This window comes from Pseudomonas sp. GW456-L12, assembly GCF_059424045.1.
Genome location: NZ_JBWKZA010000023.1, coordinates 1 through 55,323, shown reverse-complemented (window position 1 = coordinate 55,323; position 55,323 = coordinate 1). Strand labels below are relative to the sequence as shown.

52 protein-coding genes (1 of these 52 only partly in view) are annotated in these 55,323 nt (G+C 65.3%); 28 read left to right on the top strand and 24 right to left on the bottom strand.

Annotation, left to right across the window (positions count from 1 at the left end):
* Positions 1 to 7, top strand: the final stretch of a protein-coding gene (locus tag AC07Y9_RS23720) for a formate dehydrogenase subunit gamma (protein WP_007923877.1). 476 nt of this gene lie to the left of the window's left edge; only the last 7 of its 483 coding nucleotides appear in the window; the start codon falls outside the window, past its left edge; it ends in the stop codon at positions 5 to 7.
* Positions 1 to 1,560, top strand: a complete 1,560-nt coding sequence (locus AC07Y9_RS23715; RefSeq protein WP_102680086.1) for a formate dehydrogenase beta subunit — start codon at positions 1 to 3, stop codon at positions 1,558 to 1,560. The genes AC07Y9_RS23720 and AC07Y9_RS23715 overlap by 7 nt, the downstream gene beginning before the upstream one ends.
* Positions 1,557 to 4,433 carry a formate dehydrogenase subunit alpha gene (fdhF, locus tag AC07Y9_RS23710; protein ID WP_102680085.1) on the top strand — a complete coding sequence of 959 codons (2,877 nt, stop codon included), beginning with the start codon at positions 1,557 to 1,559 and terminating at the stop codon, positions 4,431 to 4,433. The genes AC07Y9_RS23715 and fdhF overlap by 4 nt, the downstream gene beginning before the upstream one ends.
* Positions 4,430 to 4,657 (top strand): formate dehydrogenase subunit delta, encoded by a 228-nt coding sequence (locus tag AC07Y9_RS23705; protein WP_053268810.1) that lies wholly within the window; start codon positions 4,430 to 4,432, stop codon positions 4,655 to 4,657. Before fdhF ends, AC07Y9_RS23705 begins: the two co-directional genes overlap by 4 nt.
* Positions 4,658 to 5,043: 386 nt before the next feature.
* Positions 5,044 to 6,324, top strand: a complete 1,281-nt coding sequence (locus AC07Y9_RS23700; RefSeq protein WP_007923872.1) for a serine/threonine transporter — start codon at positions 5,044 to 5,046, stop codon at positions 6,322 to 6,324.
* Here the strand turns inward: AC07Y9_RS23700 and AC07Y9_RS23695 are convergent.
* The 4 genes from AC07Y9_RS23695 to acnB all read right to left on the bottom strand — a co-directional run bounded on the left by AC07Y9_RS23695 (position 6,306) and on the right by acnB (position 11,292).
* Positions 6,306 to 6,965 carry an acyl-homoserine-lactone synthase gene (locus AC07Y9_RS23695; protein ID WP_102680084.1) on the bottom strand — a complete coding sequence of 220 codons (660 nt, stop codon included), beginning with the start codon at positions 6,963 to 6,965 and terminating at the stop codon, positions 6,306 to 6,308. The two genes, AC07Y9_RS23700 and AC07Y9_RS23695, sit on opposite strands and share 19 nt — an antisense overlap.
* 30 nt (positions 6,966 to 6,995) lie before the next feature.
* A complete protein-coding gene (locus AC07Y9_RS23690; RefSeq protein ID WP_053260770.1) occupies positions 6,996 to 7,721 on the bottom strand; it encodes an autoinducer binding domain-containing protein in 726 nt (241 codons plus the stop codon).
* Between the two features lie 341 nt (positions 7,722 to 8,062).
* On the bottom strand, positions 8,063 to 8,332 hold the full coding sequence (locus AC07Y9_RS23685) for a hypothetical protein (protein ID WP_102680083.1): 270 nt from the start codon (positions 8,330 to 8,332) through the stop codon (positions 8,063 to 8,065).
* 359 nt (positions 8,333 to 8,691) lie between these two features.
* Positions 8,692 to 11,292, bottom strand: coding sequence for a bifunctional aconitate hydratase 2/2-methylisocitrate dehydratase (gene acnB, locus AC07Y9_RS23680; protein ID WP_007923866.1), 2,601 nt, complete (start codon positions 11,290 to 11,292; stop codon positions 8,692 to 8,694).
* A 674-nt stretch (positions 11,293 to 11,966) separates the two neighbouring features.
* Here acnB and AC07Y9_RS23675 point away from each other — a divergent pair.
* Positions 11,967 to 12,437: a DUF1289 domain-containing protein gene (locus AC07Y9_RS23675; RefSeq protein WP_009043436.1), complete on the top strand. Its 471-nt coding sequence runs from the start codon at positions 11,967 to 11,969 to the stop codon at positions 12,435 to 12,437.
* Positions 12,438 to 12,546: 109 nt separating this feature from the next.
* On the opposite strand, the gene AC07Y9_RS23670 is transcribed toward AC07Y9_RS23675, so the two are convergent.
* Entirely contained in the window at positions 12,547 to 13,410 is an 864-nt protein-coding gene (locus AC07Y9_RS23670) for a universal stress protein (protein ID WP_007923862.1), read from the bottom strand.
* A 239-nt stretch (positions 13,411 to 13,649) separates the two neighbouring features.
* On the opposite strand from AC07Y9_RS23670, the gene AC07Y9_RS23665 reads away from it, so the two are divergent.
* The 3 genes from AC07Y9_RS23665 to AC07Y9_RS23655 all read left to right on the top strand — a co-directional run bounded on the left by AC07Y9_RS23665 (position 13,650) and on the right by AC07Y9_RS23655 (position 16,411).
* Positions 13,650 to 14,255: a MiaE family protein gene (locus tag AC07Y9_RS23665; protein WP_007923860.1), complete on the top strand. Its 606-nt coding sequence runs from the start codon at positions 13,650 to 13,652 to the stop codon at positions 14,253 to 14,255.
* A gap of 173 nt (positions 14,256 to 14,428) precedes the next feature.
* On the top strand, positions 14,429 to 15,136 hold the full coding sequence (locus AC07Y9_RS23660; RefSeq protein ID WP_007923858.1) for a winged helix-turn-helix domain-containing protein: 708 nt from the start codon (positions 14,429 to 14,431) through the stop codon (positions 15,134 to 15,136).
* Positions 15,137 to 16,411: an ATP-binding protein gene (locus AC07Y9_RS23655; RefSeq protein WP_102680081.1), complete on the top strand. Its 1,275-nt coding sequence runs from the start codon at positions 15,137 to 15,139 to the stop codon at positions 16,409 to 16,411. It abuts the gene before it with no gap.
* A gap of 143 nt (positions 16,412 to 16,554) precedes the next feature.
* Here the strand turns inward: AC07Y9_RS23655 and AC07Y9_RS23650 are convergent, their stop codons facing one another.
* The 3 genes from AC07Y9_RS23650 to AC07Y9_RS23640 all read right to left on the bottom strand — a co-directional run bounded on the left by AC07Y9_RS23650 (position 16,555) and on the right by AC07Y9_RS23640 (position 18,229).
* Positions 16,555 to 17,370, bottom strand: a complete 816-nt coding sequence (locus AC07Y9_RS23650; protein ID WP_102680080.1) for a MipA/OmpV family protein — start codon at positions 17,368 to 17,370, stop codon at positions 16,555 to 16,557.
* 5 nt (positions 17,371 to 17,375) lie between these two features.
* Entirely contained in the window at positions 17,376 to 17,621 is a 246-nt protein-coding gene (locus AC07Y9_RS23645; RefSeq protein WP_102680079.1) for a hypothetical protein, read from the bottom strand.
* Positions 17,622 to 17,725: 104 nt separating this feature from the next.
* On the bottom strand, positions 17,726 to 18,229 hold the full coding sequence (locus AC07Y9_RS23640; RefSeq protein WP_102680078.1) for a GFA family protein: 504 nt from the start codon (positions 18,227 to 18,229) through the stop codon (positions 17,726 to 17,728).
* Between the two features lie 147 nt (positions 18,230 to 18,376).
* Between AC07Y9_RS23640 and AC07Y9_RS23635 the strand changes: the two genes are divergently transcribed.
* Positions 18,377 to 18,667 carry a double zinc ribbon domain-containing protein gene (locus AC07Y9_RS23635; protein ID WP_102680077.1) on the top strand — a complete coding sequence of 97 codons (291 nt, stop codon included), beginning with the start codon at positions 18,377 to 18,379 and terminating at the stop codon, positions 18,665 to 18,667.
* A 7-nt stretch (positions 18,668 to 18,674) separates the two neighbouring features.
* On the opposite strand, the gene AC07Y9_RS23630 is transcribed toward AC07Y9_RS23635, so the two are convergent.
* Both AC07Y9_RS23630 and AC07Y9_RS23625 read right to left on the bottom strand, forming a co-directional pair.
* Positions 18,675 to 19,241, bottom strand: a complete 567-nt coding sequence (locus AC07Y9_RS23630; protein ID WP_102680076.1) for a GNAT family N-acetyltransferase — start codon at positions 19,239 to 19,241, stop codon at positions 18,675 to 18,677.
* 134 nt (positions 19,242 to 19,375) lie between these two features.
* On the bottom strand, positions 19,376 to 20,263 hold the full coding sequence (locus AC07Y9_RS23625) for a LysR family transcriptional regulator (RefSeq protein WP_007931251.1): 888 nt from the start codon (positions 20,261 to 20,263) through the stop codon (positions 19,376 to 19,378).
* A gap of 136 nt (positions 20,264 to 20,399) precedes the next feature.
* Between AC07Y9_RS23625 and AC07Y9_RS23620 the strand changes: the two genes are divergently transcribed.
* The 5 genes from AC07Y9_RS23620 to AC07Y9_RS23600 all read left to right on the top strand — a co-directional run bounded on the left by AC07Y9_RS23620 (position 20,400) and on the right by AC07Y9_RS23600 (position 26,012).
* Positions 20,400 to 21,239 (top strand): HTD2 family dehydratase, encoded by an 840-nt coding sequence (locus tag AC07Y9_RS23620; RefSeq protein WP_173679784.1) that lies wholly within the window; start codon positions 20,400 to 20,402, stop codon positions 21,237 to 21,239.
* A 40-nt stretch (positions 21,240 to 21,279) separates the two neighbouring features.
* Positions 21,280 to 22,443, top strand: a complete 1,164-nt coding sequence (locus AC07Y9_RS23615) for an acyl-CoA dehydrogenase family protein (RefSeq protein ID WP_102680075.1) — start codon at positions 21,280 to 21,282, stop codon at positions 22,441 to 22,443.
* A gap of 10 nt (positions 22,444 to 22,453) precedes the next feature.
* On the top strand, positions 22,454 to 23,803 hold the full coding sequence (locus tag AC07Y9_RS23610; protein WP_102680074.1) for an MmgE/PrpD family protein: 1,350 nt from the start codon (positions 22,454 to 22,456) through the stop codon (positions 23,801 to 23,803).
* 20 nt (positions 23,804 to 23,823) lie between these two features.
* On the top strand, positions 23,824 to 25,029 hold the full coding sequence (locus AC07Y9_RS23605; RefSeq protein WP_102680073.1) for a CaiB/BaiF CoA transferase family protein: 1,206 nt from the start codon (positions 23,824 to 23,826) through the stop codon (positions 25,027 to 25,029).
* A 167-nt stretch (positions 25,030 to 25,196) separates the two neighbouring features.
* Positions 25,197 to 26,012 (top strand): HpcH/HpaI aldolase/citrate lyase family protein, encoded by an 816-nt coding sequence (locus AC07Y9_RS23600; RefSeq protein ID WP_102680072.1) that lies wholly within the window; start codon positions 25,197 to 25,199, stop codon positions 26,010 to 26,012.
* Positions 26,013 to 26,036: 24 nt separating this feature from the next.
* Here the strand turns inward: AC07Y9_RS23600 and AC07Y9_RS23595 are convergent, their stop codons facing one another.
* A complete protein-coding gene (locus tag AC07Y9_RS23595) occupies positions 26,037 to 26,690 on the bottom strand; it encodes a DUF2931 family protein (RefSeq protein WP_101337648.1) in 654 nt (217 codons plus the stop codon).
* Entirely contained in the window at positions 26,690 to 28,279 is a 1,590-nt protein-coding gene (locus tag AC07Y9_RS23590) for a phospholipase effector Tle1 domain-containing protein (RefSeq protein ID WP_102680071.1), read from the bottom strand. Before AC07Y9_RS23590 ends, AC07Y9_RS23595 begins: the two co-directional genes overlap by 1 nt.
* A 251-nt stretch (positions 28,280 to 28,530) precedes the next feature.
* Here AC07Y9_RS23590 and dctP point away from each other — a divergent pair, with 251 nt between their 5' ends.
* The 6 genes from dctP (at position 28,531) to AC07Y9_RS23560 (ending at position 34,925) form a co-directional block, all read left to right on the top strand.
* Positions 28,531 to 29,520: a C4-dicarboxylate TRAP substrate-binding protein DctP gene (dctP, locus tag AC07Y9_RS23585; RefSeq protein ID WP_007931260.1), complete on the top strand. Its 990-nt coding sequence runs from the start codon at positions 28,531 to 28,533 to the stop codon at positions 29,518 to 29,520.
* Between the two features lie 89 nt (positions 29,521 to 29,609).
* On the top strand, positions 29,610 to 30,242 hold the full coding sequence (locus tag AC07Y9_RS23580; RefSeq protein WP_102680070.1) for a TRAP transporter small permease: 633 nt from the start codon (positions 29,610 to 29,612) through the stop codon (positions 30,240 to 30,242).
* Positions 30,242 to 31,525, top strand: a complete 1,284-nt coding sequence (gene dctM, locus AC07Y9_RS23575; RefSeq protein WP_007931262.1) for a C4-dicarboxylate TRAP transporter large permease protein DctM — start codon at positions 30,242 to 30,244, stop codon at positions 31,523 to 31,525. Before AC07Y9_RS23580 ends, dctM begins: the two co-directional genes overlap by 1 nt.
* Positions 31,526 to 31,712: 187 nt before the next feature.
* Positions 31,713 to 32,600, top strand: coding sequence for a LysR substrate-binding domain-containing protein (locus tag AC07Y9_RS23570; protein ID WP_102680069.1), 888 nt, complete (start codon positions 31,713 to 31,715; stop codon positions 32,598 to 32,600).
* A 100-nt stretch (positions 32,601 to 32,700) separates the two neighbouring features.
* Positions 32,701 to 33,825 carry an agmatine deiminase gene (aguA, locus tag AC07Y9_RS23565; RefSeq protein ID WP_102680068.1) on the top strand — a complete coding sequence of 375 codons (1,125 nt, stop codon included), beginning with the start codon at positions 32,701 to 32,703 and terminating at the stop codon, positions 33,823 to 33,825.
* Between the two features lie 2 nt (positions 33,826 to 33,827).
* A complete protein-coding gene (locus AC07Y9_RS23560; protein WP_102680067.1) occupies positions 33,828 to 34,925 on the top strand; it encodes an extracellular solute-binding protein in 1,098 nt (365 codons plus the stop codon).
* Here AC07Y9_RS23560 and AC07Y9_RS23555 read toward each other — a convergent pair.
* The 4 genes from AC07Y9_RS23555 to AC07Y9_RS23540 form a co-directional block, all read right to left on the bottom strand.
* Entirely contained in the window at positions 34,909 to 35,181 is a 273-nt protein-coding gene (locus AC07Y9_RS23555; RefSeq protein ID WP_102680066.1) for an Ada metal-binding domain-containing protein, read from the bottom strand. The two genes, AC07Y9_RS23560 and AC07Y9_RS23555, sit on opposite strands and share 17 nt — an antisense overlap.
* 204 nt (positions 35,182 to 35,385) lie before the next feature.
* Entirely contained in the window at positions 35,386 to 36,000 is a 615-nt protein-coding gene (locus tag AC07Y9_RS23550) for a DNA-3-methyladenine glycosylase family protein (protein WP_102680065.1), read from the bottom strand.
* An 87-nt stretch (positions 36,001 to 36,087) separates the two neighbouring features.
* On the bottom strand, positions 36,088 to 36,822 hold the full coding sequence (arsH, locus tag AC07Y9_RS23545) for an arsenical resistance protein ArsH (RefSeq protein ID WP_102680064.1): 735 nt from the start codon (positions 36,820 to 36,822) through the stop codon (positions 36,088 to 36,090).
* Complete coding sequence (locus AC07Y9_RS23540) at positions 36,822 to 37,292, bottom strand: arsenate reductase ArsC (RefSeq protein ID WP_102680063.1); 471 nt, start codon at positions 37,290 to 37,292, stop codon at positions 36,822 to 36,824. The genes arsH and AC07Y9_RS23540 overlap by 1 nt, the downstream gene beginning before the upstream one ends.
* 300 nt (positions 37,293 to 37,592) lie before the next feature.
* Between AC07Y9_RS23540 and AC07Y9_RS23535 the strand changes: the two genes are divergently transcribed.
* Positions 37,593 to 38,303 carry an isoprenylcysteine carboxylmethyltransferase family protein gene (locus AC07Y9_RS23535; RefSeq protein ID WP_256580949.1) on the top strand — a complete coding sequence of 237 codons (711 nt, stop codon included), beginning with the start codon at positions 37,593 to 37,595 and terminating at the stop codon, positions 38,301 to 38,303.
* 54 nt (positions 38,304 to 38,357) lie between these two features.
* On the opposite strand, the gene AC07Y9_RS23530 is transcribed toward AC07Y9_RS23535, so the two are convergent.
* The 7 genes from AC07Y9_RS23530 to AC07Y9_RS23500 form a co-directional block, all read right to left on the bottom strand.
* Positions 38,358 to 38,693 carry a hypothetical protein gene (locus AC07Y9_RS23530; RefSeq protein ID WP_007931271.1) on the bottom strand — a complete coding sequence of 112 codons (336 nt, stop codon included), beginning with the start codon at positions 38,691 to 38,693 and terminating at the stop codon, positions 38,358 to 38,360.
* Between the two features lie 58 nt (positions 38,694 to 38,751).
* Positions 38,752 to 40,827: a hypothetical protein gene (locus AC07Y9_RS23525; RefSeq protein WP_102680061.1), complete on the bottom strand. Its 2,076-nt coding sequence runs from the start codon at positions 40,825 to 40,827 to the stop codon at positions 38,752 to 38,754.
* Complete coding sequence (locus AC07Y9_RS23520) at positions 40,820 to 41,587, bottom strand: copper chaperone (protein ID WP_102680060.1); 768 nt, start codon at positions 41,585 to 41,587, stop codon at positions 40,820 to 40,822. Before AC07Y9_RS23520 ends, AC07Y9_RS23525 begins: the two co-directional genes overlap by 8 nt.
* A 10-nt stretch (positions 41,588 to 41,597) precedes the next feature.
* Positions 41,598 to 43,082 carry a tyrosinase family protein gene (locus AC07Y9_RS23515; RefSeq protein ID WP_102680059.1) on the bottom strand — a complete coding sequence of 495 codons (1,485 nt, stop codon included), beginning with the start codon at positions 43,080 to 43,082 and terminating at the stop codon, positions 41,598 to 41,600.
* Between the two features lie 258 nt (positions 43,083 to 43,340).
* Entirely contained in the window at positions 43,341 to 43,658 is a 318-nt protein-coding gene (locus tag AC07Y9_RS23510; RefSeq protein WP_102680058.1) for a DUF7693 family protein, read from the bottom strand.
* Positions 43,659 to 43,849: 191 nt separating this feature from the next.
* A complete protein-coding gene (locus AC07Y9_RS23505; protein ID WP_007931277.1) occupies positions 43,850 to 43,984 on the bottom strand; it encodes a hypothetical protein in 135 nt (44 codons plus the stop codon).
* 140 nt (positions 43,985 to 44,124) lie between these two features.
* The gene (locus tag AC07Y9_RS23500) at positions 44,125 to 45,075 is read right to left on the bottom strand and encodes an alpha/beta hydrolase (protein WP_102680113.1); all 951 of its coding nucleotides are present in this window, start codon (positions 45,073 to 45,075) and stop codon (positions 44,125 to 44,127) included.
* A 628-nt stretch (positions 45,076 to 45,703) separates the two neighbouring features.
* Here AC07Y9_RS23500 and AC07Y9_RS23495 point away from each other — a divergent pair.
* A complete protein-coding gene (locus tag AC07Y9_RS23495) occupies positions 45,704 to 47,035 on the top strand; it encodes an MFS transporter (protein ID WP_102680057.1) in 1,332 nt (443 codons plus the stop codon).
* Here AC07Y9_RS23495 and AC07Y9_RS23490 read toward each other — a convergent pair.
* Positions 47,032 to 47,934 carry a LysR family transcriptional regulator gene (locus AC07Y9_RS23490; RefSeq protein ID WP_102680056.1) on the bottom strand — a complete coding sequence of 301 codons (903 nt, stop codon included), beginning with the start codon at positions 47,932 to 47,934 and terminating at the stop codon, positions 47,032 to 47,034. The two genes, AC07Y9_RS23495 and AC07Y9_RS23490, sit on opposite strands and share 4 nt — an antisense overlap.
* A 118-nt stretch (positions 47,935 to 48,052) precedes the next feature.
* Between AC07Y9_RS23490 and mdlC the strand changes: the two genes are divergently transcribed.
* The 5 genes from mdlC to AC07Y9_RS23465 all read left to right on the top strand — a co-directional run bounded on the left by mdlC (position 48,053) and on the right by AC07Y9_RS23465 (position 55,049).
* Positions 48,053 to 49,639 carry a benzoylformate decarboxylase gene (mdlC, locus tag AC07Y9_RS23485; RefSeq protein WP_102680055.1) on the top strand — a complete coding sequence of 529 codons (1,587 nt, stop codon included), beginning with the start codon at positions 48,053 to 48,055 and terminating at the stop codon, positions 49,637 to 49,639.
* A 92-nt stretch (positions 49,640 to 49,731) separates the two neighbouring features.
* Positions 49,732 to 51,165 carry an MFS transporter gene (locus AC07Y9_RS23480; RefSeq protein WP_102680054.1) on the top strand — a complete coding sequence of 478 codons (1,434 nt, stop codon included), beginning with the start codon at positions 49,732 to 49,734 and terminating at the stop codon, positions 51,163 to 51,165.
* 9 nt (positions 51,166 to 51,174) lie between these two features.
* The gene (locus AC07Y9_RS23475; RefSeq protein WP_102680053.1) at positions 51,175 to 52,113 is read left to right on the top strand and encodes a ketopantoate reductase family protein; all 939 of its coding nucleotides are present in this window, start codon (positions 51,175 to 51,177) and stop codon (positions 52,111 to 52,113) included.
* Between the two features lie 75 nt (positions 52,114 to 52,188).
* The gene (locus AC07Y9_RS23470; RefSeq protein WP_102680052.1) at positions 52,189 to 53,664 is read left to right on the top strand and encodes an aldehyde dehydrogenase family protein; all 1,476 of its coding nucleotides are present in this window, start codon (positions 52,189 to 52,191) and stop codon (positions 53,662 to 53,664) included.
* 131 nt (positions 53,665 to 53,795) lie between these two features.
* A complete protein-coding gene (locus tag AC07Y9_RS23465) occupies positions 53,796 to 55,049 on the top strand; it encodes an OprD family porin (RefSeq protein ID WP_102680051.1) in 1,254 nt (417 codons plus the stop codon).
* Positions 55,050 to 55,323: the final 274 nt, after the last annotated feature.

Here is a 55,323-nt window from a genome sequence, read left to right as displayed (position 1 = left end):
ATGCTGAAGCTCTATATCCCCCGCGATTCGGTGGCCCGTGCCGTGGGCGCGGACAAGGTGGCCGTTGCGCTGGTGCGTGAGGCCGAGCGTCGACAATTGCCGTTGGAGCTGTGCCGCACCAGTTCCCGTGGCCTTTATTGGCTGGAGCCGCTGCTGGAAGTGGACAGCGCCGACGGCCGCCTGGGTTTCGGCCCCCTGACCGCGGAGGACGTGCCGAGCCTGCTCGACGCCCTGGCGGGCGACCCCGGCAGCCATCCGTTGGCCCTGGGGCCGGTGGAGCAGATCCCTTATCTGCAGAGCCAGCAGCGCCTGCTGTTCGCTCGGGCCGGCATCACTCAACCGCTGTCCCTGGACGACTACCGCGCCCAGGGCGGTTTCCAGGGCCTGGCCCGGGCCATCCAGATGGAGGGCGCGCAGGTGGTCGCCAGCGTGCTCGACTCCGGCCTGCGCGGCCGCGGTGGCGCGGCCTTTCCGGCGGGGATCAAGTGGCGCACCGTGCGCGAAGCCGCGGGTGCCCAGAAATACGTGGTCTGTAACGCCGATGAAGGCGACTCCGGCACCTTCGCCGACCGCATGCTGATGGAAGGCGACCCCTTCCTGCTGATCGAAGGCATGATCATCGCCGGCATCGCGGTGGGGGCCAGCAAGGGCTATATCTACGTGCGCTCGGAATACCCGGACGCCATCGGCACCCTGAACGAGGCCTTGCGCATCGCCCGCGAGGCCGGTTACCTGGGGGCGAACGTCGGCGGTAGCGGCCGCCCCTTCGAGCTGGACGTGCGGGTGGGGGCCGGCGCCTACATCTGCGGTGAGGAGACGGCGCTGCTGGAGTCCCTCGAGGGCAAGCGCGGCACGGTTCGCGCCAAGCCGCCGCTGCCGGCCCTGCAGGGCCTGTTCGGCTTGCCAACGCTGGTGCACAACGTGCTGACCCTGGCCTCGGTGCCGATCATCCTGGAGAAGGGCGCGCCGTTCTACCGCGACTTCGGCATGGGGCGTTCCCTGGGCACCATGCCGTTCCAGCTGGCCGGCAACGTCCGCCAGGCGGGCCTGGTGGAACGCGCCTTCGGCCTGAGCCTGCGCGAGCTGGTGGAAGGTTATGGCGGCGGTACCGCCAGCGGCCGGCCACTGAAGGCGGCGCAAGTGGGTGGGCCGCTAGGGGCCTGGGTACCCCCCGCGCAGTTCGATACGCCGCTGGACTACGAAGCGTTCGCCGCCATGGGCGCGATGCTCGGCCACGGTGGCGTGGTGGTCGCCGACGACAGCCTGGACATGGCCCACATGGCCCGTTTCGCCTTGCAGTTCTGCGCCGAGGAGTCCTGCGGCAAGTGCACGCCGTGCCGGATCGGCTCGACCCGTGGAGTGGAGGTGGTGGACCGTTTGATCGCCAGCACCGACGCCGCGGCCCGTGAGGAACAGGCGCTGCTGCTGCAAGACCTTTGCGACACCCTGCAATACGGCTCGCTCTGTGCCCTGGGCGGGATGACTTCCTACCCTGTCGCCAGCGCCCTCAAGCACTTTCCCGCCGACTTCGGTCTGGCGACCACGGAGGCCGACCAATGATCAATATCTTCGACCCTACCAGTGATATCGACCTCGGCACCCCGGCCCGCGAAAGCGAGGTACAGGTCAGCCTGACCATCGACGGCCGGGAAATCAGTGTCGCTTCCGGCACCTCGGTGATGCGCGCCGCGGCGTTGCTGGGCACCACTATCCCCAAACTCTGTGCCACCGACAGCCTGGAAGCCTTCGGCTCCTGCCGCATGTGCCTGGTGGAGATCGAGGGCATGCGCGGCTATCCGGCCTCCTGCACTACGCCTGTGACCGAGGGCATGGTCGTCCACACCCAGACTTCCAAGCTCGCCAGCCTGCGGCGCAACGTGATGGAGCTGTATATCTCCGACCACCCGCTGGACTGCCTGACCTGCTCGGCCAACGGCAATTGCGAGTTGCAGACGGTGGCGGGGCAGGTGGGCCTGCGGGAAGTGCGCTACGGCTATGAGGGCGCCAACCACCTGGACGAACAGAAGGATGTCTCCAACCCCTATTTCGACTACGACCCGAGCAAGTGCATCGTCTGCAACCGCTGCGTGCGTGCCTGCGAGGAAACCCAGGGCACCTTCGCCCTGACCATCAGCGGGCGCGGCTTCGATTCCCGGGTGGCGGCGGCCGGCGGCGACAATTTCCTCGACTCCGAGTGCGTGTCCTGCGGCGCCTGCGTGCAGGCCTGCCCGACCGCCACCCTGATGGAAAAGAGCGTGGTGGAAATCGGCCAGCCCGAGCGCAGCGTCATCACCACCTGCGCCTACTGCGGCGTGGGCTGCTCTTTCCGCGCGGAAATGAAAGGCGAGCAACTGGTGCGCATGGTCCCGGACAAGAACGGCCAGGCCAACCACGGCCATTCCTGCGTCAAGGGCCGCTTCGCCTGGGGCTACGCCACCCACCCGGACCGCATCACCAAGCCGATGATCCGCAAGCACATCAGCGATCCGTGGCAGGAAGTCAGCTGGGAAGAGGCGGTCACCTACGCGGCCAGCGAGTTGCGCCGCATCCAGCTGAAATACGGGCGCGACTCGATCGGCGGCATCACCTCCAGCCGTTGCACCAACGAAGAGACCTACCTGGTGCAGAAACTGGTGCGCACCGCCTTTGGCAACAACAACGTCGACACCTGCGCCCGGGTCTGCCATTCGCCCACCGGCTACGGCCTCAAGCAGACGCTGGGCGAATCCGCCGGCACCCAGAGTTTCGACTCGGTGATGCAGGCCGACGTCATCCTGGTGATGGGCGCCAACCCCACCGACGCGCACCCGGTATTCGGCTCCCAGCTCAAGCGCCGCCTGCGCCAGGGCGCGCGGCTGATCGTCATCGACCCGCGGCGCATCGACCTGGTGGATTCGCCCCATGCCCGTGCCGACCTGCATTTGCAGCTGCGTCCGGGCACCAACGTGGCGATGCTCAACGCATTGGCCCATGTGATCGTCACCGAGGGCCTGGTCAACCAGCCTTTCGTCGATCAGCGCTGCGAAGCGGCGGACTTCGCCCGCTGGCGCGATTTCGTCAGCCTGGCGGAAAACTCCCCCGAGGTCCTGGGGCCGATCTGCGGGGTGCCCGCCAGACAGATCCGCGACGCCGCGCGGCTTTACGCCACCGGGGGCAACGCGGCCATCTACTACGGCCTGGGCGTCACCGAGCACAGCCAGGGCAGCACCTCGGTGATGGGCATCGCCAACCTGGCGATGGTCACCGGCAACATCGGCCGCGAGGGTGTCGGGGTCAACCCGCTGCGCGGGCAGAACAACGTCCAGGGCTCTTGCGACATGGGGTCCTTCCCCCACGAGCTGCCTGGCTATCGACATATTTCCAACGAGGCGGTGCGCGCCGAGTTCGAACAGGCCTGGAACGTGACCCTGCAACCCGACCCGGGCCTGCGCATTCCCAATATGTTCGAGGCGGCCCTGGACGGCACCTTCAAGGCGCTCTACTGCCAGGGCGAGGACATCGCCCAGAGCGACCCCAACACCCAGCACGTGACCGCCGCCCTGACGGCCATGGAGTGCGTGGTAGTGCAGGACATCTTCCTCAACGAGACGGCCAAGTTCGCCCATGTGTTCCTGCCGGGCAGCTCCTTCCTCGAGAAGGACGGCACCTTCACAAACGCCGAGCGCCGTATCTCGCGGGTGCGCAAGGTGATGGAGCCGCTGGCCGGCAAGGCCGACTGGGAGGCCACCATCGCCCTGGCCGAGGCCCTGGGCTACAAAATGCAGTACAACCACCCATCGGAGATCATGGATGAGATCGCGCGCCTGACGCCGACCTTCCACCGCGTCAGCTACACCGAGCTGGATCGGCACGGCAGCCTGCAATGGCCGTGCAACGATGCCGCGCCGGACGGTACGCCGACCATGCACATCGATGAGTTCGTGCGCGGCAAGGGTCGCTTCATGCTCACCGGCTACGTGCCCACCGAGGAGAAGGTCAACAGCCGCTACCCGTTGCTGCTGACCACCGGGCGCATCCTCAGCCAGTACAACGTCGGCGCCCAGACCCGGCGCACCGACAACGTGGCCTGGCACGAGGAGGACCGCCTGGAAATCCACCCGACCGACGCCGAGAACCGCGGCATCGTCGATGGCGACTGGGTCGGCATCGGCAGTCGCGCCGGGCAGACAGTGCTGCGGGCCAGGGTCAGCGAGCGGGTGGCGCCGGGGGTGGTCTACACCACCTTCCACTTCCCGGAATCGGGCGCCAACGTGATTACCACCGACAACTCCGACTGGGCCACCAACTGCCCGGAATACAAGGTGACGGCGGTAGAGGTGGTGCGGGTCAACCAGCCTTCCGAATGGCAGAAGCGTTATCAGGCGTTCAGTGATGAACAGGGGCGCCTGCTGCGGGAGCGTCGTCACGCCGAGAAAGCCGAGGTGCGCCGATGAGCAGCGAAAGCCTGATCAAGATGGCCAACCAGATTGCCCAGTTCTTCGCCAGCGAACCGGACAAGGCCCAGGCAGTGCGTAGCGTGCGTCAGCACCTGAAAAGCTTCTGGACGCCGGCCATGCGCAGAGAGTTGACCGCCTGGGAGGTGACACACCCCGGCGCGGTGCTGCACCCCCTGGTGCAGGCGGCGTTGAAGGAAGAGGAAACGCAAGGGCAGACCTAGTGTTTGCCGATGGCGGGCACACCTTGAACCGGACCGCCTCGTTGCAGCTAACCAGAAGCCAGGGCCTTGCCCTGGCTTCTGCGTTTGATGGGCACACCTGCTGTCTTCAGGGGCATGCCGATGGGGATGATGATCCGCGCGCCCGGCACGCAGGTCAGCCGAAACCCGGGGCCAGCGCTTGCCACAGATCAATGAAACGTTGCGCCCGACCCCGCAAAACCGCGCTCCAGACATCTGCACCGGCAAACCGTTCCTCAGCTAAGTCTTTGCTTCTGGTGAGTAATCCCGGACAATCGCGCCCCTGTTTCGGCGAGGGCTCTGTCTGTCGGGTACTCCGACGCGCCCTGGCCGAGTGGCAAATGACCGGAATGTGGAGATCCCACCGGATGAATGATCAGGCCAACAGCGTTGATCAACGCTTTGAAGCGGCAGCCCCAGCGACCCTAGCTAGCTGGAATCGCCAAGACACTACCTGGATGCTGGGCCTGTTCGGCACCGCCATCGGCGCGGGCACCCTGTTTTTACCGATCAACGCCGGCCTGGGTGGCTTCTGGCCGCTGCTGGTCCTGGCGCTGCTGGCGTTCCCGATGACCTTCTTCGCCCACCGTGGCCTGACCCGCTTCGTGCTTTCCGGGCGTGACGGCGCGGACATCACCGAAGTGGTGGAAGAGCATTTCGGGATCAAGGCCGGCGCCCTGATCACCTTGCTGTACTTCTTCGCCATCTTCCCGATCCTGCTGATCTACAGCGTGGCCCTGACCAACACCGTGGGCAGCTTCATGGAGCACCAGCTGCACATCATGCCGCCGCCGCGCGCCGTGCTGTCGCTGGTGCTGATCCTCGGCCTGCTGGCCGTGGTGCGCTGCGGCGAGCAGGTGATCGTCAAGGCCATGAGCCTGATGGTCTACCCGTTCATCGTCGCCTTGCTGTTCCTCGCGGTGTTCCTGATTCCGCACTGGAACGGCGGCATCCTCAGCACCGCCAGCACCCTGCCTGAACCTTCGGCGTTCCTGCACACCCTGTGGCTGGCGATCCCGGTCATGGTGTTCTCGTTCAACCACTCGCCGATCATCTCGGCCTTCGCCGTGGACCAGAAGCGCCGGTATGGCGCCCACGCCGAAGAGCGCAGCTCGCAGATCCTGTCCCGCGCCCACCTGCTGATGGTGGCGATGGTGCTGTTCTTCGTCTTCAGCTGCGTGCTGACCCTGTCGCCGGCCCAACTGGCCGAAGCCAAGGCGCAGAACCTGTCGATCCTGTCGTACCTGGCCAACCACTTCAGCAACCCGACCATCGCTTTTGCCGCGCCGTTGATCGCGTTCGTGGCCATCGCCAAGTCGTTCCTGGGCCACTACATCGGCGCCAGCGAAGGCCTCAAGGGGCTGATCGTGAAAAGCGGCCGTCGCCCGGGCGCCAAGGCCCTGGACCGCATGACCGCGGCCTTCATGCTGGTGGTGTGCTGGATAGTCGCCACGCTCAACCCGAGCATCCTCGGGATGATCGAAACCCTGGGCGGCCCGATCATCGCGGCCATCCTGTTCCTGATGCCGATGTACGCCATCCGCAAGGTGCCGGCCATGGCCCGCTACCGCGGCCAGGCCTCCAACGTGTTCGTCACCCTGGTCGGCCTGGTGGCCATCACCGCGCTGGTCTACTCCCTGAGCGCCTGACCCGCCGGCGGCCCACCGCGCGTTGGCGGTGGGTTGCCGCGCAGAAATGCCTGATTCAGCGAAGCCACGGCCGCTGACTGCGTATAAAGCGCGGCGCGGCCGTTTTTCTGGTAGGCCGCAAAGTCCAGGGCCAGCAAGTGGTCGCGGTTGACCCGTTGCGGCTGGCCGAGCCGGGTCAGCGCCACGCCATGGCGCAGGAAGTAACGCTCCAGCGCCGGCGTGGTCACCGCCACCACCGAGTTCGCCCCCAGGGTCCAGGCCGTGTGCAGGGTGTGCCAGAACACCCGCATCGGCAGCTTGCCGCCTTCCAGCGCCGAGGCGGCGAAACGCGAGATTTCCCAGGTGTCGTGCTGGCGCGGCAAGGGCCGGTCGCAGAGAAAACCGAACACGTCCGCCAGCAGATAGGGCTGGGTGGTCGGTAGCAGCCGGGCGCAGCCATGGACCTTTTCCTCGCTGTCCAGTGCCAGGGTGTAGCGGGTGTCGGCGTGGTCGAACTGATCGAGTTCCTGTCCGCATTGGCTGGCGCTGGAGGGCAGTCGCCAACCCAATTGCTTGATGAAGACCGCATGGCGATAGCGGCCGAGGTCGTCGCGCAGGGCCGGCGAAAGCTGGCTTTCATGCCGTGAAATCACAGTGATCATGGGGCGATATCCTTATCGTCGGGTGAAGCGTCAGATCAGCCCCAGGACGGCGGCGTAGGCGGCGGCCAGGGTCTTGTTGGCCGCGCCGAATTTCTTCTGGATGACCTTGAGGTGGAAGTTCACGGTATTCACCGAGATACCCAGGATCAGGGCGATCTCCCCGGAACTCTTGCCGTCGGCCGTCCATTGCAGGATTTCCCGCTCGCGCGCGCTCAGTTCCAGCTGTTCGGCCTGGCTGCTGGGGTGCCCGAGTTCGCCGAGGCGCACGGTCGCCAGTTCGATGATGCAGCGCAGGCGCAGGCGGATTTCTTCCAGTTCCACGGCGCTGATCGCCGTGCATTCACGGGCCACCGACAACACGCTCAGGGCGCTGTCGGGCGTGTGGATGGGCAAGGTGGCGCCCACCCGCAAGCCCCATTCCCGGGCCTCGCCCCACAACACCGAGCCTTTGCCGAACAAGGCGTCGCTCCAGACCACCATTTCCGTGGAGCGCAGGCCGTTGAGGATCGTCGGGTCGATCGCGGCGTAGTTCTGTTGCTGGTAACGCTCCACCCAGGCTGGCGGATAAGAGCCATAGATGTCGATTTTCGGGCGGGTGAAGGGGATCGAATGCCTGACTCCGTAAGCGTAAAAATCAAACCCCAGGGACCGGACCTCCCGTTCCAGCAGCGCAAAGACCTGTGCGCTCTCCTGTTGCTTGAGCATCTCCATGCGCAGGTCGTTCCACCAGTGCATGAAATCCTGTCGTTTCTCCATGGCGTTCGCCTTGATTCCTTGCACGTCAGGGAATCTAGTCCAGGGCAATACGCTGTCAATATTCATGAAATTCATAGAAAACCCCGCAGTTGCCCTGATCCGCCGCTCGGCACCAGGCCACCCGGGTCCGGGGCCGGCAATTGGGGCGGTGGTAGGCGTGGAGGGGGCTCATGGCCAAGGCTGGCTTGCGGTGCTATGTCACTGTGTGGCGGGGTGCCGCAAAGGCACTGGCCAAGCCGATAAGGGCAAAAGACGTCCCCGGCAAAACCGCTGGCGAGCATGCGCATAACTCTTTTCCTTGAGTGTTCTGGCCGTCTCTGGCCAAGGGGCAGGGGACAGCTTCAGGCAAAGCGCAGGCGGGTGATGGGTTCCACAGCGGTGGCTGGCTCGCGGGCTGCGCAGGCGCTCGGCAGCAACTGGGCGAGCAGGGCGCGATGCACGCCGTTGGCGGCGGTTCTCGATTCCAGGTCGAGAAAATGCCCGCTGCCCTCGATCACCGCGAAGCTGCGATCGCGCACATGAGTCTTGCGCTGCGGGTCGTTGCCCGGTTGTTCGACGTGCCCAGGGTAGTCGTTGAACGCGTTCTCGATCACACAATGGTTACGCCACATAGCACACCTCCATTTGTTGCTTTTGACGGGGCGAAAGAATCCGCGGCAACTGAGATCCAGCTGTCGTGCGCGGAATGTTTTTATAGTCGTGTGAGCGCTTCGAACGATCGGCACGGGTTGACAGCTGTCATCCCAAGGCCGTGGCAAGCAGGCAGCGTTCGACATTCGGGCAAGCGTCGGGCGCCGTTGGCAGTGGCGTGATTTTTAGCAAGGGCGGGGGAGGGCTAACAACTACCAGATCTGGTAGGTAAAGACGCCTGGCGTTCTGCCGCCAGAGCGACTAGCGAGCGGATCGCCGGGATAAAAAAAACGCCGCGTATCGTCGTGGGATACGCGGCGTTCTTCATTGCCTTGCAGCCTTAGGCTTGAACCACCGGAATCTTGGCGTTCGCGGCAGCCTCACGGAACTCGGCGATCTGGTCGAAGCTCAGGTAGCGGTACACGTCCGCTGCCATGCTGTCGATCTTGCCGGCGTATTCCATGTACTCCTCGACGGTCGGCAGGCGACCCAGGATCGACGCAACGGACGCCAGCTCGGCCGAAGCCAGGTAGACGTTCGCGCCGTCACCCAGACGGTTCGGGAAGTTACGGGTCGAAGTCGAAACCACGGTGGAGTTCGGTTCGACGCGGGCCTGGTTACCCATGCACAGCGAGCAGCCCGGCATTTCCATGCGCGCGCCAGCCTTGCCGTAGATGCCGTAGTAGCCTTCTTCGGTCAGCTGGTGAGCGTCCATCTTGGTCGGCGGCGACAGCCACAGACGGGTTGGCAGCTGGCCCTTGACCTGATCCAGCAGCTTGCCGGCAGCGCGGAAGTGACCGATGTTGGTCATGCAGGAACCGATGAACACTTCGTCGATCTTCTCGCCAGCGACGCTGGAGAGCAGGCGAGCGTCGTCCGGGTCGTTCGGCGCGCAGAGCACAGGCTCCTTGACGTCGGCCAGGTCGATCTCGATGACTTCGGCGTATTCGGCGTCCTTGTCGGCTTCCAGCAGCTCAGGGTTGGCCAGCCAGGCTTCCATCGCCTGGGCGCGACGCTCCAGGGTACGGGCATCGCCGTAGCCTTCGCCGATCATCCAGCGCAGCAGGGTGATGTTCGACTGCAGGTATTCGGCGATCGACTCTTTGGACAGCTTGATGGTGCAACCGGCAGCCGAACGTTCGGCCGAGGCGTCGGACAGTTCGAAGGCTTGCTCGACGGTCAGGGTTTCCAGACCTTCGATCTCCAGGATGCGGCCGGAGAAGGCGTTCTTCTTGCCTTTCTTCTCGACGGTCAGCAGGCCTTTCTGGATCGCGTAGTAAGGGATGGCATGAACCAGGTCACGCAGGGTGACGCCAGGCTGCAGCTTGCCCTTGAAACGGACCAGGATCGATTCCGGCATGTCCAGCGGCATGACGCCAGTGGCGGCGGCGAAGGCCACCAGGCCGGAACCGGCCGGGAACGAGATGCCGATCGGGAAACGGGTGTGGGAGTCGCCACCGGTGCCGACGGTGTCCGGCAGCAGCATGCGGTTCAGCCAGCTGTGGATGATGCCGTCGCCCGGACGCAGGGACACGCCGCCACGGGTCATGATGAAGTCAGGCAGGGTGTGGTGGGTGGTGACGTCGATCGGCTTCGGATAGGCCGCGGTGTGGCAGAACGACTGCATCACCAGATCGGTGGAGAAGCCCAGGCAAGCCAGGTCCTTCAGTTCGTCACGGGTCATCGGGCCAGTGGTGTCCTGGGAGCCGACGGTGGTCATCTTCGGTTCGCAGTAGGTGCCTGGACGCACGCCAGTCACGCCGCACGCCTTGCCGACCATTTTCTGCGCCAGGGTGAAGCCCTTGGTGCTTTCGGCCGGCGCTTCCGGCTTCTTGAACAGGTCCGAAGGTGGCAGGCCCAGTTCGGTACGGGCCTTCTCGGTCAGGCCACGGCCGATGATCAGCGGGATACGGCCGCCGGCACGGACTTCGTCGAGCAGGACCGGGGTCTTCATTTCGAAGGTGGCCAGGACTTCGTCGCTGTTGTGCTTGGTGACTTTACCGGCGTGCGGGTACAGGTCGATCACGTCGCCCATGTTCATCTTCGACACGTCGAATTCGATCGGCAGGGCGCCGGCGTCTTCCATGGTGTTGTAGAAGATCGGTGCGATCTTGCTGCCGAAGCAGAAGCCGCCTGCGCGCTTGTTCGGCACGTAAGGAACGTCGTCGCCGAAGAACCACAGCACGGAGTTGGTTGCCGATTTACGGGACGAACCGGTACCGACCACGTCGCCGACGTAGGCGATCGGGAAGCCCTGGCCGCGCATTTCCTCGATCTGCTTCATCGGGCCGGTCTTGCCTTGCTCGTCCGGAACGATGCCGTCACGGGCCATTTTCAGCATGGCCAGGGCGTGCAGCGGGATGTCAGGACGGGACCAGGCATCCGGGGCAGGGGACAGGTCGTCGGTGTTGGTTTCGCCAGTCACCTTGAACACGCGCAGGCTGATCTTGTCGGCCAGTACCGGGCGGTTCTTGAACCACTCGCCGTCGGCCCAGGATTGCAGTACGCCCTGGGCGTGAACGTTGCCGTTCTTGGCTTTTTCCGCGACGTCGTGGAAGGCATCGAACATCAGCAGGGTGTGCTTGAGCTGTGCGGCCGCGACCGGCGCCAGCTCGGCGTCGTCCAGCAGTTCGACCAGGGTCACGATGTTGTAGCCGCCCTGCATGGTGCCCAGCAGTTCAACGGCGCGCTTCTTGTCCAGCAGAGGGGATTTGGCTTCGCCTTTGGCCAGCGCGGAGAGGAAACCGGCCTTCACATAGGCGGCTTCGTCGACTCCTGGCGGAACGCGATTGGTGATCAGGTCAACGAGGAAGGCTTCTTCGCCAGCGGGGGGATTCTTCAGCAGCTCGACCAGGCCTGCAGTTTGTTCGGCGTTTAGCGGCTGGGGAACGATACCCAGGGCTGCACGCTCTTCGATATGTTTGCGGTAGGCTTCAAGCACAGTATTACCCTCATCAGTGGTCCCAAATGGGTGTCCGGGACGCTCATCCCGAAATTGCCGTACTCATGCGCTGCGTGACGTTGTGGGTCGCTTAGCCAGAATTACCGGCAATTCCTTACAGAAGCTGCTTTCAAAGTTTTACGCCTGCAGAACGGGAGCTGATGAGGGTTGGCGCTGGGCTTTCCCCGCTGGAAAGACCCATCGCCAACACCGCTCTGAAGGAACGACTGTGCTCGTGACGCTTTGAAAACAGCTTCTAACGGACATTGGCGCCTAAAAAGGCTGGCTGATTCTACGGCAAAAAAAATTTAAAGGTAAGACAGGGTCTATTGGACTTTGGTGGCGAGCCGCGTTGCTGGGCCAACGTGTGCGAGGCAAGGCGCGGGATGCCGCCAATGGTTGTTCCCTTGGCAAATCCCGCAACGCAGCCTCGCGCACGTTGGCACGCAACCCGAAGGGACGGGGCCCGCTTGGCGCAGGGCTGCGTTGCTCGGAACTTATTTGGAACAACCAAACTGCGTTCCTCGCGCCTTGCCCTGCACCAAGCGGGCCGCCGTCGCGGCCGCCACCATAGTCCAATAGACCCTGAGCCTCCGAAGTTTGAGGGGTGATCAATGTTAGACAAAGGGCTAACATGCGGGCCTGTTTCGCTTTTTTCCGCCAATTGCCTACTTATGCCCAATCAGACCATCAAGACCCCCTGCGTCGGCCTCTGCTCCACTGTCTACGGTGACCTGGTGTGCCGTGGCTGCAAGCGCTTCCACCATGAAGTGATCCACTGGAACGGCTACAACGAGGAAGAAAAGCACGCGGTGTGGCTGCGTCTCGAGCAATTGCTGGTGCAGGTGATGGCGGCCAAGCTGGAAGTCTTCGACCCCCAGCGGCTGCGCGAGCAACTGGAGCAGCGCAAGATCCGCTTCGTGCCGCACCAGTCGGAATATTGCTGGGCCTATCAGCTGATTGCCCGCGGGGCACGGGTGATCAACCAGCTGGAAGCCTATGGGATGGTGTTGCTGCCGGAGTTTCGCGACTGGGAACTGCCGGAATTGCGCGATGCCATCGATCGGGAGTTTTTCCTCCTGTCGGAAGCCCACTACCAGCGTTATATCGCCCCGGGGTTCCTCAAGGACGCCTTTGGCGCCTGACCGCTAAAAGCATCGCGGGCAATCGAGCGTCGACCGGCTGCTCCTACAAAGGTGGATTTCTGTAGGAGCGAGCTTGCTCGCGATGGCGTTCTATCAGTCAACCCATCCCTCAATGCTTGCCGGCCACCTCTTCCAGGTGGTCCATGATGTCCTCCGGCTTGAGCACCAGCACGTCGCTTTCCAGGGCATCGAGCACCACTTCCGCGGTATTGCCGATCAGCGCCCCGGAAATCCCGGTGCGCGCCACGGTGCCGATGATGGTCAGCGCCGCCTGCAGCTCATGGGCGGTGTGCGGGATCAGCACGTCCGCCGGGCCTTCCTCTATATGCAGGTGGGTATCGTCGATGTCGAACTCGGCCTGGAACGCCTTGCACTGCTCGCGGTAGCGCGCCTCGATGGTTTCCTTGAGCTGGAACACCGGGTCGGACGCCGACAGCATCGGCGACGGATGGGCGCTGATCACATGCAACTGCGCCTTGGCCAGGCTGGCGATGTCGAAACCATGGTCGATGATGCTGGCATGCAGGGTACGGTGCTCGCCGTCGGTGTTGCCGACATCGATGGCCGCCAGGATCACGCCGCCGGTCCAGGGCTTGGCGGTTTTCACCAGCAGCACCGGGCTTGGGCAATAGCGCAGCAGTTTCCAGTCGGCGGGGGTGAGCAGGGCCTTTTTCAGCGGGTTGTCGGCAAAGTGCTGCTTGATCACCAGGCCACAGCCTTCGGCCTGCTGCACGTCGATGATGGTGCTGTGCAGGCTGTCGTTCCAGGCCTGCTCGGTGGTCACGCTGTAGCCCTCGCTCAGCAGGCTGCTCTTGAGCACGCTCAACAGCGCCGAATGCTCGTGCTTCTTGTCGCACACCAGCAGGTGCAGATGGGCCTGGGTCACCCCGGCGATCAGCTTGGCGCGCTTGAGCGCGAGGCTTTCGGAATGCTCGGGCTCGATGACCACCAGGATGCTGCGGATGGCTTGCATGGTCGGGATCTCCAGAGAGGGATGAAGGCTATGTTGCACAACTATAGTTGCTGCGCGTCGCCGTGGCTGTTGACGCACATCAAGCGCCGCGGCTGGTGGTCTGTGGCGCGGCCGGTATAATCGGCGCCCTTCGCCGTGAACCCTTATGCCGTGAGCCCCATGTTATCGATCCCTGAAGTCGCCACTGTCCTGCCTTGCGCGCTCATTTCCTTGAAGGCTGCCCTGAAGGACGAACGACCATGAACCTGCCGGAAATTCACGAGTTCCTCGGCTGCCCCACGCCGGATGCCTGGGTCCAGGCGGCCCTGGCGGATCAGGAAACCCTGCTGATCGACCACAAGAACTGCGAGTTCAAGGCGGCCAGCACGGCCCTGAGCCTGATCGCCAAGTACCACTCCCATGTCGACCTGATCAACATGATGTCGCGCCTGGCCCGGGAAGAGCTGGTGCACCACGAACAGGTCATGCGCCTGATGAAGCGGCGCAAGATCGAACTGCGCCAGTTGTCGGCCGGGCGTTATGCCTCGGGCCTGCGCAAGGTGGTGCGCAGCCACGAACCGGTGAAGCTGGTGGACACCCTGGTGGTCGGCGCCTTTATCGAGGCCCGCAGCTGCGAGCGTTTCGAGGCGCTGGTGCCGCACCTGGACGAAGAGCTGGGCAAGTTCTACTTCGGCCTGCTGAAAAGCGAGGCCCGGCACTTCCAGGGTTACCTGAAACTGGCCTATCAGTACGGCGACGCCAAGGACATCGCCCAGGTGATCGAGAAGGTGCGCGCTGCCGAGCGCGAGCTGATCGAGTCGCCGGACGTGGAGTTCCGCTTCCACAGCGGCGTGCCTACTCTGTAAAACGGCCCAAGTCGGTTCAAAAACTACGGGCAAATTGTAAAAAACTCTTAAAAGCATGAAACATCATTGAAAACCGGCCATCTGGGCCGGTTTTTGCTGTCTGCCCTGGTCTCAGGCTTATCCGATGCCGCCTATAATGCGCGCCCCAATTGTGCGCACTCAGACTGGAATTTATGGATAACCCGGGTCTTGGCAAAGTATTGCTGGTGGAAGATGACGAGAAGCTCGCCGGGCTGATCGCGCACTTCCTGTCCCAACACGGTTTCGAGGTCCTGACGGTACATCGTGGCGATGTGGCGCTGGCGGCCTTTCTCGAGTTCAAGCCGAAAATCGTCGTCCTCGACCTGATGCTGCCGGGCCAGAGCGGCCTGCACGTGTGCCGGGAGATCCGCAATGTGGCGGACACGCCCATCGTCATTCTCACCGCCAAGGAAGACGACCTGGACCATATCCTCGGTCTTGAGTCCGGCGCCGACGACTACGTGATCAAACCGATCAAGCCGCCGGTGCTGCTGGCCCGCCTGCGCGCCCTGCAACGGCGCCAGGTGCCGGAGCCGACGGTGCGCGGCGCGCTGGAGTTCGGCAGCCTGACCCTCGACCGCAGTTGCCGGGAAGTGCGCCTGGCCGGCGAGCTGATCGAGTTGACCACCATGGAGTTCGAGCTGCTGTGGCTGCTGGCCAGCTCGGCGGGCAAGATCCTCTCCCGCGACGACATCCTCAACCGCATGCGCGGCATCGCCTTCGATGGCCTCAACCGCAGCGTCGATGTCTACATCAGCAAGCTGCGCGGCAAACTCCAGGACAACCCTCGCGAGCCGGTGTGCATCAAGACCATCTGGGGCAAGGGCTATCTGTTCAATCCGTTCGCGTGGGAGCTCTAGATGCTGCGGCTGTTTCTGCGTCTGTACATCATCCTGGCCCTGGGGCTGGCGGGGGCCATCTGGGCGGTCAACTACACCTTTTCCGAGCTGTTGCCGGACGCCAACGAAACCTACAACCGCGAGGCCATGCGCGGGCCGGGATACAGCCTGGTCAACCAACTGTCGCCGGTCACGGGAGCGGCGCGCGAGCAGCGGCTGGCCGAGCTGCAACAACACTACGGCATGCGCCTGAGGCTGTTGCAGGCGGATGAACTGGACCTGTCCGAGCGCGAACGTCAGCTGCTGGCCGAGAACAAACTGGTGGTGCGCGGCGACTTCAGCGAGTTCATCGCCAACCTCGACGGCGGCCCGCAGTTGCTGAGCATCCGCCTGCCGGAAGAGCCCAAGTGGCTGTATTTCTGGGCCTATGCCTTTCTCGGGGCCAGCCTGGCGCTGGTCCTGTATTTCTGGGTACGCCCGCATTGGCGCGACCTGGAACTGATCCGCCTGGCGGCCCAGCGCTTCGGCAATAACGACCTGGGCTCGCGCATCCGCCTGCCGCGGCGCTCCAACGTGCGCGACCTGGCGCAGCACTTCAACCAGATGGCCAGCCGCATCGAAGGCCTGATCGCCAATCAGCGCGAGCTGACCAACGCGGTGTCCCATGAATTGCGCACGCCCATCGCCCGCTTGTCGTTCGAGCTCGACCAGCTCAAGCAGTCCGACCCGCGGCAGAACCGCGAGCTGATCGCCGACATGTACGCCGACCTCGGCGAGCTGGAGGAAATGGTTTCCGAACTGCTGACCTACGCCAGCCTGGAACACGGCGCCACGGTGATCAACCGCGAGACCATCCAGGCCCGCAACTGGCTCGACAGCGTGGTCGGCAGTGTCGCCCTGGAGGCGGAAGCGGCGGGGGTGCAGATGGCGATCCGGGCCTGTGAGGTCGAGTACATCAGCATCGAACCGCGGTTCATGGCGCGGGCGGTGATCAACCTGCTGCGCAATGCCATTCGCTACGCCGAACGGCGCGTCGAGGTGTCCCTGGTGCAGGTCGGGCAGGGTTATGAGGTCCAGGTCAACGACGACGGCCCGGGCGTGCCGGTGGCAGGGCGGGCGAAGATCTTCGAGCCGTTCTCCCGGCTCGACGCCAGCCGCGACCGCCGCACCGGCGGCTTCGGCCTTGGCCTGGCGCTGGTGCGGCGGGTGTCGCAGTCCCACGGCGGCCAAGTCGAGGTGACGGATTCGCAATGGGGCGGCGCGTCGTTTCGCATGACCTGGGCGCAGCTCGAATAGCCCAGGCATCTTGGCGTGCAGTTTGGTGGGTCAGGTGTTCCGTGTCGTAGCCATCGCGCGCAAGCTGCGCTCCTACAGAAGCATGGGTATTCCTCTGTAGGAGCGCAGCTTGCGCGCGATAACGTCAGAACGGCCAACACCGCTTAAAAGCTGTACTCCAGCGTGCTCGCCAGCGACGTCTGCAGCCGCCGCTCGACAATCGGGCTGTCCGCCGCCTCCCGCCCCAGGTACTGCAGCGCCAGCACCGTCGACACGTTCATCTGTTCACTGACCGGCACGGTCCAGGTCAGGTCGCCGCCCCGGCTGAGAAAACCACCCTTGGGCCGATAGGCGCCGAAGCGGGTCCTGCCGGCCTGGGCGCTGCTGACGCCATACCAGGTGCGCAGGTAGTCGCCGTTGCCGAACTGGCTGTTGAGACTGCCCTCGAGGCGCCCGTACCGGCCCTCATACAGCGTGCTGCCGATGCTCAACTGCAGGTGGTTGTAGGCCGAGCCGGTGTCCGGGTCGTCGTTCTTCTTCAGCGCGTGCTGCAGCGTGGCCCCGAGTTCCACGGTGCCCAGGGTGTAGCCCAGGTGGGCGCCAAACTGCGCGCGGGACTTGATCGAGCCCATGCCGGCCAGATGGTCCGAGCCCTTGTAGCCGTGCTTGCGGTCCTTGCGTGCCGCGCTGGGGCCGACCCAGGTGCTGAACGCCAGGTCGCCCCATTCATTGCCCCAGCCAAGGCCCTGTTCGGTGTTGAGAAACACCCCGTAGGGGCTGACGATTGCGCCGCCCAGGATCGGCGCGACTGCGCGTTCGTCGCTGCCGCTGTAGCGTGGCAGGCTGGCGACGCCGGCTTGTAGTTGGTACTGCCAGTCCGCGGCGTGGAGCGGGCCGCTGGACGTCAGCAGGCACAGCGAAGCCAGAGGCAGTGCAGCAAGGGACAGGCACAAGGTTTTCGGACGGATCGAGGTCTTCATCGCGGCTAGAAACTCAGCAGGGTGTGGGAGTGGTCGTTGGCTTTGGAATAGGAACTGCCCAGGCCATCGCGCGGGCGCTGGGCGACCTTGCGCGCCGGGGCGACAGGGGCCGGCTCGGTGCGGAGGGTGGTCTCGGGTGGCGTGGCGATTTCAGGCGGCGGTTCGACGCTGGGCTTCGGGGGCGGCGTGCCCTGGCAGCTGAGGCCGCCGAGCAGCACACCAATGAAGAGCGTGAAGAATCGACCGTACATGGCGCACCCGTGGGGAAATGGATGCGCTCATGCTAGGGACGCGGGTGCGGGCAATCTTTGGCAGCTTTGTCGCAAAACTGTCAAAGACTGTGAATGCCCGGCGCTTAGCGTTGCAGGTCCAGGCGTTCATGCCGCTCATGTCTTTCATGCCACTGGGCGATAGATTCCTCGGGGTAGTGGGCGAATTGCAGGTCGTGGGGGTGCCAGTCGATTTCCACCCAGGACGCCCTGGAGTCGAGCATCAGGTGGGTGTGTTCCGGCGGTATCGGCAACGGCGTGTCGATGGCCGAGGCGAAGGGATGGATCAGCTCCGGCCACTCTGGGCTGAACAGCCACAACCCGGAGCCGCAGCGGCTGCAGAAATGCCGTTCGGCGCTGCTGCGCCGGGCACGTTTGCCGGGTTCCCTGAGCAGCGCGTGGTAGATCGAGATGTGCTGGCGGCCGCGGACTTTCAGGCTGGCGGCGTCGCCACCGAGGTTGATCGCATACCCGCCGCCGCCCTGGGTCTTGCGGCAGATCGAGCAGTAGCAGCGTTGATAGGGGTAAGGGTGGGCGCTGTCCAGGCTGAAGTGGACAGCGCCGCAATGGCAGGAACCTTCGAGTTGCATGACGACCTCCGGCGATCCATGGGCTATGACCGTCAGCCTAGCCGCTGTCGGCTGGAGCGTTCGCCATGGGCGCTGGTCGGCGTCGGGTTGACCCTATAGCTACTTCAGGTTTTTTACTGGCGACTCTCTTTATCAGGAGTGATCGACATGAGCTTTTTCGAACGTTTGCTGGGTGGTCATCGTGGCCGTGGGCATGGCGGCTCCCAGGGCGGGCACCAGGGTGACAGGCATGGCGGCGGGCATGGCCGGCACTCCGGTGGCGCAGCGCCGCCCGCGGGCGGCCCGCTGTGTCCGGACTGCGGGGCGAGCAACGCGGCCAAGGCGCGTTTTTGCCAGCAGTGCGGGGCCTCGCTGCAGCCCGCCGCGTGCCGCCAGTGCGGCAACACGCTGGCCGCCGGCGCGCGGTTTTGCGCGCAGTGTGGCGGGGCGGCGGGCTGAGGCCGGCCTACAGCGCCAGGTGGTAGCGGACCTGGGTCGCGTCGTCCGGATCAATGGCGCGGTGGAAACCCAGGGTCGCGGCCAGTTCGCGCATGCGGTGATTGGCCGGGCAATCCAGGGAGTACATCTGCTTGAAGCCCTGGTCCTTGGCCCGGTCGACCAGATGGCGCATCAGCAAGGCGTCCAGGCCCTTGTGCTGCCACTCGTCGGCCACGGTGACGGCGAACTCGCAGGTGTCCGCGTCGGCGCCGATGGTGGCATAGCGGCTGATGCCGATTTCCCGCAGCGAGCCGTTGTCGTGGATGAGGGCCACGTAAGCCACGCGCTCGCAGCCATCGACGTCCATCAACTGGCTGAGCAGGGCCTCGCCGACTTCCTTCACTTCACCCAGGAAGCGGTGGTGCCGGGTGGTCGGCGAGAGGTTCTCGATAAAGGCCTTTTCCCGCTCGCGGTCTTCGGCGCGCAACGGGCGGATCAGCACCGGGCTGCCGTCGTTGAGGGCGTCTATCCAGTGTTCGCCTTTGTACTGGGCGAAGGCGGCCAGGGCAGGCGTGTGGAGGGCGGTGCTGGTCATGGGCAAGTCTCCGTGAAGGTGCAGAGGTTTGCCTGAACATTCACACCTGTCAGGCGCCGGGCCCTTGATTCAGGTCAATGGGCGGCGGTGTCGCAGAGGGTTTTGCGCCAGGGGGTAGATTGGCCCCCGAGCGATCAGGCCTCGGGCATCAGGGTGGCGATCAGCGCCCGCACGGTGCCGGGCAGGGCCTCCAGCTCACGGACAATGATGCTGCGCTCGCGCACCGCCCAGGCCTCGTCGAGTTTCACCGTCACCAGCTGCATGGTGCGGCTGTGCCGGATCGCGGCCGATTCGGGAATGATACCGATGCCCACGCCGGCCTCGACCATGCGGCAGATCGCTTCGAAGCTCGACACCTGGATCCGCAGCGACAGCTGCTTGCCGGTGCGCTCCACGTGTTCGCGCAAAAAACTCAGCAAGGTGCTGCCTTCGTGCAGGCCGATGTGCTGGTAGGCCAGGGTCTGCTCCAGGGTCACCGCCGGCTGCGTCGCCAGCGGGTGGTCGACCGGCAGGATCAGCACCAGGTGGTCGGTGCTGAAGTGCAGGACCTGCAGGCCGCTGGCCTCCACCGGGCCGGCGATGATGCCCATGTCGGCGGTGCCATCGAGCACGCCACGCACGATGTCGCGGGACAGACGTTCCTGCAGGTCCACCGTGACCCCCGGGCGTTTCGACAGAAAGCCGGCGAGGATTTCCGGGAGGAATTCGGTCACCGCCGTGGTGTTGGCGAAGATGCGCATATGCCCGGTGGAATCGCCGCCGTACTGGGTGAACTCGCTTTTCAGGTAGTCCACCTGGCGCATGATCAGCCGCGCATGCTGCAACAGTCGTTCGCCGGCCGGGGTGACTTCGACGCCGCGGCTGTCGCGGTACAGCAGGCGGGTCTCGAGCTGGCTTTCCAGGGCCTTGATCCGCGCGCTGGCCGCCGCCGGAGAAAGAAAGGCGCGCTTGGCGCCCTGGGTCAGGCTCGGCGATTCGGCGATATGGATAAACAGGCGCAGGTCGGCCAGATCGAAATGCATGGGCGGCTCCTGGGAGGGAAGAGGGGCAAAGCGGCGTTCAGCATAACCGAACGCCGGTTTATTGAAATGCAAATTCTCAGAACGCACAGCGGCTTGCATGATCGGGCTCACCACCACCGCAACAGGACCCGACCCGATGAGCGTGACCGACCCCAGCGCCTGGACAGGCCGTAGCCAGCAAGCCCGAGACCTGCTCAGCGACAACCTGCTCAAGCGCATCGCCGCGACCTTTGGCGAACCCGTGCCGGCCCCTGGCGAGGCCTTGCCGCCGCTGTGGCAATGGTGCTTTTTCCAGGAGCCCCTGGCCGAAAGCGCCCTGGGTGGCGACGGCCATCCGGCCCGTGGCGGCTTCCTGCCGCCGGCGGCCAATCGCAACCGCATGTGGGCCGGTGGCCGGCTGGAGTTCTTCGAGCCGCTGCGCGCCGGGTTCGAGGCGCAGTGCGTGTCGACCATCAGCCAGGTCGAGGAAAAGACCGGGCGCACCGGCGCGCTGCTGTTCGTCACGGTGCGCCATGAGTATTCCCAGGACGGTCGCCTGGCGATTCGCGAGGAACAGGACATCGTCTACCGCGAACCGACCCCGCCCAAGCAGGCCAGCGGCGAGCCGCTGATCCAGGGCGACTGGCGCGAAACCGTCGAGCCCAGCCCGACCCTGCTGTTCCGCTACAGCGCCGTGACCTTCAACGGCCATCGCATCCACTACGACTTTCCCTATGTCACCGCGACCGAAGGTTATCCGGGGCTGGTGGTCCACGGTCCATTGATCGCCACCCTCAGCCTGCGCGCCTTCTGCCGTGCCCACCCCGAGGCCCGGTTGCGGCGCTTCGCCTATCGCGGCCTGCGGCCCTTGATCGCGCCGCAGCCGTTCGAGGTCGGCGGGCGCATCGTCCGCCCCGGCGTCGCCGAGCTCTGGGCCGGCAACGACGCCGGCCTGGCCCAGCGCGGCGAAGTGCTGTTCGACGCCATCCCGGAATGACCCCATCCCAGCACAATAACCACAGGCGGAGAGCCGTTCGATGAACCCCAACAGCAACGAAGAATTGAATGCCATCCGTGAAGGCGTGCGCGCCCTGTGCGCCGAGTTCGATGCCGCCTACTGGCGCAAGATCGATGAAGAAAAAGGTTTCCCGGAACGCTTCGTCAAGGCCCTGACCGACGCCGGCTGGCTGGCGGCGATGATCCCGGCCGAATACGGCGGCTCGGGCCTGGGCCTGGCCGAAGCCTCGGTGATCCTGGAGGAGGTGAACCGCTGCGGCGGCAACTCCGGCACCGTGCACGGGCAGATGTACAACATGTTCACCCTGCTGCGGCACGGCAGCGAAGCGCAGAAGCGTTTCTACCTGCCCAAGCTCGCCAGCGGCGAACTGCGCCTGCAATCGATGGGCGTCACCGAGCCCACCACCGGCACCGACACCACCAAGATCAAGACCACCGCGATCAAGCGTGGCGACAAGTACCTGATCAACGGGCAGAAGGTGTGGATCTCGCGGATCCAGCATTCCGACCTGATGATCCTGCTGGCGCGCACCACGCCGCTGGCCGAGGTCAAGAAGAAGTCCGAAGGCATGTCGATCTTCCTGGTCGACCTGCGCGAGGCCATCGGCCACGGCTTGACCGTGCAGCCGATCGCCAACATGGTCAACCACGAGACCAACGAGCTGTTCTTCGACAACCTGGAAATCCCCGCCGACAGCCTGATCGGCGAGGAGGGCAAGGGCTTCAAGTACATCCTCGACGGCCTCAACGCCGAGCGCACGCTGATTGCCGCCGAGTGCATCGGCGACGGCCGCTGGTTTATCGAAAAGGCCAGCCAGTACGCCCGCGACCGCGTGGTGTTCGGCCGGCCCATCGGGCAGAACCAGGGCGTGCAGTTCCCCATCGCCGAAGCCCATGTCGAGATCGAGGCCGCCGACCTGATGCGCTGGCGCGCCTGCGAGGAATACGACAGCGGCGGCAACGCCGGGGCCAGTGCCAATATGGCCAAGTACCTGGCGGCCAAGGCCTCGTGGGAAGCGGCCAACGCCTGCCTGCAGACCCACGGCGGTTTCGGCTTCGCCTGCGAATACGACGTCGAGCGCAAGTTCCGCGAAACCCGCCTGTACCAGGTGGCGCCGATCTCCACCAACCTGATCCTGTCCTATGTGGCCGAGCACCTGCTCGAATTGCCGCGCAGCTTCTGAGGAACCGAGCATGAGCCATACCCAAGCCTTGGCCGGGTTCCTTGCCGGCCTGAGTTACCCGCAGTTGCCCGACAGCGTGCTGGCGCGCACCGAAGAGCTGTTCCTCGACTGGCTCGGCTCGGCCCTGGCCAGCCAGGGCGCGCATCCGATCCCGTTGTTCGAGCGTTACGCCCAGCAGATGGGCCCGGCCGATGGTCCGGCGCGGATCCTGGTCAACGGCCGCGGCAGCTCGGCCTATTTCGCCGCCCTGGTGAACGCCGCGTCTTCCCATCTGGTGGAGCAGGACGACCTGCACAACAGCTCGGTGCTGCACCCGGCCACCGTGGTGTTCCCGGCCGCGTTGGCGGCGGCCCAGGACCTCGGCAAGTCCGGCCAGGAGCTGCTGCTGGCGGCGGTGGCCGGCTACGAGGCGGGGATCCGCATTGGCGAGTTCATGGGCCGCTCCCATTACCGCATCTTCCACACCACGGCCACCGTCGGCACCCTCGCTGCCGCCGTGGCGGTGGGCAAGCTGATGGACTTCGACCAGGCGCAATTCATCAACCTGCTGGGCAGCGCCGGGACCCAGGCCGCCGGTCTCTGGGAGTTCCTGCGCGACGCCGCGGACTCCAAGCAGCTGCACACGGCCAAGGCCGCGGCCGACGGGCTGCTCGCCGCCTACCTGACCCGCGACGGGCTGAGCGGCGCGCGCAATATTCTCGAAGGTGAGCAGGGCATGGCCGCGGGCATGTCCTGGGATGCCGAGCCGGCGCGCCTGTCCGACCGTCTGGGCAGTCGCTGGGCCTTGCTGGAAACCTCGTTCAAGTTCCACGCCTCCTGCCGCCATACCCATCCGGCCGCCGATGCCTTGCTGGCGCTGATGCAGCGCGAAGGCCTCAGCCATGGGCAGATCGTCAGCGTGGAAACCCGCGTGCACCAGGGCGCCATCGATGTGCTGGGGCGGGTGAGCGTGCCGCAGACCGTGCACCAGGCCAAGTTCTCCATGGGCACCGTGCTCGGCCTGATCGCCGTGCATGGCAAGGCCGGGCTGCCGGAGTTCCAGGAGCTGGCGCTGAACGACCCGGCGGTGGCGGCGTTTCGCGACAAGGTGTCGATGGTCCTCGACCCCGAGGTGGATCGTGCCTATCCGCAGCGTTGGCTGGGCCGTGTAGTGGTCAGCACCGACGATGGCCGCACCCTGCACGGTGCCATCGACGAGCCCAAGGGCGACCCGGGCAACGGCCTGTCGCGGGCCGAGCTGGCGGACAAGTTCCAGCGCCTGCTGCGCTTCTCCGGCGCGCGTACCCCGGAGCAGGGCGCGGCCCTGATCCGCCAGGTGTGGAACCTGCGCGACACCGCGCAATTGAACGAATTGCTCTGAGCCCGCCCCGAGGACGCCTTATGACACTCAATACCGCACAACCCCGGCCGCTGGACGGCATCACTGTGGTCAGCCTGGAACACGCCATCGCCGCGCCGTTCTGCACCCGCCAACTGGCCGACCTGGGCGCCCGGGTGATCAAGGTCGAGCGCCCCGGCAGCGGCGATTTTGCCCGTGGCTACGACGAGCGCGTGCGCGGCCTGGCCTCGCATTTCGTCTGGACCAACCGTTCCAAGGAAAGCCTGACCCTGGACCTCAAGCAGGACGCCGCCGGCGACATTCTTGACAGCCTGCTGGCCCAGGCCGACGTGCTGGTGCAGAACCTCGCCCCGGGCGCGGCGGCGCGCATGGGCCTGTCGTTCGAGGCGCTGCATGAACGCTTTCCGCGGCTGATCGTCTGTGACATTTCCGGTTATGGCGAGGGTGGCCCCTATGAGAAGAAAAAGGCCTACGACTTGCTGATCCAGAGCGAGGGCGGGTTCCTGTCGGTGACCGGCGGCCCGGGCGAGGAGCAACTGGCCAAGGCCGGCTGCTCGATCGCCGACATCGCAGCCGGCATGTACGCCTACAGCGGCATCCTCTCGGCGCTGTTGCTGCGCGGCAGGACCGGGCAGGGCAGCCGCATCGACGTGAGCATGCTGGAAAGCCTGGTGGAGTGGATGGGCTACCCGATGTACTACGCCTTCGACGGCGCGCCGCCACCGCCCCGGGCCGGCGCGGCGCACTCGACCATCTACCCCTACGGGCCGTTCCCGGCGGGGGATGGCGGCACGGTGATGCTCGGCCTGCAGAACGAACGCGAGTGGGCGGCGTTCTGCGACAAGGTGCTGCTGATGCCGGAGCTGGCCGGCGACGAACGCTTCTCGGCCAACTTCAAGCGCTCGGCCAATCGCGAGGTGCTGCGCCAGATCATCGTCGACAGCTTTGCCCGGCTGACGGTGGAGGCGGTGATCGAGCGGCTGGAGCAGGCGCAGATCGCCAGCGCCCGGGTCAACGACATGCAGGGCGTGTGGCAGCACCCGCAGCTCAAGGCCCGCGACGGCTGGCGCGAGGTCGACAGCCCGGCCGGCAAGCTGCCGTCGCTGCTGCCGCCGGCGCGCAATGCCGCGTTCGAGCCGCGCATGGACGGCGTTCCGGGGCTGGGCCAGCACAGCGGCGCGATCCTCGCCGAACTGGGGCTGTCCAGCGATGCCATCGAGCAGCTGCGAAGCAATGGCGTGATCTGAAACCGACCTGCCGGCTTGCATGGCCCCCTGTAGGAGCGAGCTCGCTCGCGATAAACCCTCAAGACTGCCGCGGTTTTCAAGGGCCTCATCGCGAGCAAGCTCGCTCCTACAAGGGAGGGGGAGACAGCACGGTCCGCGGACCCCGCATCACTTACAAGGAATTCAACATGTCCAACCCTATTGTCCGCTCCGCCTTGTTCGTCCCGGGCAGCCGTCCCGAGCGTTTCGGCAAGGCCCTGGCCAGCGGCGCCGATGCGGTGATCGTCGATTTCGAGGACGCGGTGGAAGAGCCGCTCAAGCGCCAGGCCCGGGACAACCTCGGGCAGTTCCTCAACAGCCAGCCCCAGATCCGGTTGTGGGTGCGGGTCAATGCCCCGGAACATGCCGAACATGCCGCCGACCTGGCGTTCTGCAAAGCCCAGGCCGGGGTGGTCGGCATCCTGCTGCCCAAGGTCGAAAGCGCCGCCCAGGTGGTGACCGTGGCGGCCACCGGCAAGCAGATCTGGCCGATCATTGAAAGCGCGCGCGGGCTCTTGGCTTTGGCGGAAATCGCCCGGGCTCCTGCGGTGCAGCGCCTGTCTTTCGGCGGCCTGGACCTGGCGCTGGACCTCAACCTGTGCAGCGGTTCGGCGGCGGCGCAGTTCGCCCTCGACCAGGCGCGGCTGGCGCTGATCCTGCATTCGCGTGCCGCCGGCCTGGTGCCGCCATTGGATGGCGTGCACCCGGCCATCGACGACCCCGAAGGTTTGCGCCAGTCCATTCGCCACGCCTATGAAATGGGTTTTGCCGGCGCCTTGTGCATCCACCCGAAACAGGTGCCGGTGATCCACCAGGCCCTGGCCCCCAGCGCCGAAGACCTGGCCTGGGCGCAACGGGTGGTGGACGCCGGCAGCCACGGCGCCGGCGCCTACCAGATCGACGGCCAGATGGTCGACGCGCCGGTGCTGCTGCGGGCCCAGCGCTTGCTGGCGCTGAGTCCCTGAATACTGCAATCGCGCAGGAGCGCGTTACCAACTGCCATAGGGAATGCCGTATTGCTCTATGTAGCGCTTGGAGTTTTCGGACAGGGGGTAATAGTGGCCGTTGGATTTGCCCAGGTGTGGGCCCAGTGGCTCGATTTCACCCTGGGCGCGGGCGACTTTGACCGGGTGATGGCATTCGTCCCTGACCCAGACTTGTACGATGCCGCCAGGAGCGAGGCCTAAATAGACCGATGCCATATAGCGGGCAGTCTGGTGCGGAGTTTCCGGGCAGCGTCGATTCGTCGAGGTGGTCATGATTTTCCGGGCTTCTTCCGGGACATCTACCCAGGCTCGATAAGTCTGTGGTTCCACGACCGATTGCCAGCGCACGAAAATGCGTTTGGGTAGGTCGGCACCTATCACTGACTTGCCATTGCCTCCAACTCCGCTCCAGCCTCGAGCCCACTCCTTCTTCAAGCCCGGGTCGCCATCTGCTGCGGAGCCACGCCCGGTATGTCGGAAGAGTCGTCCGTTGATGTCTTCAACAGCCGTGTCTTCGACCCAGACTTTCATGTAGTACGGCTGGGTGAAGCCCATTTCCCACCAGGGATCTTTGGGGTCGCTTTTTCCGGATAGCGGGTCCGTGGTTAAGCAGCCACTTAATAGCAGGGCGCCCAGCAGGGCGATGAATATTCTCATTACCAAAGCGTCCAATCAGGTACGTGAGGATGTTGCACACGCACGGCATCCACCGTGGGGGCGTTGATATAGACGACTTTAAGGCTGCCGCCGTCCTGTTTGCCCAGCGGGTGGTTCCAATGGGCCGAGAGATGGATATAGCGCAGCTTGAGCATCGTCTCTTCGGCTGGCGTCGTACTGTAGTTCCCAGCGACAAACCTGTCACAAAGGCTTTGAAGTTCTTGCGGGAGTGCGTAGTCCGGGTCCTGTTCGTCAATCACGTTGAAACGCACACCGTTCTGCTTGGCCTGCTCATACATGACGCGCAGATACACGCCCGCCAGCTTATTAGTCATTGGCCTTTTGAGTTGCAGGCCGGCATACACCCGTTTTCTTCGTGGTCCGAGTCGGTCCTGTGGATACTGGGGCAGCAACAGCGGCTCCGGTGTGACGATTTCCAGCCAGTGCGCGGGCCAACCCTTGGCCAGCCAGCGTGTTCTTGCCTGGACCGCATCCCGGTAAATCGAGGTGTGGATCACGTCGGTGTTGATCGAGACTTCCAGCGCTTGCATCGGACTGACGAGTACACACTCCTGCACCTCATCCAGATAACCACCGCCGATATCCGAGTGGGCGCCGGGCAGGGCGATTTCCAGATGATCGGGCTGGACCCGGCTCAGCGCGAAGTTAGCCCGGTACTCGTCGCGGGCGACCAGTTGCACCACCGAGCGAAAGTAGCGGCGGTCGAGGTGGAGCTTGATACCCGGAGCAGTGGCGCCGCGCACATTACCCAGATTGCTTAGCCCGGCAACCGACGGCACCGTATCGAACAGGCCGATAAATCCCATATCGACATCGTGACCGTATTGTCGGTTGAAATTGGGGCTGAAGGCCTTGGAGTGGCTGTGAAAAATCAGTTGCAGCGGTCCAAGCCAGCGCACGACTTCATTGGCAAAATGCCGGGCCGCTGCCGCGCCTCGGCTAAAGCCGAAGGCATCGAAGGTCAATGAGGTGATTTCAGTTTCCGGATACTCTTCGAGGACCTCATTGATACGCTGCTCGATCGCACGAAATGCTTTCTGCACGCACCCTGAGATTCCAGTGTCGCCACGTCCTGTCCCCGAAGTAATCAGACTGTCCTTCTCGCCAGTCCGTGTGCCAATACCTTCGACATAGATTGAACGAAAGGCACGCTTTTGCGGGCCCTCACCCTCAGCTTGCTGAGCGGAGTGATACAGATCACTCAGCTTTTTAATATTGCTCACCCCATTCCCATAACTACTCTCCGGATCCCTCATATACGGTTTGCAAGTGCCATCGATATCAGATGCCTCAACAGGATGCTGAGCCCCACACAACTCACCCATCGCCGAGTTGCCGGCATTGTTGCCGGTGCCATCAAAGAACACCCCGATACGCAGCGCTACCTGAACCTTTTCGGGCGGCGGCGCAGGTTCCTTGGCATATTTCTCGTACTGCGCCCAGAGCTGTTCGCCGTAGCTGGGCTGTGCGGTTTCGGCGGCGCGTTCGGCGGGTGGTTGGTTGGGGCTCTGATTGGGAATGGCGGGCCGTAGAAGGCGGGGCATCGGCCCGGGTCCGTTGTTGGCCATGGGTGGTCCTGGTGCGCTCGAAGAGGGTGCTGGAGACCGTACCGGGAAGGGCGGGCGACGGATTTAGGAGGAATCTGCAACAGGCTCGGTTGCGGCTGATTCCATCGTAGGGGGATGGAACTTCAGGCGCCTATCGCCGGTAGCGCGCGGCGTTCGGCCCAGGCGAACGCAGGTATCAAAAATTCAAAATTCTCAATACGCGTGCCCTTAGGCACTCTGCGATCAACCACAACAATAAGAAGGTGAAGTCCATGTTCAAGCTCTCCCGGGCGTTGTTCTGTGCCGCCGCATTGCTGGGCGCCGGTCTTGCGCAGGCCGCCGACCCCATCGTGATCAAGTTCGCCCACGTGGTGGCGGAAAACACCCCCAAGGGCCAGGGCGCCCTGCTGTTCAAGAAGCTCGCCGAGGAGCGCCTGCCGGGCCGGGTCAAGGTCGAGGTGTATCCGAACTCCTCGCTGTTCGGCGACGGCAAGGAAATGGAGGCGCTGTTGCTGGGCGACGTGCAGTTGCTCGCGCCGTCCCTGGCCAAGTTCGAGCAGTACACCAAGAAGGTGCAGATCTACGACCTGCCATTCCTGTTCGACAACCTCGCCGCCGTCGACCGCTTCCAGCACGCCGAGGGCAAGCAGCTGCTGACCGCCATGCAGGACAAGGGCATCCTCGGCCTGGCCTATTGGCACAACGGCCTCAAGCAGCTGTCGGCCAACAAGAAACTGGTGGAACCCAAGGACGCCCGCGGCCTGAAGTTCCGCGTGCAGGCTTCCAGCGTGCTTGAGGAGCAGTTCAAGGCGGTGCGCGCCAACCCGCGCAAGATGAGCTTCGCCGAGGTCTACCAGGGCCTGCAGACCGGCGTGGTCAACGGCACCGAGAACACCTGGTCGAACTATGAAAGCCAGAAGGTCCACGAGGTGCAGAAGTACTTCACCGAGACCGACCACGGCCTGATCGACTACATGGTGATCACCAACGCCAAGTTCTGGACCGGCCTGCCGGCGGATGTGCGCGGCGAGCTGGAAAAAATCATGGCCGAGGTCTCGGTGGAAGTGAACAAGCAGGCCGAAGCCCTGAACCAGACCTCCCGGCAGAAGATCATCGACGCCAAGACCAGCGAAATCGTCGCCCTGACTCCCGAGCAGCGCAACGAGTGGCGCGAGGCCATGCGCCCGGTGTGGAAGAAGTTCGAGGGTGATATCGGCGCCGACCTGATCCAGGCCGCCGAAGCCGCCAACCAGGCGCAATAACCACCTGCATCCCGGCCGCTGCGCTCGCAGCGGTCCATCGGCAGCCGCTATCGGGCTGCACTCCACTGGCACTTTCGCGGAGAACCTCAATGCACAGGCTGAGGCGGTTCTGGGAACATTTTGAAGAGGCGTTCATCGCCTTCCTGCTGGCGGCCATGACGCTGGTGACTTTCGTCTACGTGGTGCTCAACAACCTCTACCCGCTGTTCTACGCCATCGGCGATGCCTGGGAAGGGGGCAGCGTGCTGTTCCTGGGGATCGGCGACTTCCTCATGGAACTGGCCCAGGACATGGTCTGGAGCGTGGCGCTGACCAAGATGCTGTTTGGCTGGCTGATCTTCTTCGGCATTTCCTACGGCGTGCGCACCGCCGGGCACCTGGGGGTGGACGCGCTGGTCAAGCTGGCCTCGCGCCCGGCCCAGCGCCTGCTGGCGGTGATCGCCTGCCTGTGCTGCATGGTCTACGCCGGGCTGTTCATGGTCGCCAGCTTCAAGTGGCTGATGGCGCTGATCCAGGCCGGCATCGAAGCCGAGGACCTGGACCAGTTCGGCATCCACCTGTCGCACATCGCGATGATCGTGCCCTTCGGTTTTGCCCTGGTGCTGATCCGCTACCTGGAAATCATGTGGCGTATCCTCATGCGCGGGCAGATCAACCTGGGCCTGGCCGATGAGGCGGCCGAGGCCAGCAAGCTTGCCAGTCACCACGAGGATCAGCACTGATGGCCATTCTCTGCCTGTTTCTGATGCTGTTCGTGTTCATGTTCCTCGGCGTGCCGATCGCCATTTCCCTGGGCCTGGCCGGTGCCACCTCGATCCTGCTGTTCAGCCCGGACTCCCTGAGCTCCCTGGCGATCAAGCTGTTCGAGACCTCCGAAGCCTATACCTTGCTGGCGATCCCGTTCTTCCTGCTGTCCGGGGCCTTCATGACCACCGGCGGGGTGGCGCAACGCCTGATCGATTTCGCCAACGCCTGCGTCGGCCACATCCGTGGCGGCCTGGCGATTGCCGCGGTGCTGGCCTGCATGCTGTTCGCCGCGCTGTCCGGTTCGTCGCCGGCGACCGTGGCGGCGGTGGGTTCGATCGCCGTGGCCGGCATGGTGCGTTCCGGCTACCCACGGGAGTTCGGCGCCGGGATCATCTGCAACGCCGGGACCCTGGGCATCCTGATCCCACCGTCGATCGTGATGGTGGTGTACTCGGCGGCCACTGAAACCTCGGTCGGCAAGCTGTTTATGGCCGGGGTCGTGCCGGGGCTGCTGCTGGGCGTGATCCTGATGGTGGTGATCTACATCGTCGCGCGGATCAAGAAGCTGCCGGCGCAACCGCGGGTGTCCTTCCGCCAATGGCTGAGCACCGCGCGCCGCGCCTTCTGGGGCCTGCTGTTGCTGGTGATCATCCTCGGCGGCATCTACAGCGGCCTGTTCACCCCGACCGAGGCGGCGGCGGTGGCGGCGGTGTATTCGGCCTTCGTCGCGCTGTTCGTCTACAAGGACATGCGCCTGCGCGACTGCCCGAAAGTGCTGGTGGAGTCGGGCCGGCTGTCGATCATGCTGATGTTTATCATCGCCAACGCCATGCTCTTCGCCCATGTGCTGACCACCGAGCAGATCCCGCAGCAGATCACCACCTTCGTCATGGACGCCGGGCTGTCGCCCATCGGTTTCCTGCTGATGGTCAACGTGGTGCTGCTGGTGGCGGGCAGTTTCATGGAGCCTTCGGCCATCGTGCTGATCCTGGCGCCGATCTTTTTCCCGATCGCCATGAAGCTGGGCATCGACCCGATCCATCTGGGGATCGTCATGGTGGTCAACATGGAGATCGGCCTGGTGCATCCGCCGGTGGGCCTGAACCTGTTCGTCACCTCGGCGGTGACCGGCCTGACACTCGGCCAGACCATCCGCGCGGCCTTGCCGTGGCTGATGATCCTGCTGGCGTTCCTGATCCTGGTGACCTACGTGCCGTTCATTTCCCTGGCGCTGCCGAACTGGCTGGGGATGAACTGACGCAACGCCTTTACTTGTAGGAGAGGCGGTTTGCACGATCCTTGCCGGAGCCAGCTTGCTGGCGATGGGGCCTTGAGATGTGCAGCGCTCTTGTGGGCTTATCGCAGGCAAGCCTCGCTCCTACGGGGCGCTGGACGCTGGCGCTGCGTCGCGGCAGCATGGACGCCTTCATTTCGGGGGCTTGGATATGCGACGTCTGCCTTCCCTGGCGGCATTACGGACTTTCGAGTGCGCGGCGCGGCATGCGCATTTTGGTCGGGCGGCGGCCGAGCTGTGCGTCACCGACAGCGCGGTGAGCCATCAGATCCGCCAGCTCGAAGAGCAACTCGGGGTGTCGTTGTTTGTCCGCGAGGGCCGGCAGATCCGCCCGACCCTGGCGGCCGGGCGGCTGATGCAGAGCCTGCAGCAGGCTTTCGAGCTGATCGGCGAAGCCTGCGACGAGCTGCGCGATCCGTCTTCCCTGGCGGTGCTGCGCCTGGCGGTGACCGCCGAGCTGGCGCAGAAATGGCTGATGAGCCGGCTGGCGGACTTTTCCGCGCGTTACCCGCATATCACCCTGCATCTCTATGAACAGCCGATCGACGCCAGCGTGCCGGGCGAAGACATCGACCTGGCGATCACCTACGGCAGTGGCCCGCAGGACAGCAGCGCCTACTTCGTGCGGCCGTTGCCGAGCCTGCAGTTCTTCCCCGTGTGCAGCCCCGGGCTGTTCAACCAGGGCAACTTGAAAAGCCCGCGGGACCTGGCCCGCCATTGCCTGTTGCACGACGATCAGGACGGCAAGACCTGGACCGCCTGGCTGACCAGCCACGCCGGCGATTTGCGCCCGGCGCGCCAGCTGTATTTCGCCCATGCCGGGCTGGCGCTGGAAGCGGCGGCGCAAGGGCAGGGCGTGGCCATGGGCGATAACCTGACGGCCCAGGAAGACCTGCTCAATGGCCGTCTGATCCGGCCTTTCAACGCCGCCAGCATGACCGCCCTGGGGCAGTACGCCCTGGTGTGCGAGCGGGTGCGCCTGGAGCGCCCGGCGCTGATGCAGTTGCTGGACTGGTTCAGCGATCAGTTGAGCGATTGATGAGTTGAATTCAACTGTCGCGCAATATTCATCGTTGGTGCCTTGACCCGGCGCGGCGCTAGTTTGGTGGCCATTCCCCAGCACCGACGAGGTTTGCCCCATGGCCCGATTGCTCGACACCACTCCCAAACACGATGGTTTCCGCCTGCCCGGCGAATTCGAAACCAAGGCCGGTTGCTGGCTCGGCTGGCCGGAGCGCACTGACGTCTGGCGCAATGGCGCCAAGCCGGCGCAGAAGGTCTGGGTGCGGATTGTCACCGCGATTGCCCAGAGCGAACCGGTCACCGTCTGTGCTTCCGCCGCCCAGTTCGCCAATGCCCGCCGGCTGTTGCCGCCGCAGGTGCGGGTGGTGGAAATGACCTGCAACGACACCTGGTTCCGCGACAGCGGGCCGTGCTTCGTGGTCAACGACCAGAGCGGCGAAGTGCGCGGCGTCGACTTCGAGTTCAACGCCTATGGCGGCCTCGACGGCGGCCTGTATTACCCCTGGGACAAGGACGACCAGATCGCCGCCAAGATCCTCGAGATCGAAAATCTCGACCGCTACCGCGCGCCGCTGATCGCCGAGCTGGGCGGCATCCAGAGCGATGGCCAGGGCAGTATCCTCACCACCGAGCAGTGCCTGCTCAACCGCAATCGCAACCAGCACCTGGGCAAGGCCGAGGTCACCCGGCGCCTTACCGACTACCTGGGCGCGGAGCAGGTGATCTGGCTGCCGCGGGGCTGCAAGTTCGACGAGACCGACGGCCATGTCGACGACCTGGCGTGTTTCGTGCGCCCCGGCGAAGTGGTGCTGCAATGGACCGACAACCGCGACGACCCGCAGTGGGAAATCTACCAGGAGGCCTACCACATCCTGCGCAGCACCCGCGACAGCCGTGGCCGCGAGCTGGTGGTGCACAAGCTGCCGCAGCCGGACGTGCTGGAATGGACCGCCGCCGAAGCCGAAGGCCTGGACCAGCTGGACAGCACTCATGTGCGCCAGGCCGGCACGCGGATCTGTGCCTCGTACATCAACTACTACGCCGGCAACAGCGCAATCGTGGTGCCGCTGTTCGGCGACCGTAACGACAAAACAGCGTTGGCCACCCTGGCCGAACTCTTCCCCCGGCACCGCATCGTCGGCATCGACAATTCGCGGGAAATCCTCCTCGGCGGCGGCAACGTCGCCTGCATCACCATGCCGCAATACGCGGCTCCCCGGCGCACCGGCGAAGAGGGCTGAACATGAACCTGCACAGGCTGGGCGGCGCATTGCTGCTGGTGCTGGCGCCGTTGTGCGCCCAGGCGGCCGACGAGGCCGAACCCACGGTCAATCTGTATATCTGGGGCGAGTACCTGGCCCCGGACACCCTGGACAACTTCGAGCGCCAGACCGGCATCCGCGTGGTGGTCGATCACTTCGATTCCCTGGAGACCGTGGAGACCAAGCTGCTCACCGGGCGCAGCGGCTACGACCTGGTGCTGACCGCCGGCCAGCACCTGTCCCGGGCCATCGCCAGCGGCGCGCTCCAGCCCCTGGACAAGCAGCGCCTGCCGCACCTGGCCGGGGTCGGCGAGGAGTTCCGCCAGCATATGGCGGTGTTCGACCCGGGCAACCGTTATGCCGGGATCTATGCCTGGGGCACCACCGGTGTCGGTTATCAGGAGCAGGCGGTCAGCCAGCGCCTGGCGCAGGCGCCGCGGGACAGCTGGGCGATGCTGTTCGATCCGGCGGTGGTGGCGAAATTCGCCGACTGCGGGGTCAGCCTGCTCAACGATCCCAACGAGGTGTTCGCCGCGGTAATGAAGTACCTGGGCCTGGACATCAACCGGCAGAACCTCGACGACCTGAAACTCGCCGAGCAGCAACTGGCGAAGATCCGGCCCTATGTCCGCTACTTCGACAACGACCTGAACATCAGCGACCTGGCCAACGGCAACACCTGCGTGGCCATGTCGTGGAACGGCAACGTGGCGATCGCCGCCGGGCAGGCCGAGGCGGCGCACAAGCCCTTCACCTTGCGCTATCGCATCCCCAGGGAGGGCACGCTGATCTGGTTCGACGCCATGGTCATCCCCAAGGACGCCCCGCACCCCGAGGCCGGGCTGGCGTTGATGGATTACCTGATGACCCCGCAGGTGATCGCGCCGATCACCGACACCATCCATTACGCCAACGCCATCAGCGCGGCTGATGCCCTGGTCGATCCGGCGATCCGCAACGACCCAGGCACCTACCCGACCCCCGAGGTGCGGGCCTCGCTGTACAGCAAGAACGACAACGGCAAGGCCTTCAACCGCGCGTTGATCCGTGCCTTCAGCCGCCTCAAGTCGGGGCTGTGAGCGCCTGCCAGGCGGCGTAGGCTTTCGGCAGGCAGCGGGCGCAGGGTCGATAACCGGCGCTGCGGGCGCTGGCCTCGTCGGCAAAGAACACCCGCTGGCGGACATAACCGCCGCGGGCGATGGCGCGCAGGGCGGCCGGGCAATCCAGCCGCCCATAGATCCGGCTGCCACGGTGGCCGCCGAGGGTGCCCGGTTGTTCGCTGAGAAAGGTGTTGCCCCGGGCATCGAGCAAAACCCAGCTTTTTTCGGTGTTCATCCGTCTCTCCTGCATCCGTCCCTCCTGTAGCCGCTGCGGAGCTTGCGAGGCTGCGATCGACCGCGTAGCGGTCGCCAGACCAGCGCCAACTGCATCGCCAGGTTTACGGGGCTGCGCCCCGATCGCAGCCTCGCGGGCTCGGCAGCGGCTACAGGTGTTGGCATCCCGCTGTACCTACCTGCGCCTGCGCGATGAACACACCCGTCAGCGCGCGGGCACCCGCCACAGATACCAGGCCGCCACCGTGCGATGCGGGCGCAAGGACAGGCCGATCTCGATCATCTGCCTGCGGGTCGGCTGCTGTTCCAGGCCCTTCAGGCGACGGTAGCCTTCGCGCACGCCGAAATCGTCGGCGGGCAGGATGTCCAGGCGTTCCAGGCTGTAGATCAGCAGCATCTCCACGGTCCAGCGACCGATGCCGCGCAGGCTGGTCAGGCGCTCGATCAGCGCCTCGTCGTCCATGGCCCGGGCCGCCTGGTAATCCGGCACCACACCGCTCAGGGTCGCCTCGGCGATGCCTCGGATGGTGGCGATCTTGCCGGCGGAAAAACCACAGGCGCGCAATGCCTCGAAATCGGTGGCGAGGATCTGCTCGGGGGAGGGGAAGGTTTGCCCATACAACCCCAGGAAACGCCCGAGAATCGCATCGCCGGCGCGAGCGTGCAGTTGCTGATAGGCAATCGCCCGCACCAGCGCCTCGCAGGGCTCGCGGGCCGGCTTGGCCTGGTGCAGGCAAGGGCCGACCGCCTCGACGTGACGAGCCCAGTCGGGGTCGAGCCCGGCCAGAAAGGCGTGGGCCTCAAGAAACGGATCGGGCATGGAGAGTCCTGGACCAAGGGCGTTGCCAGAGATTAACCAGCAATGCCTGGCGCTGCACTCGGTCTCTTGCGTTGGAATTCCGTAAACCTAGATCGAACGCTGATTGACCCGGCTGGACAGCGCTGCGGCGCTTTCCTTGCGTTCCGAGTAGCGGTCCACCAGCAGGTCGGCGCGGCCGCGCAGGAGCAGGGTGAACTTCATCAGTTCTTCCATCACATCCACCACCCGGTCGTAGTAGGGCGAGGCCTTCATGCGGTCGTCGTCATCGAATTCGAGAAAGGCCTTGGGCACCGAGGACTGGTTGGGGATGGTGAACATGCGCATCCAGCGGCCCAGTACGCGCAGCTGGTTGACCGTGTTGAACGACTGCGAGCCGCCGCAGACCTGCATCACCGCCAGGGTCTTGCCCTGGGTCGGGCGTACCGCGCCGAGGGTCAGGGGGATCCAGTCGATCTGCGCCTTGAACACCGCCGACATCGCGCCGTGGCGTTCCGGCGAGCACCAGACCTGGCCCTCGGACCACAGCACCCGTTCGCGCAGTTCCTGGACCTTGGGGTGGTCCACCGGCGCATCGTCCGGCAGGGGCAGGCCACTGGGGTCGAAGATGTAGGTTTCGGCGCCGAGGAACTCGAGAATGCGCGCCGCTTCCCGGGTCAGCAGGCGGCTGAACGAGCGCTCGCGGGTGGAGCCGTAGAGCAGCAGGATGCGCGGTTTGTGCGCGGCTGTTGCCGGGGTTTCCAGATGCTCCGGCGCCAAGGCTTGCAGCAGTTCAAGGTCAAGGGCGGACAGCGGTTCTTCGCTGGGCTTGCGGTCGTCGCTCATCACAGCGCTCCGATGCGGTCGAGGGCATTTTTCAGCTCGGCGGGTGAAAGGTGGTCGAGGTCCAGGGCGAAGAAGGCGGCGAAACGCTGGCGGATTTTCTCCACGGTCTGCTCGAAGGCGGCCTGGATTGCCTGCTCATCGCCCTGGACCTCGGAAGGGTCCTCCAGCCCCCAGTGGCTTTTCAGCGCCGGACCGAAATACACCGGGCAGGGCTCGCCACCGGCCTTGTCGCAGACGGTGATGACGATATCGGGCGGGCTGTCGGCGAAGACCTCCGAACCTTTGCTGTACAGGCCGGCGGTGCTGACACCGGCCTGTTCCAGGGTGGCCAGGGCGCGGGCGTTGAGCGTGCCGCCGGGGAAGCTGCCCGAACTCACCGCCTGATGAGCGGCCGGCGCCAGATGGTTGAACAGGGCTTCGCAAAGAACGCTGCGGCAGCTGTTGGCGGTGCACATGAAGAGGATTTTCATCGAGGCTTCCGGGCAGAGGGGGGAGCCATGACGTTAAACAGTCACTGGCTTGAATATATGGTTATTCGAATATACGGATGTGAAAGCGAGTTGCCAAGCTGCCGATAGGGGTGAGCGACCGAGCGCAGTTGCGCGTCTCGACGCCGGGTTGGGCAGGGGGGCTGCGCCTGTGTTCTATGCTTCGAGTTCGGCGCAGGCCGAAGATGCCCGGCCCATCCAGGACGCTCGCCGGGCTTGGCTGCATCCAATGCCGATCTCTTGAAGCGCGATACCGTCGCCTCTCGCCAAAGGGAGAAACGTATGCAGAACCCTTCCACACCTCGGGATCCGGACCCGATGTCGCGCCGTACGGCCATCGCCTATGGGATCGGCCTGCCGCTGGCGCTGCTGGGATTGATCTTCCTGCCGGCCGGCACGCTCGCCTGGTGGCCCGGCTGGATCTTCCTCGCCGTCATGACCCTGGGCTTTGGCGTTTCGGCCCTGGTGCTTGCCCGGGTCAATCCGGTGATCTACCGCGCGCGCAGCCGGGTCCAGGCGGGCACCCAAAGCTGGGACAAAAAACTGCTGGCGCTCATCCTGCCGGCGATGGCGGCCGTGCTGCCGGTCGCCGCACTCGATGCCGGGCGGCTGCATGGCTCGGCTGTGCCGGCCTGGGTGGTGCTGGCGGGGTATCTCGCGGTGCTGGCGGGCATCGCGGTGACCGGCTGGGCGCAGGCGGTGAACCCGTTCTTCGAGCCGGGCGTGCGCATCCAGTCCGAGCGGCACCAGCGGGTCATCGATAGCGGGCCCTACCGTTGCGTGCGGCATCCCGGATATCTCGCCGCGCTGGGCCTGTTCTTCGGCATGGCGCTGGCGCTGGGTTCGTTCTGGGCGCTGGTTCCCGCGGCGCTGGCTGCGGCGCTGCTGGTCCTGCGCACGTCATGGGAGGACCAGCTGTTGCAGGCCGAGTTGCCCGGTTATGCCGACTATTGCCAGCGGGTGCGCTGGCGCTTGGTTCCCGGCCTCTGGTGAGCCTCGGGAGCGATAACGCCCGGACGAAATGGCGCTGGCGCAGAAGCCGCTTTGCTACAGCAGCTGGTCGATCAGCACCGCGTTGCTGTAGATCAGGCTGCCATCGCTGGCTCGGTGCCCCACCAGGTGGAACTGGCCGCGACCGTGCTGCAAATAGACGCGCATCCGGCAGTCGGACAGGGGGCTGTACCCCTCGGGCATGATCAGCTCCATGGTGTCCATGTCGACGTCGACCATGGCCTCCTGTTCATGGGTTTTCTGCAGGCGTTCCTCGGCTTCTTCCAGGCGCAGGTGCAGGGGACCATCGACGTAGAAATGGATCTCTCCCAGCGGCGTGGATTTTTGCCCATCGCTGGCCTTGCACCAGCCTTCGATTGTCAGGGCGCTCATGACGAGACCTCCAGTGTGAATAGCGGGGCTTTGTGGCGCGGCCCCATTCTCAATGCCATCACTGTTCAGACCGTTGCGAGGGTCGGTTCGTTTCCTTGGCGGGTACCTGGCGGGCTACCGCGGGTCGCGTCAGGTCTTCCCGGGCCGGAGGCTGCAGGCGCCAGGCTTTTGCCAGCTTGCGCGCCACCTTGCCCGGCAGCACCGTGGATCCGCTGTGCCGCACCAATCTGGCATGCTCGGCCAGCCCTTCGACCAGTGCGGCCCATTCCGGCCGCGGGTCGTTGACATAGTCCCAGCCCAGCCCCAGCCAGGGGCAACGCCCGCCGATCCAGGCCTGCACCGCGGGTGTCGCGCGCCGGACATAATCAGGGGCCTTGGCCGCCTTGGGTCGCAGCGCGCGCGCCTTGACGGCCGGTATCTGCAAGCGTGGGGTGCCGTCTGCCTCCTGGGTCACCCGCATCGCCCCGAGCAAGGCAATGTCGAAAGGCACTGGCTGGCCCTGGGCGGCATAAAAATACGCCAGGCGCCGGATGCTGTCGTAGTCGGCCACGGCGCGGTACAGGTAGGCGCAGATCACACCCAGCATGGGGTCGGCATGCTTTTTATGGCACACGCCAGCGGCGAACTGGTCGATGTCTTCGGCCTGTAGCCGGCCAGCGGCGAAATCGTCGATCGCGCCGAGCATCGCCAGGTATCTGTCGGGGGCCTTGGGCATGCCATAGGCCTGGAAAATATCGCCGAGGGGGCTGGGCATCACCACGGTGTACTGACCCGCATAAGGCACCACCGGGGTGAAGGTGCCATCGGCCAGCGCCACCAGGACCGGCATCCCCTGGGGATCGCTGGTGGCGCGGAACGTTTCGAACAGTGAGGTGCTGTCCAGTCGCTCGATCGGAGCCCGGGACAGGAGCTTCGCGCCCTCGCCGTAGACGATCAGGTTGGCCTCGCCGGGGTCGCCGATCTGCTTCATCCGGCGGCGAACCTCGGTGGCCGCTGACTTGCGCATATCGGCGGCGGCATCCGCTTCCAGGCGCTGGACCAGCGCCTTGACCTTCTGTTTCTTCTCGGGAAAACGCGGGCTCTGCTGGCGGAGCACCACCAGATCCTGCAGCAGCTCCTTGCTGGAGTCGGGAATGCTGATCATCTGGTCGGCGGGAACCGCCAGGTCATGCTGCTTGAGCCCGAAATCGGCGCCGAGCATGCGCTCGCGAAAGGCCGCGTCGCTGTGTACCCGCTCCAGATTGTGCTCGGCGGAATCCGTCGGGCCGGCGGCCGGGCCCATGGTGGCGGCGTTGCCCGCGGCCGGCCAGGGCTGCAACCCGGCGGGGCCCGGCAACGGCTGGGCGGTGTTGTAGAGCACGGCCGGTTCCGGATCGACCAGGCATTGCGGGTTCAGCTTGAGGCGATACTCTTTCGCCCGCTCGGTGGTGCGCGAGCGCACGCACATGCCGAGGGTCGCGGTGGTGATCAGGCCATTGCTGATGGCGGTCGGCTCGATGCCCCACAGCGCATCGGCGATCACCCCGGAGAACACGCATTTGCCCGGAGCGCCGGACATCGGTTCGGACACCATGTAACCCAGCTGCCCGTCCTGGCAGGCGGCCAGGCGGTCGAACCTGGGGTTTTCCACTTGCGTACCTTGCACGACGATTCCGCGCACCGCATCCAGTCGCGTCAGGTCGAGATTCTTCGGCGCCTCGCGGCAGGCATCGGTAATCAGGGTGATGCGCTGCACGCCGTGCAGCAGCAGCTCGGTGTAGAACGAGTCGGCCAGGACGCGGTACTTCTGGCGCAGCGAATCGCTGAACAGCCAGGAGATCGAGCCGATATTCGCGTCGGTCAGGCCGTGGCCGCAAAACGCCAGGATCAATTGCTCGACCACTTCGGCGCCCGAGGGAAACAGCTCATCCACCGCTTGTTGCACCCGTTCGCGGGTGACCGGATTGCCCTGGCCGTCTATCGGGCCGTCGTCGACGATCCTGACGTTGTCGGCGCCGAAGCCCGAGCGCAGCGCCCAGTCGCCGATCGAACGGGCGGCGAGCACGGCGCCGTCCAGGTAGGCGAAGCGCAGCGTCTGGTTTGGCAACGGCGTCAGCGTGCTCACGCCGATCGCCAGGCAGGTCCGTCTAGTCATGGGAGTGCGCCACCTTGCGCGTAGTCAGGAGCCAGAGATCGAGCCGGGGGAGCATCACCGGCCAGTGCCAGCGCGGCCGATCGCCCGGTGCCAGGCGTTCGACCAGCATGATGGCCCCGGCCACCAGCATCAGTGGAATGTGCCAGGCCCCGCCCAGCAGCGGCACCAGCATCCAGGCCCAGCATGAGGCGATGCACCAGGCGCCGTGGCTTGCGCCGAAGACCAGGCAATCGCGGTCGGCGGCCCAGCCGAAGAGGCCGATCCGGCGCATGCGGTGGCCACGGTTGAGCGCCGCGCGTTGCCACGGGCTGGCACTCCACAGCAGGGCAACCAGCAGCGCCGTGGCCAGCGCCGCGTCGGCGACACTCAGTTGCAGCAACAAGGCGAGCACCATCAGCAGCGGACCGGCGGCCAGCCATAAGGCGCTGTAGCCGAGCAGGAAGCCGAGCGCCGCGCGAATGCGCCGGCGCGGCAGGCTGGAGCGCCAGACATGCATGAGTGGCATCGCCAGCAGCGGCGGCATCATCGCCAGCAGCATCAGGGCCCAGTCGGCCAGCATCTGCTGCGCCGGGTTCAGGGCCAGCTCGGCCTCCAGCACGGTGGGCCAACTGGCAACGATGGACAGCGCGGAACCGCAGAAGGCGGGCAGGGTGCTGTGCCCGGCGGTGTAGAGACACAGGGCCAGGCCCAGCCCGGCCGTCGCGAACAGCAACGGCCAGGGCGCCCGGGTGAAGCTGAGCAAGACCGGTCCGGGTTGCATGGGGCGTTACTCAGCTGACGATACCGCTGCGCTTGAGCACGCTGATCCGCTCCACGGTCACCGGTTTATCCGCCGATACCTGCTCGCCTGGGACCAGGGTCACCCGCAGATAGTCGGGATCGAAATCGCCGGCATCGGTCAGTCGCTGGGCCAGGTCGGTGATGTCGATCGTATAGCCGAGCCCGTGGCCGCCATGGCCACCGTCCGGGCGCGAGGCGACGTTCAGCCCGAACAGCGTCAGGCTGCCGGCATGGCACTCGGGATGCTGCTGCGGATCGCTGTCTTTCGGCAGGTTGATGTACACCGCAAGCTGCGGCGAGGGCGCGGAGCCGCGCACCGATTCCAGCGCCAGGTAGAGCCGGGTCACCGGCTGGCCCGGGTCCGTCGCGCCCATCGCGGCGATGCCGGTGCTGGTGGCCTGGCGGTCGAGGTCGACCTGGGTGCGCACCGGCGCGCCGCCGACCGTGACCACCGAACGGTTGGCACCGATCGGTTCGATGTTCTGTTGTTCCGGCGCACCCATCTTGACCCGTGTCACGGCCTCTACTCCTGGTTTCACGCCCGTGCCGATGCTCAAGTCGGCATAGCGCGGATGCAATTTGCCATCCTTCAATGTGTCGCGGCCGGTGAATTTCATGCCAGGGTCACTGCCACCGACCGTCGGCATGATGAAACGGCGGTCGGCCGGACCGTCGAGCCAGCGCGGATCATGGACCATGGTCTTGCCCGGGGTGTTCATCCAGGCCTCCCAGAGCCGGTCGACGTTGCAATGGTGCAACCAGAAGATCGGGTCCAGGGCGGCGAGGTACGGGTCGGCCATGAAGCCTTCGCCCCCGCCGATCAGGCGATGCACGGTGTTGTGCGGGTTGTTCTCCAGGTCGCCGGTCCAGCGGGCGAACTGGGCGAAATTGCCGGTGACCCCGCCGCCGAAGCCGATGCTGCCGTCATTGCCGACCTGGAAATCGTTCTCCTGCATCGCTGCCAGGCTGAAGGCATCGAGGGAGTTCGGCCGCAGCGTGGTAAAGCCCTGCCGGCGAGGGTATTTCTTCAGCGGGTTGGGGCTGCCGTCAGGCAGGGTGTCCGCCAGGAATGCCTCCGGGGCCCGCCGCGCATCCGGGTTTTTGCTATTGAGGTAGTTCCAGTACGGCAGCGCCCAGTCGTCGCCCGTCAGTTCCTTGACCTTGGCCGCGACAATCGCCTCGAAGGCCGCCAGGTAACCGCGGTGCCAGGACAGGAAGTACCAGCTGCCGTGCTGGCACTGGCTGCCGTAGGTAAAGTTGGTCAGGTCCTTGGGAACCGGATCGGAATCGCCCAGGACATTCACCTCGACCCACAACTGCCGATCGAAGCCGTGGATGGCGCCGAGGAACTTCCAGCTGTTGCGGTTGGTGATCGGTAGTTTGTCCAGCTCGCGCATGGCCAGCGCGTAGTTGAGCAAGACCTTGTTGTCCCATCCGGAGCCGAGTGTTGCCACATCCTGTCGGATCGTGTTCATGAATGCACCTTCCTTGCAGCATCAGGCCAGGTGACGCGTATGGCGCCACACCTCTCGCAATCCTTTGCCGCTGGCGACTTCATGTTCACGGCGGAACTGCGCTCATGAGGCTCGCAGTGCCGGTGCGCGCCTCGTCGAAAATGAGTATAGAGGCCTGGCAAAAACGCCATGGCCGATTCCCATTATCCCGATGAACGACACGGGTTCCGGTGGCTTCGGCGGACGGACGGGGGATTGGCGTGGGTGTAATGAAGGTGGTCACAACGCCTGCAGCAGGCGCTGCAACTGCTGGTGTTCCCAGATGCTCAGCAGTTTGACCGGGTCGGTGCCGTAGCGCTGCCAGGCGTCGAGCGTTTCGACCCGGCCATCCGGCGAGCGGCATTGCTCGCAGTGGCTCAGGGTCTGGCCATGGTTGACCAGGGTCAGGGTCCAGCCTTCGATGTCGAGCCGCACTTGCCAGCTATCGTCCGCCGCCAATACGCGCTGGCTCGATGGCCCCAGGGTGCGGGTGCCGAGGGCCAGCTCCCGGAGTACCTGACAGATTTCCCGGGCGGTGAGGGTGGGAATGCTTTGCATAGGGACGGTCTCGGGCATGGGCGGCGGCTATTTTGCCATTGTTGCGGGCCGGCATCAGGCGGAATGACTGATGCCCTGGGCTGAAAAAAATGCCCGTATCGCGCGATACGGGCATTTTCCATGGGCCTCCACCTGATCCAGGCGGGGCCGGCCGGGAGGCCATCAGCGGTATTCAGGGGCGGGGGCAAGGCTTACTTGGCGGACTTTCGCACACTGGACGAGCGCCAGGCCTTTTCTTCCCCGGGATGCTGCAGGGTCAGGTAGGCCCTCACGCCCAGTCCCGCCAGACAAAAGACCATGCCTGCGATGAATTGAAATGTAGTCATGACATGCCTCCAAAACAATCAACAGGAGACCATCTCATTTAAGCGCTGCCTGGGCCAGCCGGAGTTGTTACAGGTTGTCTAAGGACGAGCTCATCCGGCTGATGCAGATGGGCGTAACGGCAACGGTGCCGGTTCGTGGTTCAACTGGTCGGCACGCGGGCCGGTTCCGCGGTGGCGACCTTCGCCGGCCGGGCATGCAACAAGGTGTTCAGGGCCTGGCGGTAGCGCTCGCCGGCCAGGCGCATGCTGTTGTTGTGGGTGGCTCCGGGAACCAGCAGCAGTTGCTTGGGCTGTCGCGCGGCGTCGAACAATTGCTGGCTGAAGCGCGCCGGCACGTAGCGGTCGTCCAGGCCGTGGACGATCAGCAGCGGCATGCCGATATGGGCGATCTTGTCGAGGGAGTCGAACTTCTGCGACAGCAGCCAGCGCACCGGCAGCGAGGTATTGCCCAGCTCGGCGGCGATAGCGGCCAGGGAGGTGAACGAGGATTCGACGATCAAGCCACGGGCCGGGATCGGCGCGCCGTCGCTGGCCGCCTGTTGCCCCAGTTGCGCGGCCAGTTCCACCGCCACCGCGCCGCCCAGGGAATGGCCGTAGATCAGGCGTTTGCCGGCGTCGGGTTGCAGCCTTTGCAATTGCTCCCAGGCGATCCGCGCGTCCTCATAGACGCTGGTTTCCGACGGGGGCTCGCCCAGGCTCTGGCCGAAGCCGCGATAGTCGATGGCCAGCACCGAGAACCCCAGGGCGTGCAGTTGCTCGATGCGGAACAGCTGCCCGGTGAGGTTCCAGCGCACCCCATGCAGATAAAGGACGGCCGGCGCATCGGCCCGCTGGGCCGGCCACCACCAGGCATGAATGTTCTGCTCGGGCTTGAGGCTGTCGCCCTTGAACTCCAGTTCGCGCACCCCGGCCGGCAGGCCGCGATACCAACTGGCATTGCCCGGCTCGACGCGAAACACCAGTTCGCGCTCCTTGTGCTCCAGCACCTGGCAGCCCACCGGCAGGCCTATCAACAGGGCAGCCATGCCAAGCAGCGACCACCAGCGAGGTCGCCAGCGAGGTCGCCAGCGCGAGAGGAATAAGGAGGACATGGGCTGTGGCACCGCGTACGGATAAAAACCGCGTTTTAGCAGATGTCCCACCGGCGCAGTAATCATTTCGCCAATCCGTGGCCGGGGATGCTTTACAAAATGTGGCGGCTGACCCCGGGGCAGGGCGTTGAAAGATAAGGTCACAGCCCTTGAGGCGGATTGTCAGTCCATTGATGAAAAGCTGAGCATCTGCCTTCAGGGTTTTGATTTATTGGATCCATTATTTCTGGATCCTGTAGCCATTCACGGCCACAGGATCCTCAATAGCCTGTGCCTTTTGAGTCTGGTCGATAATCGCCCGCAAATATCAGTCAATGACTGTTTGATTAAGTCATTGATTTTTGTCTTTTAAATAAAAATACCTGAGCATTTCTCCAGGTATTTCAGCCAATTTTCCATGGATTCCCTGGATTTCACCCCTTGTTAATGGATCCATTGGATGGTTGATTAGCCACCTGGCGATGGCGGGCCCCTCCCGACCGTCCCCCGATAAAAACTACAAGAAGGGTCTCGTCATGAATGGCTTATCAAGGGCGCGGAACTGCCTGGGTTCCGTCCGCCGTCTGTCTGTGTGCACGCCGCTGTTTTCCCTCTCGCCGTCGCCGGTAGGCGGCGTGGAGGTGCGTTCATGACGCTCGACCTGAAGAGCCGCGTGGACAGCGGGCCGATGAGTTCCTTCCAATGCCTGGCCATCGGCATCTGCATGGTCTTGAACATGATCGACGGTTTCGATGTGCTGGTGATGGCCTTCACCGCTGCCTCGGTGTCGGCCGAGTGGGGGCTGAACGGTGCGCAGGTCGGCCTGCTGCTCAGCGCCGGACTGTTTGGCATGGCGGCGGGTTCGCTGTTTATCGCGCCCTGGGCCGACCGGTTTGGCAGGCGGCCATTGATCCTGTTCTGCCTGGCGCTGTCCGGGCTCGGCATGCTGCTCTCGGCCCTGAGCCAGACTCCCCTGCAACTGGCGCTGCTGCGCGGCCTGACGGGCCTCGGTATCGGCGGCATCCTGGCCAGCAGCAACGTGATCGCCAGCGAATATTCCAGCAAGCGCTGGCGCGGCCTGGCGGTCAGCCTGCAATCCACCGGTTATGCCCTGGGCGCCACCCTGGGCGGGCTGTTGGCGGTGTGGTTATTGGGCCATTGGGGCTGGCGCTCGGTGTTCCTGTTCGGCGGCGCGGTGACCTGGCTGGTGATTCCCCTGGTGCTGCTGTGGCTGCCCGAATCCCTGGATTTCCTGCTTGCCCGCCGCCCGGCCAATGCCCTGGTGCGGGTCAATCGCCTGGCCCGGCGCCTGGAGCAGCCTGAGCTTGAACAGTTGCCGCCAGAGGTGCCCAGGCAAGCCGGCGCGCCCAGCGGTTTCGGCCAGTTGCTGGCGCCGGCCATGCGCCGCACCACCTTGCTGATCTGGCTGCTGTTTTTCCTGGTGATGTTCGGCTTCTACTTCGTCATGAGCTGGACCCCGAAACTGCTGGTGGCCGCCGGGCTGTCGGCGCAGCAGGGGATCACCGGCGGGGTGCTGCTCAGCGTTGGCGGGATCTTCGGCGCGGCGCTGGTCGGCGGCCTGGCCTCGCGCTGGCCCCTGGGCCGGGTACTGGCGCTGTTCATGCTGATCACCGCCGGCCTGCTGGTGCTATTTGTCGGCTCGGCCTCGTCGATTGCCGCGGCGCTCGGCCTGGGGTTGCTGATCGGGCTGTTTTCCAACGGCTGCGTGGCCGGCCTCTATGCGCTGTCGCCGGTGGTCTATGACGCCTCGGTGCGCGCCACGGGCGTTGGCTGGGGCATTGGCATCGGTCGCATCGGCGCGATTCTTTCGCCGACCGTGGCCGGCTTCCTGCTGGATGGTGGTTGGCAGCCGCTGCATCTGTACGGGGTGTTTGCCAGCGTGTTCGTGATCGCCGCCGGCTGCCTGTTGCTGCTCAAGCCGGCCCGGGCCCGGGCGCAGCCGGCGATGGCCAGCGTCTAGCCCTGGCCCTGGCCGCTGATGATGGCGTCGGCGATGGTGTCGCAGAACCAGCGCAGGGCGGCGGAGCTGTCGCTGTTGGGGTGCCAGTTCAGGGACACGGCGAACTCGGCCACCGGGAACGGCAGTTCGAGCATCTTCAGCTCGCCCTCGTGGATGAACAGCCGGGCGATCTGCGCCGGCAGCACCGCCAAGAGGTCGGTGCCGGGAATGATTTTCGGCAGCACCGAGAAGTGCGGCACATGCAGGCTGATGCGCCGTTCCACGTGCATGTTTTTCAGCACGTCTTCGACATTGCCGTGGCCGGTGGTGCGGGTTACGGCGACGTGCCGTTCGGCGAGGAACTGTTCGAGGCTCAACTGCTGGTCGATGCGCGGATGGCCGGTGCTCAGCAGGCACACATAACGCTCGTGCATCAGCACCCGGCTGCGGATACCGGGGACCGGCTGGCGGCAGATCGCGGCATCGACCTTGCCGCTGGCCAGCCACTCGCCGACCTGGTCCACCTGCAGCGGCAGGACCTCGACTTCGGCCAGCGGCGCGTCCTGGTTCAGGCGCGCCAGGATCAGCGGCAAAAAGCCGATTTCGCCGAGGTCGGAGAGGGCGATGCGAAAGCGCCGATCGGTGCTCGCCGGGTCGAACTGGCGGCAGCTCTGCACGGCGCTTTCGATGCGGGTCAGGGATTCGCGCAAGGGGCCGTACAGCTGCTCGGCGACAAAGGTCGGCTGGATGCCGTCGCGGGTGCGGCTGAACAGGGCGTCGTCGAATAGCTCGCGCAGGCGCGCCAGGCCATAGCTGACCGAGGGCTGGGTGACGAACAGACGCTCGGCCGCCAGGGTCACGCTGCGGGCTTCGTAAAGGGTGACGAAGGTGCGGATCAGGTTCAGATCGATGTGGCTCATACCGCCTCTGCTGCCGTTATGAACATAGATAGGTTTTATTTTTGATAGAGATAGTATCGATTTGATCAATTTCGTAGCGGCTGCAAGAGTAACCCGAAACCTAACAACAAGGGTCCTTATGAAAACCGTTCACTCTGCGTCCTACGAGATTCTTCGCGAGCAAGGCCTGACCACCATCTTCGGCAACCCCGGCTCCAACGAGCTGCCGTTTCTCAAGGGTTTTCCCGAGGACTTTCGCTACATCCTCGGCCTGCACGAAGCCGCGGTGGTCGGCATGGCCGACGGTTACGCCCTGGCCACCGGCAAGCCGACCTTCGTCAACCTGCATGCCGCCGCCGGCACCGGCAACGGCATGGGCGCGCTGACCAATGCCTGGTACTCCCACAGCCCGCTGGTGATCACCGCCGGCCAGCAGGTGCGCTCGATGGTCGGCGTGGAAGCGATGCTGGCCAATGTCGATGCAGCGCAACTGCCCAAGCCCCTGGTCAAGTGGAGCCACGAGCCGGCCTCGGCCCAGGACGTGCCGCGCACCCTGAGCCAGGCGATCCATATGGCCAGCCTGGCGCCGCGCGGGCCGGTGTATGTGTCGATTCCCTATGACGACTGGGCCTGCGCGGCGCCGGCCGGGGTCGAGCATCTGGCGCGGCGCCAGGTGGCCAGCGCCGGCCTGCCTTCGGTGGTGCAACTGCAAGGGCTGGCCGAGCGCCTGGCGGCGGCACGTAGCCCGGTGCTGGTGCTCGGCCCGGATGTCGACGGCAGTGGCAGCAACGGCCTGGCGGTGCAACTGGCGGAAAAACTGCGCATGCCGGCCTGGGTCGCGCCTTCCGCTTCGCGCTGCCCGTTCCCCACTCGCCACCCGTGTTTCCGTGGCGTGCTGCCGGCGGCCATCGCCGGGATCAGCCGCTGCCTGGCCGAGCACGATTTGATCCTGGTGGTGGGCGCCCCGGTGTTCCGTTACCACCAATACGCCCCGGGCGATTACCTGCCGGCGGACTGCGAGCTGGTGCACCTGACCTGCGACCCGGGCGAGGCGGCGCGGGCGCCCATGGGCGATGCGCTGGTGGGCGATATCGCCCTGACCCTCGAAGCCCTGGTCGAGGTGCTGCCGCAGAGCGAACGGCCGCTGCCGAGCGCCTTGCCGCTGCCGGCGCCGGTGCGCGAGGAGGGCGGCCTGCTGCGCCCGGAAACGGTGTTCGACCTGATCAACCAGCTGGCGCCGCGGGACGCGATCTACGTCAAGGAATCCACCTCCACGGTGAGCGCGTTCTGGCAGCGGGTTGAGATGAGCCAGCCCGGCAGCTACTTCTTTCCCGCCGCCGGTGGCCTGGGTTTCGGCTTGCCGGCCGCGGTCGGCGTGCAACTGGCGACGCCCGGGCGGCGAGTGGTGGCGATCATCGGCGACGGCTCGGCCAACTACGGCATCACCGCGCTGTGGACCGCTGTCCAGTACGGCATCCCGGTGGTGTTCATCATTCTCAAGAACGGCACTTACGGCGCGCTGCGCTGGTTCGCCGATGTGCTGCAGGTCAGCGATGCGCCGGGGCTGGACGTTCCCGGCCTGGACTTCTGCGCCATCGGCCAGGGTTATGGCGTGCATTCGGTGCATGCCGCGACCCGCGCCGAGTTCGCCGCCGCCTTCAGCGCGGCCCTGGCCGGCAATCGCCCGGTATTGATCGAGGTGCCGACCCTGACCATCGAGCCCTGATTCTCAAAGTCCGGGCTCCCGGCGCCGGGCAGAAGATCCGGCAATGCCAAGCGCGCCTTGCGCGCACACCACAACAATAAAAAGAGGTGGCTATGAACACGACTTCGGTCAGTGAAGTGATGGAGGCTGGGCCCCAGCGGTCGAGCCCGGTTTCCGGCAGTGCCGATATCGGCACCTTGCTCGACGACGGGCCCTACACCGGGATGCAGAAGATCGTGGTGTTGCTGGCCGCGCTGTCGATCGTGATGGACGGTTTCGACGGCCAGCTCATCGGGTTCGCCATACCGCTGATGATCAAGGAATGGGGGATCACCCGCGAGGCCTTCGCCCCCGCGGTGGCCGCCGGGCTGATCGGCATGGGCATCGGCAGCGCTTGCGCGGGCCTGTTCGCCGACCGTTTCGGCCGGCGCATGGCGGTCATCGCCAGCGTGATCCTGTTCGGCACCGCGACCTGCGCCATCGGCCTGGCGCCGGATGCGCTGACGGTGGCGGCGCTGCGCTTTATCGCCGGGCTCGGCATCGGTGGCGCGCTGCCCAGCGCCACCACCATGACCGCCGAGTTCACCCCGGCGCGCCGGCGTACCCTGGCGGTCACCGCGACCATTGTCTGTGTGCCCCTGGGCGGGATGCTGGCGGGGTTGTTCGCCTCCCACGTACTGCCGCTGTACGGCTGGCGCACGCTGTTCTTTATCGGCGGCAGCCTGCCCATCGTGCTGGGCCTGTTGCTGTTGGCGACGCTGCCGGAGTCGCCGCGTTTCCTGGCGCGCCGGCCGCAGCGTTGGGGCGAGTTGACTGTGCTGCTGGGACGCATGGGCCGACCGATGCCCGAAGGCGTGCGCTACACCGATGCGCTGGAGCAGAAGAGCGAGCAGCAGGGCGGCTTCCGTGCCTTGTTCGCCCCCGGCTACGGGCGCGACACCGTGGCGGTCTGGGTGGCGTTCTTCATGTGCCTGACCGCGGTCTACAGCGCCTTCAGCTGGCTGCCGACCATGCTCTTGTCCGAAGGCTTGTCGCTGGCGGTGGCCGGTTCCGGCCTCACCGCCTACAACCTGGGCGGGGTGATCGGCGCGCTGCTCTGCGCGGTGGCCATGACGCGCTGGGGCTCGTTCTGGCCGCTGCTGATCTGCTGCGCGGGCGGCGCGGCCAGTGCCTTCGCCATGCAGGCCGTGGACGTCAACCAAAACACCAGCCTGCTGATCTTCGGCTTTGGCGTGCATGGCCTGTTCGTCAACGCCGTGCAGTCCACCCTCTATGCGCTGTGCGCCTTTATCTATCCCACCGCCGTGCGCGCCACCGGTACCGCATCGGCCCTGGCTTTCGGGCGCATGGGCGCGATTCTCAGCGCCTTCGTCGGCGCCACAGTGATCACCCAGGGCGGTGCCCACGGCTATCTGACGTTGCTGGGGACGGTAATGGTGCTGGCGCTGATCGCCCTGGTGCTGGTGCGCCGACATATTCCCCGGCGGGCGCCTGGATTGACCCGGGCCCACAAAGAGAGCCTTGCCGATCAACCCTCACAGCCATAAGGAGGTTCGATGAACATCAGCATTCTCGGGGCGGGCGCCATGGGCTCGCTGTTCGGCGGCCTGCTGGCGGAAAGCGGGCAGAGCGTCACGCTGCTGGACATCAACGACACGCACCTGGAGGCGATCCGCCGCCAGGGCTTGTGCCTGGACACCGACAGCGGCGAGCGGCGCGTCGGCGGCCTGAGCGCCTGCCGGCCGGAGCAGGTGACGGGCCAGCCCGACCTGTTGCTGGTCTTCACCAAGGCCCAGCACACCGACAGTGCGCTGCGCAGTATTGCCGGCCATATCGGCGAGCACACGCGGGTGCTGACCCTGCAGAACGGCTTGGGTAACGCCGAAGCGCTGTGCCGCCACGTCGCCCCGCAGCAGGTGATGATCGGCATGACCACCTGGCCCGCCGATATGGCCGGGCCGGCCCATGTCCGCTCCCATGGCCAGGGCGTGGTCCGGTTGCTGTCGCTGGAGGGCGTCGAGCGCCAAGGCAGCACCCAGGTTGCCGCGGTGCTGGAGGCGGCGGGGCTGCACTGCGCGGTGGACCCGCAGGTCTGGACCTCGATCTGGGAGAAGGTGGCGTTCAACGCGGCCTTGAACAGCCTGTGCGCCGTCACCGGCTGCACCGTGGGGCAACTGGATGCCGTGCCGCAAGGCACGGCGCTGGCCCGGGCCATTGTGCTGGAGGTGCTCGGCGTCGCGCAGTCGGTGGGGGTGGTAACGGATGCGCGGCGCTGCCTGGACAGCGTGGCCTATGCCATCGCCCACCATCGGGCGCACAAGCCGTCCATGTTGCAAGACGTGCTGGCCGGTCGGCCCACGGAAGTCGGCGCGATCAATGGCGAGGTCCTGGCCAGGGCGCGCCAGGCCGGCATCGCCGTGCCGCACACCGAAACCCTGCTGGGGCTGCTGCGCTTGATCGAGGCGCGGGCAGCCACCGGAGGCGGTCATGCATAGCCTCGCAAACCCGGTTCGGCGCCCTGAGTCGCGAGCCCATCTTTCCTGTGAATCCTGTCCTCAAGGAGCTTTGTCATGAGTGAGTCCCCAGCTGTCTACCGCGATCTGCACCTGCAACCCATCGCCGGGGAATGGCGCGCCGGCGCGGCCGGCAAAACCCTGGCGGTGAGCAACCCGTTCGACGGCACGCTGCTGCTGGAAGTGGCCCAGGCCAACCGCGCCGACCTGGATGCCGCCTATGCCAAGGCCGCCGCGGTGCAGCCGCACTGGGCGGCGCTCGGACCGTCGGCGCGGGCGGCGGTGCTGCATCAGGTGGTGGCGGTGTTCGACCGGCGCCGCGAGGAAATCGTCGACTGGATCATTCGCGAGTCCGGCAGCACCCGGCTCAAGGCGCAGTTGGAGTGGGGCGCGGCGCGGGCCATCGCCCTGGAGTCGGCGTCGTTCCCGGCGCGGGTCCACGGCCGCATTCTCGAGTCCGATGTGCCGGGCAAGGAGAGCCGGGTCTACCGCAGCGCCCTGGGGGTGGTCGGGGTCATCAGCCCATGGAACTTCCCGCTGCACCTGACCCAGCGCTCGATCGCCCCGGCGCTGGCCCTGGGCAACGCGGTGGTGGTCAAGCCGGCCAGCGATACGCCGGTGTGCGGCGGCCTGCTGTTGGCGAAGATCTTCGAGGAGGCCGGCCTGCCGGCGGGCGTGCTCAGCGTAGTGGTGGGGGCGGGCAGCGAGATTGGCGATGCCTTTGTCGAGCACCCGGTGCCCTCGCTGATCACCTTCACCGGCTCCACCCCGGTCGGCCGCGGTATCGGCCGGATCGCCAGCGGCGGCGCGCACCTCAAGCACGTGGCTCTGGAGCTGGGCGGCAACAGCCCGTTCGTGGTCCTGGCCGACGCCGATCTTGAACAGGCAGTGAGCGCGGCGGTGTTCGGCAAGTTCCTGCACCAGGGGCAGATCTGCATGGCGGTCAACCGGATCATCGTCGACGACAGCCTCTACGACGCCTTCGCCGCGCGCTTCGTCGAGCGGGTCAAGGGGCTCAAGGTCGGCGATCCGCAATTGATCGAGACGGTGATCGGCCCGGTGATCAATGCGCGGCAGTTGCAAGGCCTGCGGGAGAAGATCGAGCTGGCCCGCCGCGAAGGCGCCGAGCCGCTCTACGAGGGCGGGGCCCAGGGCAACCTGCTGGCGCCCCATGTCTACGGCGAGGTCACGGTCGACATGGACCTGGCGCGCAATGAAATCTTCGGCCCGCTGGTGGGGCTGCTGCGGGCGCGGGACGAGGCCCACGCCCTGGAGCTGGCCAACGCCAGCGAGTTCGGCCTGTCCAGCGCGGTGTTCAGCCGCAACCTGGAGCGCGGGGTGAACTTCGCCCGGCGGATTCGTGCGGGCATGACCCATATCAACGACATCCCGGTGAACGACGAGGCCAACGCGCCCTTCGGTGGGGAAAAGAACTCGGGGCTCGGGCGCTTCAACGGCGACTGGGCGATCGACGAGTTCACCCGCGATCACTGGATCAGCGTGCAGCACTCGGCGCGTCGTTATCCCTTCTGATGCCTTGAGCTGAGGATATCGCCCGGCCTTTCCCAAAAGAGAGACCGGGCATTTTTGCAGCCGATAAGAGGCGGGCCTGGAGTGGCCTGTCGGGGAACGGCTGCGCCTATGCAAAGCGGAGAACAATAATAATGAACACCCCTCACTGCATCCTCGCGCGCTCGCTGGCCGCGGCTTCACTGGCACTGGGCACGGGCCTGCCGGCCTGGGCCGAAGACGGCGGTTTTTTCAAAGACGCAAAGACTGACCTGGTGCTGCGCAACTATTACTTCAATCGGGATTTTCGCGACCCGGGGGCGGCCAAGAGCAAGGTCGAGGAATGGGCCCAGGGGTTTATCCTCAAGTTCAATTCCGGCTACACCCCGGGTGTTGTCGGCTTCGGCCTGGACGGCATTGCCATGTTCGGCGTCAAGCTCGACAGCGGGCGCGGCACCAGTGGTTCCGAGCTGCTGCCGGTGCATGACGACGGGCGCGCGGCGGACAACTACGGCCGCGCCGGCGTGGCGGCGAAAATGCGCATTTCCGCCACTGAGCTGAAGGTCGGCGAATTGCTGCCGGACATTCCGCTGCTGCGCTACGACGATGGCCGGCTGCTGCCGCAGACCTTCCGTGGGGCGATGCTCGACTCGCGGGAAATCGCCGGGCTGGGCCTACAGGCCGGGCAGTACCGTTCGGTGAGCCTGCGCAATTCCTCGGACATGCAGGACCTCTCGGCCTGGGCCGCGCCCGGGGTGACCTCCGATGGCTTCACCTATGCCGGAGCCGAGTACCGCTTCAATCAGCAGCGCACCTTGATCGGCGCCTGGCATGCGCAACTGGAAGACATCTACCAGCAGAGCTACTTCAACCTGCTGCACAAGCAGCCGGTGGGCGACTGGGTGCTGGGGGCGAACCTCGGTTACTTCATCGACAAGGATGACGGCCAGGCGCGCATCGGCGAGATCCGGAGCCGCACCGCCTATGCCTTGCTCTCGGCCTCCACCGCTGGCCATACCCTGTACCTGGGCTTGCAGAAGGTCAGTGGCGACAGCCCGTGGATGTCGGTGTACGGCAGCAGCGGCCGGACCCTGGGCAACGATATGTTCAACGGTAACTTCAGCAACGCCGACGAGCGTTCCTGGCAGCTGCGTTATGACTACAACTTCGCCGCCATGGGCGTGCCGGGGTTGTTGGCCATGGTGCGCTATGGGCATGGCGAGAATGCCACGACCAAGGCCGGGAGCAATGGCAAGGAGTGGGAGCGGGATACGGAGGTGGGGTATACCTTTCAGAGTGGCAGCCTGAAGAACCTTAGTGTGCGGGTGAATAACGCCACTAACCGGCGCAGTTTCAATAGTGATTTTGATCAGACTCGGGTGATTGTGAGTTATCCGTTGTCGTTTTGAGTTTTGTGGCGTTGTCGCGGGCGGGAGCGGTTGGTCGACGCTCGAATTGCTCGTGATGGCGTTTGTTCGGGCACTGCATTTTTGGATGGAGTACATATCCATTCCTGCGGTAACGGCTGCTTAGGGTTCCGCCCTTACGGCGGGTTACTTTGGAAGAGCGCCAAAGTAACCAAAACGCTTTGCCCCACCACTCGGTGCCTCGCTTAGGCTCGGCATGCCCTCACTCCGGCATTGATCCGTGGGCCGCCGCCCCAGGCCATCCATGGCCTGGGGC

Bases quoted from the DNA above. Each gene is read 5' to 3' on its own strand.
- AC07Y9_RS23535 (WP_256580949.1), top strand. From the start codon at position 37,593: ATGCAGAACCCTTCCACACCTCGGGATCCGGACCCGATGTCGCGCCGT.
- AC07Y9_RS23500 (WP_102680113.1), bottom strand. From the start codon at position 45,075: ATGTCCTCCTTATTCCTCTCGCGCTGGCGACCTCGCTGGCGACCTCGC.
- AC07Y9_RS23650 (WP_102680080.1), bottom strand. From the start codon at position 17,370: ATGAAGACCTCGATCCGTCCGAAAACCTTGTGCCTGTCCCTTGCTGCA.
- dctP (WP_007931260.1), top strand. From the start codon at position 28,531: ATGTTCAAGCTCTCCCGGGCGTTGTTCTGTGCCGCCGCATTGCTGGGC.
- AC07Y9_RS23470 (WP_102680052.1), top strand. From the start codon at position 52,189: ATGAGTGAGTCCCCAGCTGTCTACCGCGATCTGCACCTGCAACCCATC.
- dctM (WP_007931262.1), top strand. From the start codon at position 30,242: ATGGCCATTCTCTGCCTGTTTCTGATGCTGTTCGTGTTCATGTTCCTC.
- AC07Y9_RS23560 (WP_102680067.1), top strand. From the start codon at position 33,828: ATGAACCTGCACAGGCTGGGCGGCGCATTGCTGCTGGTGCTGGCGCCG.
- AC07Y9_RS23550 (WP_102680065.1), bottom strand. From the start codon at position 36,000: ATGCCCGATCCGTTTCTTGAGGCCCACGCCTTTCTGGCCGGGCTCGAC.
- AC07Y9_RS23615 (WP_102680075.1), top strand. From the start codon at position 21,280: ATGAACCCCAACAGCAACGAAGAATTGAATGCCATCCGTGAAGGCGTG.
- AC07Y9_RS23630 (WP_102680076.1), bottom strand. From the start codon at position 19,241: ATGACCAGCACCGCCCTCCACACGCCTGCCCTGGCCGCCTTCGCCCAG.
- AC07Y9_RS23475 (WP_102680053.1), top strand. From the start codon at position 51,175: ATGAACATCAGCATTCTCGGGGCGGGCGCCATGGGCTCGCTGTTCGGC.
- AC07Y9_RS23670 (WP_007923862.1), bottom strand. From the start codon at position 13,410: ATGCAAGCCATCCGCAGCATCCTGGTGGTCATCGAGCCCGAGCATTCC.
- AC07Y9_RS23645 (WP_102680079.1), bottom strand. From the start codon at position 17,621: ATGTACGGTCGATTCTTCACGCTCTTCATTGGTGTGCTGCTCGGCGGC.
- AC07Y9_RS23555 (WP_102680066.1), bottom strand. From the start codon at position 35,181: ATGAACACCGAAAAAAGCTGGGTTTTGCTCGATGCCCGGGGCAACACC.
- AC07Y9_RS23660 (WP_007923858.1), top strand. From the start codon at position 14,429: ATGGATAACCCGGGTCTTGGCAAAGTATTGCTGGTGGAAGATGACGAG.
- AC07Y9_RS23690 (WP_053260770.1), bottom strand. From the start codon at position 7,721: ATGGAGAAACGACAGGATTTCATGCACTGGTGGAACGACCTGCGCATG.
- arsH (WP_102680064.1), bottom strand. From the start codon at position 36,822: ATGAGCGACGACCGCAAGCCCAGCGAAGAACCGCTGTCCGCCCTTGAC.
- AC07Y9_RS23655 (WP_102680081.1), top strand. From the start codon at position 15,137: ATGCTGCGGCTGTTTCTGCGTCTGTACATCATCCTGGCCCTGGGGCTG.
- AC07Y9_RS23580 (WP_102680070.1), top strand. From the start codon at position 29,610: ATGCACAGGCTGAGGCGGTTCTGGGAACATTTTGAAGAGGCGTTCATC.
- AC07Y9_RS23480 (WP_102680054.1), top strand. From the start codon at position 49,732: ATGAACACGACTTCGGTCAGTGAAGTGATGGAGGCTGGGCCCCAGCGG.
- AC07Y9_RS23715 (WP_102680086.1), top strand. From the start codon at position 1: ATGCTGAAGCTCTATATCCCCCGCGATTCGGTGGCCCGTGCCGTGGGC.
- AC07Y9_RS23625 (WP_007931251.1), bottom strand. From the start codon at position 20,263: ATGCATTTCGATCTGGCCGACCTGCGCCTGTTTATCCATATCGCCGAA.
- AC07Y9_RS23665 (WP_007923860.1), top strand. From the start codon at position 13,650: ATGAACCTGCCGGAAATTCACGAGTTCCTCGGCTGCCCCACGCCGGAT.
- AC07Y9_RS23490 (WP_102680056.1), bottom strand. From the start codon at position 47,934: ATGAGCCACATCGATCTGAACCTGATCCGCACCTTCGTCACCCTTTAC.
- AC07Y9_RS23595 (WP_101337648.1), bottom strand. From the start codon at position 26,690: ATGAGAATATTCATCGCCCTGCTGGGCGCCCTGCTATTAAGTGGCTGC.
- AC07Y9_RS23510 (WP_102680058.1), bottom strand. From the start codon at position 43,658: ATGCAAAGCATTCCCACCCTCACCGCCCGGGAAATCTGTCAGGTACTC.
- fdhF (WP_102680085.1), top strand. From the start codon at position 1,557: ATGATCAATATCTTCGACCCTACCAGTGATATCGACCTCGGCACCCCG.
- AC07Y9_RS23620 (WP_173679784.1), top strand. From the start codon at position 20,400: ATGAGCGTGACCGACCCCAGCGCCTGGACAGGCCGTAGCCAGCAAGCC.
- mdlC (WP_102680055.1), top strand. From the start codon at position 48,053: ATGAAAACCGTTCACTCTGCGTCCTACGAGATTCTTCGCGAGCAAGGC.
- AC07Y9_RS23495 (WP_102680057.1), top strand. From the start codon at position 45,704: ATGACGCTCGACCTGAAGAGCCGCGTGGACAGCGGGCCGATGAGTTCC.
- AC07Y9_RS23590 (WP_102680071.1), bottom strand. From the start codon at position 28,279: ATGGCCAACAACGGACCCGGGCCGATGCCCCGCCTTCTACGGCCCGCC.
- AC07Y9_RS23570 (WP_102680069.1), top strand. From the start codon at position 31,713: ATGCGACGTCTGCCTTCCCTGGCGGCATTACGGACTTTCGAGTGCGCG.
- aguA (WP_102680068.1), top strand. From the start codon at position 32,701: ATGGCCCGATTGCTCGACACCACTCCCAAACACGATGGTTTCCGCCTG.
- AC07Y9_RS23640 (WP_102680078.1), bottom strand. From the start codon at position 18,229: ATGCAACTCGAAGGTTCCTGCCATTGCGGCGCTGTCCACTTCAGCCTG.
- AC07Y9_RS23540 (WP_102680063.1), bottom strand. From the start codon at position 37,292: ATGAAAATCCTCTTCATGTGCACCGCCAACAGCTGCCGCAGCGTTCTT.
- AC07Y9_RS23465 (WP_102680051.1), top strand. From the start codon at position 53,796: ATGAACACCCCTCACTGCATCCTCGCGCGCTCGCTGGCCGCGGCTTCA.
- AC07Y9_RS23610 (WP_102680074.1), top strand. From the start codon at position 22,454: ATGAGCCATACCCAAGCCTTGGCCGGGTTCCTTGCCGGCCTGAGTTAC.
- AC07Y9_RS23685 (WP_102680083.1), bottom strand. From the start codon at position 8,332: ATGTGGCGTAACCATTGTGTGATCGAGAACGCGTTCAACGACTACCCT.
- AC07Y9_RS23530 (WP_007931271.1), bottom strand. From the start codon at position 38,693: ATGAGCGCCCTGACAATCGAAGGCTGGTGCAAGGCCAGCGATGGGCAA.
- AC07Y9_RS23700 (WP_007923872.1), top strand. From the start codon at position 5,044: ATGAATGATCAGGCCAACAGCGTTGATCAACGCTTTGAAGCGGCAGCC.
- AC07Y9_RS23605 (WP_102680073.1), top strand. From the start codon at position 23,824: ATGACACTCAATACCGCACAACCCCGGCCGCTGGACGGCATCACTGTG.
- AC07Y9_RS23505 (WP_007931277.1), bottom strand. From the start codon at position 43,984: ATGACTACATTTCAATTCATCGCAGGCATGGTCTTTTGTCTGGCGGGA.
- AC07Y9_RS23705 (WP_053268810.1), top strand. From the start codon at position 4,430: ATGAGCAGCGAAAGCCTGATCAAGATGGCCAACCAGATTGCCCAGTTC.
- AC07Y9_RS23635 (WP_102680077.1), top strand. From the start codon at position 18,377: ATGAGCTTTTTCGAACGTTTGCTGGGTGGTCATCGTGGCCGTGGGCAT.
- AC07Y9_RS23515 (WP_102680059.1), bottom strand. From the start codon at position 43,082: ATGAACACGATCCGACAGGATGTGGCAACACTCGGCTCCGGATGGGAC.
- AC07Y9_RS23525 (WP_102680061.1), bottom strand. From the start codon at position 40,827: ATGACTAGACGGACCTGCCTGGCGATCGGCGTGAGCACGCTGACGCCG.
- AC07Y9_RS23675 (WP_009043436.1), top strand. From the start codon at position 11,967: ATGCCCAATCAGACCATCAAGACCCCCTGCGTCGGCCTCTGCTCCACT.
- AC07Y9_RS23520 (WP_102680060.1), bottom strand. From the start codon at position 41,587: ATGCAACCCGGACCGGTCTTGCTCAGCTTCACCCGGGCGCCCTGGCCG.
- AC07Y9_RS23600 (WP_102680072.1), top strand. From the start codon at position 25,197: ATGTCCAACCCTATTGTCCGCTCCGCCTTGTTCGTCCCGGGCAGCCGT.
- AC07Y9_RS23695 (WP_102680084.1), bottom strand. From the start codon at position 6,965: ATGATCACTGTGATTTCACGGCATGAAAGCCAGCTTTCGCCGGCCCTG.